Below are 55,431 nucleotides of genomic sequence, written 5' to 3' on the forward strand. Positions count from 1 at the left end.
CGGTGTTGCTGTACGTGTAGCCGTACGGCCAGAGCACCAGCTGGGAATAGGTGTGGAAGTCGATGTTCGCCTTGATCTGCTGCACCCCGCCGACGACCCGGCTGTTGACGAAGTTGCGCAGCGCGGCGGTCTCCGGGGCGGAGAAGGCGGACGGGCCACGGTAGGTGTCCGACGACTTCGAGCTGGACGAGCCGCCGCAGCAGCCCCACTGGTAGCCCCAGTTGCGGTTCAGGTCGGTGCCGACGTACGAGGAGCCGCTGTTGGGCTGCCGGTTCTTCCGCCAGGAGCGGTAGGAGCCGGTGGCGATGTCGTACTCGCTGCCGTCCGGGTTGACGGTCGGCACGATCCAGATCTCCCGGGAGTTGACGATGTTGGTGATCCGGGAGTCGCTGCCGTAGTTGTCGGTGAAGAGGTTGAGCAGGTAGATCGCCATCTCGACGGTCAGGTGCTCGCGGGCGTGCTGCTGCGCGTTGAACAGGATCTCCGGCTCGTTCTCGTCGGTGCCGACGTTGTCGGAGATCTTCACGGCCATCAGGTCCCGACCCTGGTAGGACGTGCCGATGCTGAGCTTCCGGGCGATCGACGGGTGGTCGGCGACCACCTTGTTCACCACCGCGGTCAGCTCGGCGTAGTCGTGGTAGTTGGAGTCGGCGGGCGGGAAGGCGTACGTGGTCGCGCCACCGGTCGGCGCCGGCGCGGCGTCCTTCTCCAGCCGGAAGCCGAGCCGGGTGATCGCGGTGGCCTCGGCGGTGGTCGCCGTGACGTGCAGCACACCGTGTTCGGAGTAGTCGATCGCGGCGCCGGTGCGGGCGACGGCGGTGCGGTCGGCGACGGTCCGGGGGCCGAGCACCCGGTAGGCGACGGCGGTCGGCTCACCGGCCCGGTCCGGGGCGGGGCGGGCGGCGGCCGGCGCGGCGGCGGTGACGACGAGGGTCAGGCCGACGGCGGCGACGAGCGCCAGCCGCCGGCGGGGCGGGAGCGAGCGGAGGGCCATGGACAACCTCCTCGGGGTACGGGGAGATCCCGTTGTCCGCACACTTCACCAGGAGTCACATGGTCATATCAACATTCATCTTTCTTCGAGTCCATCCCGGCCGGATCCTCACGCCGGCAATCATTTTCCAAGCCAGAACATCTGGCGAAACTTCCCGCCAAGCGCGACAGTGAACGGCAACGATGCCGTCTCCTGAGTGGAGCTGCCATGTTCGGACGATCCCTGCGTACGGCCGCCCTCGCCGGCCTGACCGCGCTCACCCTCCTCGGCACCACCGCACCCGCCCAGGCGCACGGCCACCGGCCGGGCGTCACGCACGACGAACAGATCACCTTCCAGGAGTTCTCCCGCTATCCCGACTGGCGCGGCGGCTCGCACCAGGGCACCCGCGCCCTGCCGGGCCGGCACCCCGCACTGACCATCGGCCGGCCCGCCGGCACCACCGAGTTCACCGACGAGCACACCGGCACCACCCGCACCTGGGAGTACGCCACCTGGACCTCGCCCGAGCGGCGGATCGGGTTCGACGCCACCGAACTGGTGGCGTCCTGGAACGCCAGCACCCCGGCCGGCACCTGGATCCAGGTCGAGCTGAACGGCACCTACACCACCGGGGAACACACCCCGTGGTACGTGATGGGCCGCTGGGCCTCCGGCGACCAGGACATCAAGCGGTCCACCCTGGACGGCCAGGGTGACCCGTGGTCGAGCATCTGGACCGACACGTTCTCCATCGACGACGCCGCGGCCGGGGTGCTGCTGCGCTCGTACCAGCTCCGGCTGACGCTCTACCGCGCGCCCGGCCAGGCCGCCGCGCCGCAGGTGCGGATGCTCGGCGCGATGGCCTCGAACGTGCCCGACCGGTTCACCGTCACGCCCAGCCGGGGCGGCATCGCCTGGGGCACCGAGCTGGCCGTGCCCCGCTACTCGCAGAACGTCCACACCGGCGAGTACCCGGAGTACGACGGCGGCGGCGAGGCCTGGTGCTCGCCCACGTCCACCGAGATGGTCGTCGAGTACTGGGGCCGCAAGCCCTCGACCGAGGACACCGCCTGGGTCGACCCCTCCTACGCCGACCCGACCGTCGACCACGCCGCCCGGATGACCTACGACCACGAGTACGAGGGCGCCGGCAACTGGCCGTTCAACACCGCGTACGCGGCCGGCTTCCCCGGCCTGGAGGCGCGGGTCACCCGGCTGCACTCGCTGGACGAGGCGGAGCGGTTCGTCAAGGCCGGCATCCCGGTGGTCACGTCACAGTCGTTCCTGGCCGAGGAGTTGGACGGGGCCAACTACGGCACCTCCGGGCACCTGTTCGTGATCGTCGGCTTCACCGCCGACGGTGACGTGATCGTCAACGACCCGGCGTCGTCGTCGAACGACGCGGTCCGCAACGTCTACCAGCGCGAGCAGTTCGAGCAGATCTGGTTGCGGACCAAGCGGTACCGGGCCAACGGCACGGTCGCCTCCGGCTCCGGCGGCATCACGTACCTCATCAAGCCAACCGACCGGCGGTGGCCGGTGGTCCCCGGCTCCACCAACTGGTGAAAGGAGGGGCCCCTTCTTAACGCCTGGCGTAGAGAAGGGGCCCCTTCTCACCACCTCAGCCTCGGTTCTCTCCCGGCTCGGGCTGGTCGTCGCCGGCCAGCGCGGAACGCAGCCGGTCCTTCTCCGCGCGCCGCCGTTCCGACGCCTCGGCCATCTCCCCGGCCATCTCGTCCCGCCAGCCCTTGAGCAGGAAGAACGACAGCGCTGCGGAGGCGACGAGCGCCAGCATCAGCCGGAGGAACATGTTCATCTCGACGAACCAGAGGGCCGCCAGCACACCGACGAACAGCCCCACCCGGCCCAGCGTGTACTTGACCGCCGCGCTCATGCCCGCATTCCCACTCTCTCCGTGCCTCAGCCCGTACGCCGGGCCAGCCAGTGCACGCCATGAAACCAGATCACCGCGTAGACCACGGTGAACACCGCCGCCGCCAGCGCGCCGGTGAACAGCGCCGGCAGCCCGGCGGCCAGCCCGGCCGCCAGCAGCCCGGCCAGGACGCCGACCCCGATGCCGACCAGCGCGGCCAGCACCCGGGCGGCGCCGAACTCCCAGGCCCGGAAGTCGTCCCAGAAGAGCCAGAGCGGCAGGATCACCGCCAGCCAACCGTTGGTCCGCCCGAACCCGCCGGCGCCCACGGCGGCGAACGCCCACTCGAAGAGCAGCAGCGCGAGCACCCCGATCACCAGCCCGGCGAGCGTCACGCCGAGCAGGTCGCCCAGGGTGAGGATGCGTCCCTCGGCGTCCCGCCGGGGGAAGGCGCGCTGCTGCTCCTCCGTGGCCATCGTCGGGGTCAGGCCCAGACCTGCTGCGGCTCGGAGCGACGCTCGGCCATCGACGGCGCGGCGTCGTACTCGCGGACGGTCTCGTAGCGGGTGTTCCGCTCCACCGGGCGGAAGCCCGCGTCCCAGATCAGGTGGAGCAGGTCGTCGCGGTGCATGGTGTTCGGCGTGCCGTACGAGTCGGCGTCGTGAGTGATCTTGTATTCCACGACCGAGCCGTCCAGGTCGTCCACGCCGAAGTTGAGCGAGAGCTGGGCCACCGAGAGCCCGTGCATGACCCAGAAGCACTTCACGTGCGGCACGTTGTCGAACAGCAGCCGGGAGACCGCGAACGTCTTGAGCGACTCGGCCGGCGAGGCCATGGTGGTGCGGGCCTGGATCCGGTTGCGGACCTTGCCGTCCGCCGAGTCGACGAAGTCGTGCTGGTAGCGCAGCGGGATGAAGACCTGGAAGCCGCCGGTCTCGTCCTGCAGCTCGCGCAGCCGCAGCACGTGGTCGACCCGGTGCCGGGGCTCCTCGATGTGGCCGTAGAGCATGGTCGCCGGCGTCTTCATGCCCTTGGCGTGAGCCAGCGCGTGGATCCGCGACCAGTCCTCCCAGTGGCAGGCGTGGTCGACGATGTGCTGGCGGACCTCCCAGTCGAAGATCTCCGCGCCGCCGCCGGTCAGCGACTCCAGCCCGGCATCCATCAGCTCGTCGAGGATCGCGTCGGCGCTGAGCCCGCTGATCTTCTCGAACCACTGCACCTCGGTAGCCGTGAACGCCTTGAGGTTGACCTTCGGCAGCGCGGCCTTCAGCTCGCGCAGCACCTTGGGGTAGTAGCGCCAGGGCAGCGTCGGGTGCAGGCCGTTGACGATGTGCAGCTCGGTGAGCTGCTCGTCCTCCATCTCCTTGGCCTTGCGGACCGCCTCGTCGATCCGCATCGTGTACGCGTCCTTCTCGCCCGGCTTGCGCTGGAACGAGCAGTACGCGCACGACGCGGAGCAGACGTTCGTCAGGTTGAGGTGCCGGTTGACGTTGAACATCACCCGGTCGCCGTTGATCTCGGTGCGCTTGTGGTGGGCCAGCCGGCCCAGCCAGGTCAGGTCGTCGCTCGCATAGAGCGCGACCCCGTCCTCGCGGGTCAGCCGCTCCCCCGCGTAGACCTTCGCTTCGAGCTCCCGCTTGAGTCCGGCGTCCATCCGAAAGCCACGTCCTTCCACCTGGGGGTCCCGATCGAGCGTACGTCGCGGGTCGGCGGGACCGCCGACGCGGTCGACCGCAGCGATCCAGTTCACCGCCGGTCACCCTCCGCACATCGACATCGCTGCGTCGGTGAGGTAAGACAAGAGTGGGGCGGAACACACACCAGGGCCGCCCTGTCTCATCACGCCCACGACGCGTGGCGCGCACCAGACCGGACGGGGAGCGGAATGGTCGACAGCACCAAGGCCCGGCGGCGACGAGGCCGATCACCGGTGATCTCACCGGTGCTTCGCCCGGCGCTCTGGTCCGCCCTGCTGGGGGCGGTCGCGGCCGCGGCGCTCGCCACCCCCGCCTGGGCCGATCCGCTGCCCGACACCGTGCCCAGCTCCGGCTCCCGCCCGCAGGTCACCGGCACGCTCCAGCTTCCCACCGGCGCGGGCACCGTCCCCGGCGCCACAGCCCCGGGCGGGACGGCCGGCGCCACGACCGGCGTGGCCAGCCCGACCGACGGACCGTTGATCGCGCAGATCAACCAGGTCGACGCACGTGTCGCCCAACTCGGCGACGACCTCCTGCGGATCAAGGGCGAGCGCGACGCGGCGCAGGCCGAGCTGACCGTCGCCGCCGGCCGGCTCGCGGAGGCCCAGGCCGCGCTCGCGCGGGCCCAGGAGAACGCCAAGAGCGCCGCCGCCGACGCGGTCAAGGCCGACGCCGCGCTGCCGCCCGGCGAGTTCGGCACCAGCCTGCGCCAGTTCAGCGACCTCCAGCGCATCACCCGGGGCGACAGGGCCGAGGGCGCCAGCACGTCGGTGACCGGTGAGCTGCTTCGCGCCACCGACGACGAACGGGTGGTCCGCGAGGCGCACGCCTCCGTCCAGCGGCGGGTCACCGAGAAGGCCGCCGAGTTCACCCGCGTCGGGGCGGACCTGCACAAGCAGGAGGCGGCGCTGCTCAAGCTGCGCCGGGACAACGCCGCCAGGCTGCTCGTCATCGAGCGCCGGGAGGACGCCGCCGAGCAGCAGCGCGGCAACCCGTACGTCGTCAACCAGAGCATCAACGGCCTGGTCGCCGACCCTCGGGCACTCGACGCCGTGCGCTACGCCCTGGCCCAGCTCGGCGACCCCTACCTCTGGGCGGCCGAAGGGCCGGACCGGTTCGACTGCTCGGGCCTGATGCTCGCCTCCTACCAGGCGGCCGGCTACCGGGGCCTGCCGCGCGTCTCCCGGGATCAATACTTCGCGACCCGGTCCCGCACCGTCAGCCCGAACGCGCTGCTCCCGGGCGACCTGCTCTTCTTCGCGTCGAGCGGCAACTGGAACAGCATCCACCATGTGGCCATGTACATCGGCAACGGCAAGATGGTCGAGGCGCCCCGCACCGGCGACGTGGTGAAGATCTCCGTGGTCCGCTGGTCCCGGCTCTATGCCGCGACCCGGGTGGTCGGCGCCGTGCCGGCGCCGGCCACACCCGTGGCGGCCCCCACCGTGCCGACCAACCCGCCCACGTCGAAGCCGACGCCCAAGCCGACGCCGAAGCCGACCAGGACCGGGACGCCGAAGCCCTCGGGCACGCCGAAGCCGACGCCGAGCGGGCCCAGCGCGACTCCCACGCCGACGCCGAGCACCACGCCGACGACGACGCCGAGCCCGTCCGAGTCACCCAGCCCGTCGCCGAGCCGCACGCCCGCCGCGGAGCCGAGCACGACCTCGGCGAAGCCGACCGAGAGTGCCGCGAAACCGACCGAGAGCGCCGCCGCGCCGTCGAGCAGCGCGGCGAAGCCGACCGAGAGCGCCGCGAAGCCGACCGGCAGCGCGGCCGGCGGCATCTCCGCGAGCCCGACCAGCACCGGCTGACCCAACCGTCCGCTCCGACTGTGTTCCCGGGCCGGAATGTGGCACGGTGAGATCCAGGCACTTCCGGCCGGCGCCACGGTCGGGGGCGAGCGTGGGTGCGGAGGGCGAGATGGGCGAGCACGAGGTTCCGGCGGAGACGGTCCACCCGGGATCCACGTCCGACCCCGTCGGTGACGTCGACGAGCGCCCGGCGGCGCCGGTGGCCGTGGCACGGGCCCGGGTCAGCGTGGCCGGCTCGGCCGTGCCGCCGCCGGCCGGCGCGGAGCTTCCCGGGCCGCCCGCCACCGCCACCACCTACCGGGCCGGCGCCCCGGCGGAGGCCGCGCCGCCGCTCGACCGACGGCGCCCCGGAGCGACCGTCCCGCCGTCCAGTTGGTCCGCCTTCGCGGCCGCCGACCGCCCGGTCCCGGCCGCCGACACCGACCGGCCGCCGCGCGACGCCGCCCCGGCCGCCGGCCTGACACCCGATCCCGCGCCGGCCGCCGACCTCGCGACGCACCCCGCCGCACAGAGCGCCGACGACCGGTCGACCCGCCCCGCCCACGACGCCGACCCTCCGACGCCCGGCTCGGCACCGGCGGGCGACCTCGCGGCAACCCGTCCCGCGCCCGCCGGCCTCCTGGCGTCCCCGCCGGACTCGGCCGCCCCGGGCGCCATGGCCGAGGCGAGCACCGGACCGGACACGGCCGTCCCGGGCACCGCGGTGCCCGCCCCGACCACCCCGGATGCTGCCAGCCCGCGTCCCGACACCCCGGACCCGGCCACCCCGAGCGCGGCCGACCCGGTCCCGGCGGCGTCCGCCCTCGCCGCGCCGACGTCCGCCGCACCGACGCCGACGTCCGCCGCACCGACTCCGACGTCCGCCCCACCGACTCCGACGTCCGCCGCACCGACCCCGGCGTCCGCGTCCACCGGCGACGCCACCGACCCGCCGGCCACCGGCCTCGACTCCGCCGGCGACGGCTCGCCAGTCGTCGCGCCGACGCCCCGGATCGCCGGCTCCGCCCAGGTGCCCGCGCAGCGGGTGCCGGACGATCCGTCGGCAGGCGACGCCCGGGACGACAGGTTCGCCGGACGACCCCCCTCCGCGCCGCGCACCGACCCGCCGGCGGCCCGGGCGAGCGCCTCGGTGCCGGGCCTGAGCCGGGCATCCGCCGACGAGATCGCGGCCTCGGTGGCGGCCGCTCCCGCCGCCGCGAAGGTCTATCGCGCCGGGCCGGTCAACCCGGAGCCGCCGGAGCCCGCCCAGCCGCCGGAGCCGGCGCAGCCGCCGACGCCGCACGGTCCCGAGCCCGAGCCGGCACCGACCCCGGTCCCCGGCCCGACGCCACCGTCGCCGGCCCCGCCCGGCCCCGAGCCGGAGCCACCGCTGCGCCCGACCCCGCCGGTGCCCGGACCGCCCGCACCACCGCCGGGCCCGCTGGTGCCCCCGCCGCCCGCGCCGCCGGGTCCGATGCCCGCGCCGCCGTTCCCACCGCCGCCGGCGATGGCCGGCGCCGTCGGGACGCCGCCGGCCTGGTCCGGCACGTACACGTCGCCGTCGGCGGCCGCGCCCCCGCCGCCCCTGGTGCCGGCACCGGCGCTGCCGACCTGGCCGCCGCCGGCCGCTCCGGCCCGTGGTGCCGAGGCCACCCGTCCGGTACGTCCGCAGCCGGGCAGCCAGGACCTCGCCGGCACCGCGTACGGCGGCACCGAGGGCCCGGGCTTCGCCACCGTCTCGTTCCCCCAGGGCAGCCCGACGGAGAACTCGGGTTCGCTGACCGGCCACATCCTGGCCCAGGGGTGGTCCGAGGACGCACCGACCGCCCGCGCCAGCAACACCAAGGTCATCGTCGTGCTGGCCGTCGCGCTGACGGCGCTGATCGCCATCAGTCTGCTCGTGGTCTTCCTGGCCAACGACGCGTTGAGCGGGCTGACCGGCTCGATGCTGGCGCGCTGACGGGGTGAGCCCGCCCACTACGGCCGCGCGGTGCGGTGGCCGTGTCGGCGGATCGCCGTACACTTGTCGGGATCACTGACCCGGCGCGCCGACTGCGCGCCCATGGGCGATCTTGCGGGCGATTCGACGGCGTAACGGCGCCGCGGCGGGCCATCGCGAAGATGCGCCCCGCTCGAAAGGCATTTCTTGACCACCTTCGCTGCCTCCGGCACGTCCCCGTCCGTCGACCCGACCCTCGACACCACCGACTTCACCTCGCTCGGCCTGCCCGGGCCGCTGGTCGAGGCGCTCACCCGGCAGGGCATCACCACTCCCTTCGAGATCCAGCGGGCCACCCTGCCGGACGCGCTCGCCGGACGCGACGTGCTCGGCCGGGGCCAGACCGGCTCGGGCAAGACGCTCGCCTTCGGCCTGGCGGTGCTCGGCCGGCTCGCCGAGCGCAACCGGGCCCGGCCGCTGCACCCCCGCGCCCTGATCCTGGTCCCCACACGTGAGCTGGCCATGCAGGTCAACGACGCGCTGGTGCCGCTCGGCAAGTCGATCGGCATCTTCCTGAAGACCGCGGTCGGCGGCGTGCCCTACGACCGGCAGATCGACGCGCTGCGCCGGGGTGTGGAGATCGTGGTGGCCACCCCGGGCCGGCTCGGCGACCTGATCACGCGCGGCGTCTGCCGGCTCGACGACGTCGAGGTCACGGTGCTCGACGAGGCCGACCAGATGGCCGACATGGGCTTCCTGCCCGAGGTCACCGAGCTGCTGGCGAAGACGCCCACGGACGCCCAGCGGCTGCTCTTCTCGGCCACTCTGGACAACGACGTCGACGCGCTGGTCAAGCGGTTCATGACCGATCCGGTCACCCACTCGACCGCGCCGGCCACGGCGGCGGTGTCCACCATGGACCATCACATGCTGCTGATCCCACCGCACGACAAGTTCGCGGTCACCGCGTCCATCGCCGCCCGGGACGGCCGCACGATGGTCTTCGCCCGCACGCAGCTGGGCGTCGACCGGTTGGTCGAGCAGCTCACCGCCGTCGGCGTCCGGGCCGGCGGCCTGCACGGCGGCAAGACCCAGCGGATGCGCACCAGGACGCTCGCCGAGTTCCGTGAGGGGCGGATGAACGTGCTTGTCGCCACCGACGTGGCGGCCCGCGGCATCCACGTCGACGGGGTCTCGCTGGTGCTGCACGTGGACCCGCCGAAGGACCCGAAGGACTACCTGCACCGGGCCGGCCGCACCGCCCGCGCCGGCGAGTCCGGCGCGGTCGCCACGCTGGTCCTGCCGAAGCAGCGCCGGACCACGCTCGCCATGCTGGAGAAGGCGGGCGTCGAGCCGTCCCAGGCGCGGGTCCGCGCCGGTGACGAGGCGCTGGCCGAGCTGACCGGCGCGCGCGAGCCGAGCGGCGTACCGGTCCGCGAGGAGCCGGAGGCCCGCCGTGCCGGCCCTCGCCGCTTCGGCGACCGGGACGGTCGTGGCTTCGACCGTGGTGGCCGGAGTTTCGACGGCCGCGGCGAGCGGAGTTTCCGCGACCGGCCCACGGGCGAGCGCGGCGGGTTCCGTGACCGGCCCGCCGGCGAGCGCGGCTTCCGGGACCGGCCGACCGGCGAGCGCGGTGGCTACGGCGACCGCCCGGCGGGTGAGCGACGCTACGGCGACCGACCCGCCGGGGAGCGGGGCCACGGCGACCGGTTCGGCGGCGAGCGGCGCTTCGAGCGGCCCGAGGCCCGCGACGACAGGCGCTTCGGCGAGCGGCGCTCCGACGACCGGGGTGACCGGTTCGGCGGTCGCCCGGCCGGCGACAGGCGTTTCGGCGAGCGCGCGGAGCACGGCCGGGCCGGCGGCGACCGGTCGTTCGACCGGAGCCGCCCGGTGGGCGAGCGCGGCTACGACCGGGACGCCCGGCGGCAGGACGACCGACCGGCCGGCGGGCGCGGTTTCGGCGACCGCCGGCACGACGACCGCCCGCAGGGCGAGCGACGCTTCGGCGACCGGGACAGCCAGAGCGAGCGGCGCTTCGGCGACCGGGACAGCCAGAGCGGGCGACGCTTCGGCGACCGGGACAGCCGGGGCGAGCGTGGGTTCGCCGACCGCGACGGCCAGGGCGAGCGGCGCTTCGGCGACCGGGACGGCCGGGGTGAGCGGCGCTTCGGCGACCGGGACGGCCGGGGTGAGCGGCGCTTCGGCGACCGGGGCGACGTCCGCCCGGCGGAGCGCCGGGGCGGGTTCCGCACCGAGGGGCGGGGGCGCGACGACCGGCCCCGCGACGACCGGCGCGGTTTCGGCGGGCGCCCGCCGGTCCGTACCCACTGATCCGGGATCGTCGGAGACCACCTGACGAACGCCGCCGTCGAGCACCCGCTCGGCGGCGGCGTTCGCGCATCCGCTGCCGGTGGCCGTCGGCTCGCGTAACGTGCGGTCCATGCCGAAGTCGCTCTTCTGGACCAGGACCGACACCGCCGGCTCCGAGCACGTGGTGCTCGACGACCGCGAGGGGCTGACCGCGCAGGGCGTGGCGCTGGCGGTCGACCCGATTCCCTACACCTGCCGCTACCGCCTGACGATCGCGCGGGACTGGTCGACCAATCGGTTGGAGGTCGACGCGGACGGCGCCGGCTGGGCGCGGAGCGTACGCCTGGAGCGCGGTCGGGACGGGTGGCGCGTGCGTACCGGTGAGGAGGGTGACCTGGACGCGGCGTTGCGCGCGGCCGGGCATCCGCCGGCGGGCCTGCCCGGCACGGACGACCCGGACCGGCTGGCCGAGGCGCTCGACGTCGACCTGGGCGGCTCCCCGCTGACCAACACGCTGCCGATCCGCCGGATCGGGCTGGGCCGGCTCCCGGCCGACCTCGCGACGAGCGTGGCGGTCGCGTGGGTGCTGCTGCCGGGCCTGTCCGTGGTGCCGGCCGAGCAGGTCTACACCTCGCTCGGCCCGGGTCGGGTCCGCTTCGCCAGCGGCACCTTCAGCGCCGACCTCCAGGTCGACCCGGACGGTTTCGTGGTGCGCTACCCGGGGCTGGCCGAGCGGGTCGAGGACCGCTGAGCGCTCAGGTCGGCCAGGCGCCGTCGGTCAGGAACCGGTCGACGGCGGCGCGGTACGGGGCGAGGTCGAGTCCCTGCGCGGCCACCCACTCGTCGGAGTAGTAGGTGTCGGCGTAGCGGTCGCCCGGGTCGCAGATCAGGGTGACCACCGAACCGGTGCGGCCGGCTTCGCGCATCTCCGCGATCAGCCCGAACGCGCCCCAGAGGTTGGTGCCGGTGGAGCCGCCCACCCGGCGGCCGAGCACCGCCGAGCCGGCCCGCATCGCGGCCAGCGACGCCGCGTCCGGCACCTGCACCATCCGGTCCACCACGCTGGGCAGGAAGGACGGTTCGACGCCGGGCCGGCCGATGCCCTCGATCCGGGAGCCACGATCGGTGCGGACCGACCAGTCACCGGCCTGCCAGGCCGGGTAGAACGCGGAGTTCTCCGGGTCGACCACGCACAGCTTGGTGGGTAGCCGGCGGTAGCGGGCGTACCGGCCGATGGTGGCGCTGGTGCCGCCGGTGCCCGCACCCACCACGACCCAGGCCGGCACCGGGTGCCGCTCCAGCGCGAGCTGGGCGTAGATCGACTCGGCGATGTTGTTGTTGCCCCGCCAGTCGGTGGCCCGCTCCGCGTAGGTGAACTGGTCCATGTAGTGCCCACCGGTGTCCTCGGCCAGCCAGCGCGCCTCGATCACCACCTTGGCCGGGTCCTCGACCAGGTGGCAGCGCCCGCCCTGGAACTCGATCTGGGCGATCTTCTCGGGCGAGGTGGAGGCGGGCATGACGGCGATGAACGGCAGCCCGAGCATCCGCGCGAAATACGCCTCACTGACCGCCGTCGACCCGGACGACGCCTCGACGACGGTGGTGTCGCGGCCGATCCAGCCGTTGCACAGGCCGTAGAGGAACAGTGATCGGGCCAGCCGGTGCTTGAGCGAGCCGGTCGGGTGCACCGACTCGTCCTTGAGGTAGAGGTCGATCCCCCACGCCCGAGGCAGCGGGAAGGGCAGCAGGTGGGTGTCGGCGGAGCGGTTGGCGTCCGCCTCGACCGTGGCGATCGCCTCGGTCAGCCAGCGCCGGCCGGCCTCGTCACACCGGTCGAGATGAGTCACGCCGGCAACGTTACAAGCGAGGTGGGCTCGCGTCCGGCCGGACCCGGCGGGCCTGCCGGCGCTGCCCGGCCCGCCCGGCGGCCCGCACCGCCGGGGTCAGGGCCAGGGCGAGCCGGGGGTACGCGTCGAGCAGCCGCACCTGCGCGCCGCGCCAACGCGGCAGGCTGACCACCGGGCGGGGGCGGCGGGCGAGGCGTACCGCCCGGGCGGCGACCCGCTCGGGCGTGAGCAGCGACCCGGTGAAGGAGGCCAACGCGCCGGGGTCGTCGAGCTTGTCGTGCAGCATCGGCGTCCAGATCCCGTCCGGGCACAGGCAAGACACGTGTACGCCCCGGACGCCGGCCATCCGCAGGTCGCTCAGCGTGCCGAGACTGAACGCCAGCAGCGCGTGCTTGCTGGCCGCGTAGACGGTCTCGCCGGGCGCGGCGATCAGCCCGGCCAGCGAGACGACGTTGAGCACGTGCCCGTGGCCCTGCTCCCGCATCACCGCCACGGCGGCCAGCGTGCCGTTCATCGCGCCGAGCGCGTTGACCTCCACCACCCGGCGTCGGGTCGGCGCGTCGTGCCCCCAGGCGGGGCCGGTGACCAGGATGCCGGCGTTGTTCACCCAGAGCCCGAGCCCGTCCGGCGCGCCGCCCGCCTCGGCGGCCACCGCGGCGCAGGCGGCCTCGTCACGAACGTCGAGGGGTCGGGACCAGCCGCCCAGCGGCCCGGCGGCGTCGGCGGCCGCCGCGGCGTCGACGTCGGTCAGCAGCACCCGCCAGCCGTCGGCGTGCAGCGCGGCGGCGAGCGCGCGGCCCAGCCCGCCGGCCGCCCCGGTCACCACGGCGGCACCCCGCCTCGAGGTCGTCATCGGCGCACGCTAACCGCCCGGACCGGGATCCGGCCAGGGTCAGGCGGTCGGGGGTTCGAGCGGCTGCGGGCGGTTCTCCCACTTGGTCGACAGGGCGATGCCGGTGCGGGTGGACGCGACCCCCGGCGTGCGGTTGAGCCGCACGATCAGCTGCTCCAGCTCGGCGATGGTGCCCACCCGCGCCTTGAGCAGGAAGGACTCGACCCCGGCCATGAAGTAGCAGGACTCGATCTCGGGGATCAGGCGGAACGCCTCCAGCACGTCGTCGGTGTCCGCGTCGGAGTCCTCCACGATGCCGATCAGCGCGGTGACGCCGAGCCCGATCGCCTCCGGCTCGATCTCGGCCCGGTAGGCGCGGATCACCCCACCGGACTCCAGCTTGCCGACCCGCTCGTGCACGGCGGGGGCGGAGAGGCCGACCTGCCGGGCCAGCTCGGCGTAGGACAGGCGGGCGTTTCCGCGCAGCAGTTCCACGAGGCTCAGGTCGATCGTGTCCACGGAGAGTGACCCTATCGGTTTGGGCGTGACCGGACGTGGTCGGCACCCGTTGAACATGACGTCACGTCGCCATTCACAAACGCGCGGTCACGGGGGTTCTACGCCGGTACCATTTACTAACTTTCCCACTGTGTGCGTTTTTCGCGTTTGGCGGACACGCCCGGTCGCTGGTGCTGTAATTGCCATACGTCCCTCATGACGGCTCTGGGCTCGCACCGGCCGGGGGCAGTGTGTTCAGCCGGGGGCTTCGTCGACGCGAGGAGGGGGCTGTGGACACTGGAGATCGCCTGCTGACACCGGGTGAGGTCGCTGCGCTGTTTCGGGTTGACCCGAAGACCGTGACCAGATGGGCAGCGGCCGGCCGGATCGGCAGCATCCGGACTCCAGGCGGGCATCGCCGGTTTCGGGAATCCGAGGTGCGGGCCCTGCTAGAGGGGGAGGGCATGCTGGACGAGGCGGAGGACATGGGAAAGGCCCGCAACGTGGGCCCTACCGCCTCGACCGGACCCGGCCCGGCGAACGCCGGCATGTACTGAAGCGATCGGGGCGCGGTCGGGCCGGTCGGCCGGGCCGCGCCCCGACCGGTCACGGGCCGTCCGGGGCGTCGGCGTCCCGGCGGGCCGCGGCCAGCTCACCCGACCAGCGCCGGAACAACGTGTGTGGGACGCCGAGCGCGTCGAGCACCTTGCCGGCCACGAAGTCGACAAGCTGCCCGGCGGAGGCCGCCGCCCCGGCGCCGTAGAAGCCCGGGCTGGCCGGCAGCACCACCGCGCCGGCGTCGTGCAAGGCGATGAGATGCTCCAGGTGGCTGCGGGTCACCGGCGTCTCCCGGGGCACCATCACGACCGGCCGACGTTCCTTGAGGTTCACCTCGGCGGCGCGTTGCAGCAGGTCCTTGGAGAGTCCGATGGCGATGCCGGCGCAGGCCGCGGTGCTGGCGGGCACGACCACCATCCCGCGCACCGGGTAGGAGCCGCTGCTGGGGCCGGCCGCCAGGTCGCCGGCGGGCCAGTGCCGCAGGTCCGCCCCGGCCAGGTCCCGGTCGAGCCAGGCGGCCAGGTCCGCGGCCCAGTGCGCGTCCCGGAACGGCCGGCCGGTCTCGTCGAGGACGGTCAGCCGGGCGGCCCGGGAGACGATCAGGTCCACCGGCTGGCCGGCGTCGAGCAGGCCGCGGACGACCGCCGCCGCGTACGGGGTTCCGGAGGCGCCGGAGACGCCGACCACCCATGGTTCGCGCATGCCGTCAAGCCTGCCAGGCCAAATGTCCGACGGGTCGACGGGGCTTCCCGGGCCGTGGGATTCTTCTGTCCGGCGATCCCCCGTTACGGAAGGGCCCCGGTGATGACGGCTGCGGTGCTGCGCGCGCTGCGCTCCGACTGCCCCGTCCCGCCCCGGCTCTCGCCGTACGCCGACGAGGCGCAGGCGTGGCTGGTCGGCCGGCTCGACCGGCTCGGCCTGCCACTGGATCCGGGCACCCGCCGCAAGCTGGCCCGGGCCGGCTTCGCCAGGTACGCCGGCCGGCTCTACCCGGACGCCACCGGGCCCGACCTGCGGGTGCTGGCCGCGCTGTTCACCTGGTTCTTCCTGGTCGACGACGCCTGCGACGGCCCGGACCGGCTGGCCCCGGCGCAGATCCGCGCGTTGCGCGACGGCGCGCTGGCGCTGCTCCGCGACGGCCCTCGGACCCGGCACCCCGGTTTCTCCGGCCCGCTGCGCCGGCTGCTGGTGCAGGCGTGGCGGGAGCCGCGCCGGCGGATGCCGGCCCGCTGGCGACTACGGTTCGCCGACGCCGTGGCCGACCACCTCGACGGCGTGGCCCGGGAGGCCGCCGCCACCTCGGCCGGCCGCCCGCCCGGCGTGGCCGAGTACGTGCGGCTGCGCCGGGCCACGTCGGCGGCGTACGTGTCGTACCCCCTGATCGAGTTCGCCTCCGGTCGGCCGCTGCCCGACGCGGTCTACCACCACCCGGCGTTGCGCCGGCACGCCGACCTCGCCAACGACCTGCTCTCCTGGTTCAACGACATCGCATCGCTGGAGCGTGACGTGGCCACCGGCGGCGGGCACAACCTGGTGCTCGCGGTGGCCGGCGAGCGGGGCGTGCCGCTACCGGTGGCGGTGGACCTGGTGGCCGGGCACTGGCGTGCCGAGATGACCCGCTTCATGGCGGTGCGCGCGGCGGTGCCGTCGTTCGGCCCGGCGCTGGACGAGGCGGTCACCGCCCACCTCGACGGGGTGGCCGCCGCGGTGCGCGGCACTGTCGACTGGACGCTGGAGAGCGCCCGCTACCCGGTCGCCGCGACGCCCTGACCGGCACGCCGCCGACCGGGCGCGGTCAGGGCCGCAGGCCGAGCCGGACCACCAGGTCGAGCAGGGCGAGCAGGAACAACGCGATGCCGACGAACCCGTTGGCGGTGAAGAACGCCCGGTTGACCTTGCTCAGGTCGGTGGGGCTGACCACCAGGTGCTGGTAGCCGAAGGCGACCGCGGTGAGCGCCAGGCCGATCCACCAGAGCCAGCCGAAGCCGACGAGCGCGCCGAACCAGATGAACAGCGCGAACGTCACCACGTGCGCGGCGGTGGAGGCGTGCAGCGCGAAGCGCCGGCCGTAGCGGGCCGGGACGCTGCGCACCCCGATCTCCCGGTCGATCTCCGAGTCCTGGCAGGCGTAGATCAGGTCGAAGCCGCCGATCCAGAGGCCGACCGCCGCGCCCAGCAACCATGCCGGCCCGGAGCCGGCGAGCGTGCCGGTGACCGCCAGCCAGGCGCCGACCGGGCCGACCGCCTGGGCGACCGCGAGGATGGCGTGCGGCCAGTCGGTGAACCGCTTGCCGTACGGATAGACCACCAGCGGCACCACGGCCAGCGGGGCGAGCGCCAGGCAGAGCGGGTTGAGCAGGGCGGCGGCGGCCAGGAAGACCACGAGCGCGACGGCCGCGCCGGTCCAGGCCGTGCGCACGCTCACCGCCCCGGTTACCAGTTCCCGGTTCGCGGTACGCGGGTTCCGGGCGTCGATCCGCCGGTCGAGGATCCGGTTGGCGGCCATCGCGAACGTCCGCGCGCCGACCATCGCCACGGTGATCAACAGCAGGTCACCCCAGCGCACCCGCCCGCCGTTCACCTGCATGGCGGTCAACGCGGACAGGTACGCGAACGGCAGCGCGAACACCGAGTGCTCGATCGCGACGAGGTTGAGGAAGGACGTGACCCGGCCGGGCCGCTCCGCCAGCGCGGTCATCGGATTCCGTACTCCTGCCAGCGCTTGTCGACCAGGGAGACCACCTCGGGGGACATCCGCATCTCCTCCGGCCAGCCTCGGGTGTAGCCCTCGGTGGGCAGTTTGCGGGTGGCGTCCACACCCGCCTTGCCGCCCCAGAACTGCTGGTACGAGGCGTGGTCCAGGTGGTCCACCGGCCCCTCGGTGAGGAGCAGGTCCCGGGCGTAGTCGACGTTGCCGAAGGCGCGGAAGGCGACCTCGTGGTAGTCGTGCACGTCGCAGTCCTCGTCGACGATCACGATCAGCTTGGTCAGCGACATCATGTGCGCGCCCCAGATCGCGTTCATCACCTTCTGGGCGTGCTTCGGGTAGCGCTTGCGGATCGAGACGATCGCGCAGTTGTGGAAGACCCCGGCGGCGGGCAGGTCGTAGTCGACGATGTCCGGGATCAGGAAACGCAGCAGCGGCGCGAAGATCCGCTCGGTGGCCTTGCCGAGGCCGTGGTCCTCCTGCGGCGGCTGGGACGTGACGATCGAGTGGTAGACCGGGTCGCGCTGCATGGTCATGGTCTCGATGTGCAGCACCGGGAACGGCTCGACCGGCGTGTAGAAGCCGGTGTGGTCGCCGAACGGCCCCTCGGGCAGCCGCTCGCCCGGCTCCAGGTAGCCCTCCAGCACGACCTGCGCGTGCGCCGGCACCTGCAACGGGACGGTGAGGCAGTCGACCATCTCGACCCGTTCACCGCGCAGGAACCCGGCGAACAGGTATTCGTCGATGTCGGCGGGGAGCGGCGCGCTGGCGGCGTAGGCGACCGCCGGGTCGGCGCCGATCGCGACCGCCACCGGCAGCCGCTGGCCGAGCCGCTCGGCGACCGCGTGGTGCGCGGTGGAGTTCTTGTGGATCTGCCAGTGCATGCCGAGCGTGTTCCGGCCGTGCTGCTGGAGCCGGTAGAGGCCGAGGTTGCGCTTGCCGGTCTCGGGGTGCTTGGTGTGGGTCAACCCGAAGTTGTGGAAGATCCCGCCGTCGCCCGGCCAGACCTGGAGCCCCGGCAGCCGGTTCAGGTCGACGTCGTCGCCGCGGTAGACCACCTGCTGGCAGGGGGCGGTCCGGACCTTCCTCGGCGGCATCGACTTGAGCTGCATGACCTTGCCGAGGCCGCCCATCATGCCGGCGAAGCCCTGCGGCAGCTCCGGCTTGAGCATCTCGCCGATCCGCTCGCCGATCTCGTCGAGCCGCTCGACGCCGAGCGCCATGGCCATCCGCTTCTCGGTGCCGAAGAGGTTGACCGCCACCGGCATCTCACCCCGGGTGGGGCGCTCGAACAGCAGGGCCGGGCCGTCGGCGCGGACGGTGCGGGTGACCACCTCGCTCATCTCCAGCGTGGGGTCGACCGGGACGCTCACCCGCCGCAGCTCACCGGCGCGTTCCAGCGCCGCGAGGAAGTCCTTGAGATCGTCGTACGGGAACCCACGCGCCATGCCCCCATCCTCCCCCACCGCTGCGCGGTGTAAGGAGGGGCCCCTTATTAACGCCTCCGGTAGAGGAGGGGCCCCCTGTTAACAACCCGCTTCGCGGGACGGAGGTCGTCCGAGGTGGTCGCCCCGGACCTGCGCGGCTTCGGTGACAGCGATGCCCCGCCCGGCGGATACCACAAGAAGACGGTCGCCACCGACCTGCACCGGCTGTTGACCGGCATCGACCTGGCCGGGCACGAAGCTGCCGATGCCAGTGCTCGCCATCGGCGCGCAGGCCAGCCTGGGCGGCCCGGTGGCCGAGCAGGTCCGGCGCACTCGGTCACCGGTGCGGTGGTCGAGGAGTGCGGCCACTGGCTGTGCGAGGAACAGCCGGCGAAGCTGGCCGCGCTGCTGCTGCCGTTCCTCAAGGGTTGACGAGCGCTCAGCGCCGGCGGGTCGACTCGACGAACGCGCGCCAGGCGGCCGGGCGGAAGGCCAGCACGCCGCCGTCGCGGTCCTTGCTGTCGCGTACGCCGACCACGCCGGCAAGGTTGTCGGCCACCTCGACGCAGTCGCCGCCGTTGGTGCTGCTCCGGGTGCTGGTGCGCCACCGGGCGCCGGTCAGGTCCGCCATGTCTCCGCCACCTCCGCTAGCAACGCCATCGACTGCCGGGGCGGCAGCGCCTCCCCCTCGATCGACTCCCAGGACGACCGGACCGCCAGCACGTCCTCGGTGTGGTCGATCACCTGCCCCTTGAGTTGGTCGTCCAGATAGGCGACATCCTCCCCGGAGGGGAGCGTAGCAAGCACGAACGCCCCGGAGACACCGGAATACGCGCCGACCGAGGCGGGCACCACCTGGAGCCGCACCCGGGGGCGCTCGGTGGCCAGCTTGACCAGCCGCAGCGCCTGCTCCCGCATCACCAGCGGGCCACCGACCGGTCGGCGCAGCACGTGCTCGTCGAGCACCGCGACGAGTTGCGGCGGCCGGTCGGCGGTCAGCACCGCCTGCCGCGCCAGCCGGGCCTCCACCCGCCGCTCCACCTCCGCCTCGTCGAACAGGCCGACGCTGCGGAACAGCGCGCGGGCGTAGGCCGACGTCTGCAACAGCCCGGGCACCACCGTGTTCTGGTACGACCGGAGCACGGTGGCCTGCCGCTCGTTGGCCTCCCACTCCCGCATCCACTGCGGTGACCCGAGGCGGGTCAGCATCCGACCGAACGCGCCGCCGGTGTCGAGCGCCACGTCGGCCCGGTCCCAGAAGTCCGGTGGCGGCTTGCGTGCCCCGGTCTCGACCATCGCCACCGTCGACGGCGAATAGCTGATCGCCTTCGCCAGATCCTCCTGGGTCATCCGCCGGGCCGCCCGCATGTGCCGCAGCTCCTCGATCAGCACCTGTAAGCGCTCGTCCATCCCGCACGCCTCCTCACCGTCGCGTCCGCGCGTCTCACCGACCTCACCGGCAGCCCGTAACGGCACACAGGGCGACCGAAAGCCTTCTGAGAGTAGCCCCGCCGTTACCAGACTGTGCACAACGGAATCGCCCGGATCCGACCCGAGAGGACGGACGAGACCGTGGCGGGGCCGGCCGGCAGGTCGGCCCCGCTTCCAGGACCTGCGACGAGGAGGGGAGCGCGCGATGACGCGACGCCACGACCCGCACCGGCCGTTGTGGCTCTGCCGGGCCTGCGGCGGCCCGTGGCCGTGCGGCGCCGCCCGGCTCACCCTCCTGTCCGAGTACGGGGACAGCCGCGTCGCGTTGTCCATCTATCTCGCCGGGATGCTCTACACCGCCGTCGAGGACCTGTACCGGCTCGACCCGGACGACGCGCCGAAGCCCGGCGCGTTGCACGAACGCTTCCTCGGCTGGGCCGCCCCACGCCGGCCCAGCGGCTAAGGAGGGGCCCCCGCTTAACGCATTCGGTAGAGGCGGGGCCCCTTCTTAACCACGCACCTCAGGCGGCCGGCGTCCAGGCGTACCCCCGGAGGGGTTCGTCGAGCGGCGCGGCGGTGAGCCGGTTCGCGAACGTCGAGATGGTGTACGTGCCGACGCCGAGCACGACGTCGAGCGCGTGCCGTGGCTGCCAGCCGGCGGCGAGCAGCGCGTCCAGCTCGGCATCCGGAACCGCGCCCCGGTGGTCGAGCACGGCGACGGTGAACCGGCGCAGCGCCTCCAGCCGGGGTTCGGGCACCGGGTCGCCGGCCCGCAGCGCGTCGATGAGCGCGGGGTCGCCGCCGAGCCGGGCGAGCGTCGCGGTGTGCATGGCCACGCAGAGGTGGCATGCGTTGCGGGTGGCGACGGTCAGCACGACCACCTCTCGGGCGACCGGGTCGAGGTCGGTGGCGTCGAACGCGGCGGTGGCGGCGAGGAAGCCCTTGAGCAGTTCCGGTGATTCGGCCATCAGGCCGACGGCGGTGGGCAGGTGGCCCAGCTTGCGGTGGACGCCGGCCATGACCGGGCGGGCGGCGGCGGGCGCGGTGTCCGGCTCGTACGCGGTGAAGCGCGACATCTCCGGCCCCTCTCGTAAGATAGTCAACGTGGTTGACCAAACCGTAAACGTGGTTGTCGAAGATGGCAACTGACCGTCCCGACTTCGCGCTGCCGCTGCTGCTGCTCGCCGGCTTCCGCACGCTCATCGACGACCTGCACGCCGAGCTGGCCCGGCACGGGCACACCGAGCTGCGCCCGGCGCACGGCTTCGTCCTCCAGGCCGTCGGCCCCGCCGGCACCACCGCCTCCGACCTCGGGCAACGCCTGGGCGTCTCCAAGCAGGCCGCCGGCAAGACGGTGGACCGGCTGGTCGCGCTCGGCTACCTGGAGCGCGTGGACGACCCCGCCGACGCGCGCCGCAAGCTGGTCCGGATGACCCCCCGCGGCCACGACGGGCTGCACCGCTCCGCGGTGGTCTTCGACGAGCTGCGCGACCGCTGGGCGGCCACACTCGGCGCCGACCGGGTCGCGGCCATCGAGGACGACCTGCGCCGGATGGTCCCCGCCGACGTGTTCCGCCTCGACGTCCCCGGCTGGTTCGGCGGCTGAGCCGGGTCGACGCTGTCACCGTGGAGAGTCACGATCGGCGGATGGACGACGCATACGTGGTGGGTGATCCCAACGGTCTCACCCCGCTCCAGACCGAGATCCGCGACGCGGTGGCCCGCGAGCTGCACGCCCAGTTCGCGCTGCGGGCCGACCGCCTCGACCTCGCGGACCTGCCCGAGGTCGCCTACCAGATCACCAGGCGCGTGGACGAGGTGTTGAGCGGGATCACCGGCGCCACACCCTCCGGATAGGTTCAGACGCCGGCGTACGAGTGCAGGCCGGTGAAGAAGAAGTTGACCCCGAACAGGTTCATCAGCATGGTCAGGAAGCCCACCACCGCGATCCAGGTGGCCACGTTGCGCCGCACGCTCGGCGTCGCCCGCGCGTGCAGATAGCCCGCGTAGACCACCCAGGAGATGAACGCCCAGGTCTCCTTCGGGTCCCAACCCCAGGCACGGCCCCAGGCGGCCTCCGCCCAGATCGCCCCCGCGATCACCGCGAACGTGAAGATCGGGAACGCGAAGGCGTGCAGCGTGAAGGTCAACCGCTCCAGCCCGGCCGCCGCCGGCAGCCGGCGGGCCAGGGTGTACGGGAAGCTGCGCCGCCCCTGCTCCCAACCGGCCCGCATCAGGTAGGCGGCAGCGGGCACCACGCCCAGCAGGAAGATGCCAGAGGAGAAGATGATCGTCGACACGTGGATGATGAACCAGTACGACTGGAGCGCCGGCATCAGCGGCACGACCTGCACATAGAGCTTCAGCTCTGCGAACGCGAGCAGCAGCACCATCACCAGGGTCAGGAACAGCCCGAGCCGGCGCAGCGACGGCTGCTTCCAGAGCACCACGAGCCACGCGGCCACCCCGATCCAGGTGACCGTCAGCACGAACTCGTACATGTTGCCCCAGGGCATCCGCTCGGCGGCGATTCCCCGGGTGACCACCGCGCCCAGGTGCAGCGCGGCGCCCAGCACGGTGAGCCAGGCGGCGATCCGCCCGGCCAGCACGGCCCGCTCGCCGGAGCGGTCGGGCCGCGGCGCCACGGCCGGGGCGACCGGCTCGTCGATCGTCCCACCGGCACCGCCGACGCCCGCGCCGACCAGCTCCCGCGCCGGGGCGGCGACCGCCACCTTCCGGGCGTTGCCCAGCGCGAACTCCACGGCATGGCTGATCATCGCGACCAGGTACGCCAGGATCGCGAACGTGACCAACTGGTCGGAGAGTGCGGACATCACTCGTCTCCTTCTCGCGCCCGCCGCCGGTCCGACGCGTCGCCGCTGACCGCGGCGACGAGCTGCGCGAACTCGTCGGCGAACCCTGGGTGCTCGGTGCGCGGCAGCCCACCGGCCTCCACCAAGCTACTACCGCTCGTCGGAGATCCACCCTCGGGGGGCGAAACCCGGAACCAGACCCGGCGGCGGCGGGCGAACAGCGAGCCCATCAGGCCCAGCAGGAGCGTGCCGCTGGCCACCAGCAGGAGCGTCTGCCCGGGCGCGTGCCGCACGGCGAGCGTGACGTACGGCCGGGTGCCGACGAACTCCAGCGTGCTGCCGTCGTCCAGGGTCCACGTCTCACCGGGCCGCAGCAACTTGGTGCCGACCTGCTTGAGCTTGCCGTTGTCGACCTGCCGCTGGTCGAGCTGGTAGACCGAGCCGGGGATGCCGGCGTCGAGCCCGAGGTTGCCCCGGTAGGCGGTCAGGTTGAGCGCCGGGTTCCGCTCGGCGGGGAACCGCGACGCGACGTACGGCGGCTGGTCCCCGGCGGTGGGCAGGTAGAGCCCGTCGAAGGCGACCTGCTGGTCCGCGGCCCGCCTGCCGGTCTTCGGGTCGACGTTCGCGTCCGGGAAGAGGGCCACGCCCTCCTCGGTGGCGTTCGGGTCGCCGGTGCGCAGGAACGGGTCGTCGCTGGTCTGGCTCTTGCCGTAGCGGTCGGTGTACTTCAGCACCGGGGCGTAGCCGTTGCCGAGCAGGTAGACGTTGGCACCGTCGAGCCGCAGCGGTGAGTTGACCGAGAAGCCGGCGGTCCGGGGCGTGCCGCCCGGCGAGTCCACGCTGACCGTGGCCCAGAAGCGGGACGCCTGCCCGGAGTCGAGATAGTCGGCCTCGAACTTCTCCAGCGTCAGGCAGAACGGCGGCAGGTCGGCGCTGTCCACCCGGGGGCCGAGCGACGCCTCGGCGTACTGCTGGCGGGTGTTGCAGAACGCGTTGTCCGCGCCGGCCACCAGGATGCGGTTGCCGTGCCAGCCGTACCAGGAACCGGCCGCGACGCCGAGCAGGACGGCGATCAGCGACGTGTGGAACAGCAGGTTGCCGGTCTCCTTGAGGTAGCCCTTCTCGGCGGAGACCTCGTTGCCGCGGACGGCGACCCGCCACCGGCGGCGGCGCAGCACTGCCGCGATCGCCGCCGGGTCGGCGGCGGCCGGGGACTCCAGCACGGCGTGCTGCGGCAGCCGCTCCAGCCGCTTCGGCGCGGCCGGCGGCCGCATTCGCAGCGCCCGGACATGGTCCCGGGTACGGGGCAGGATGCAGCCGATCAGCGAGGTGAACAGCAGCAGGTAGATCGCGGAGAACCAGACCGAGCCGAAGACCGCGAACGCGCCGATCTGGTCCAGCCGGGGCGCCAGGTCGGGGTGGTCGACGAACCACTGGTCGACCTTCTCCGGGTTGACCCCGCGCTGGGGCAGCACCGAGCCGGGGATGGCGGCGACCGCGAGCAGGAACAGCAGGATCAGCGCGGTACGCATGCTGGTGAGCTGCCGCCAGGAGTTGCGCAGCAGGGCCAGGATCGGGTTGACCCGACGCCGGGGCGCCTCGGCCGGCGGGGTGGTGGGCCGGTCGTCCACTGTCGTCATCAGATGCTCACCTCGCCCACGCCCACGTGCGTCTGCAACCAGATCACCACGTTCAGCCAGCCGCCGGTGACCAGCGCCAGGCCGATCGCGATCAGCAGAGCGCCGCCGACGCGGGTCACCCAGCGGCTGTTGCGCCGGACCGCGCGGAACACCCCGAGCAGGCGTTGGAAGCCCAGCCCGAAGACGACGAAGGGTAGCCCCAGACCCAGGCAGTACGCCACGGCCAGCACCACGGCCCGGTCGGCGCTGCCCTCGGCGGTCGCCAGACCGAGCACCGCGCCGAGCGTCGGGCCGGTGCACGGCAGCCAACTGAGCGCGAAGACCGCGCCGAGGACCGGCGCGCCGAGCAGGCCGGCCGACGGCAGCCACCGGATGCGGAATTCGCGCTGCATGCCGGGGATCACGCCGAGGTAGCCGAGCCCGAGCACCACCACCAGCACGCCGATGACGATCTCCAGCGTGCGCTCGTAGCGGAAGAAGAGCCGGCCGACGCTGGAGAAGAGGATCGCGGTGGACACGAACACGGCGGTGAAGCCGGCGATGAACAGCAGCGTGCCGGCGAGCACCCGCCCCTTCACCGCGGCGGTGGTCCGCGCGGGCGCCGCCCGCTCCGCCACGCTCACGCCGCTGCCGCTGTTAACAGGGGGCCCCGCCTCTACCGGAGGCGTTAAGCGGGGGCCCCTCCTTGCACCTTCCAGGTCGGCGCCGGCCAGGCCGGTGACGTAGGAGAGGTAGCCGGGCATCAGGGGGAGCACGCACGGGGAGAGGAAGCTGACCAGCCCGGCCAGCGCCGCCGCGCCGACCGCGAGCAGCAACGGCCCGGACGAGGCGAGTCGGGCGAACGTCTCACCCATCAGCGGGAGCCGTTCGGCGCCGGCTTCTCGGCGGCGACCTTCGCCACGATCGGCCGCAGCTCGTCCCGGGTCACCGCGCGCCGGATCACCACCGCGACCCGGCCGTCCCGGTCGAGCACCACTGTCGCCGGGGTGAAGTTCGGCGGGATGTCGAAGTTGAGCGCCTGCCGGCTCGACGGGTCGAAAAGGCTCGGATAGGTGATCCCGTAGCTCTCCTCGAACGCGGTCGCCTTGTCCTTGCTGTCCTGCACGTTGATGCCGAGGAACGTCACGCCGGCGTCCTTGGTGGCCTGGAGGGTGGCTTCCAGGTCGTCCGCCTCGGCCCGGCAGGGCGCGCACCAGGAGCCCCAGAAGTTGACCACGACGACCTGGCCACGGTCGCGTGAGATGTCGTAGCTGCCGCCGGTGAGCAGCTCACCGCTCACCTTCGGCGGCTGGGACCGCTGGTCCGGGGCACAGGTCACGGTGAGGCCGTCGGCGGCACACCGGCTCTCCGCGCCGCCGGCGCCACCGGAACCGCCGGAGGTGCAGCCGACCAGCGCCGCCCCGGCGGTGACGGCGGCGAGCAGAGCGGCGGCGAGCCTCCGGGTGAGCATCAGGCCCCCTTGGCCGTCCGGGCGGTCGGCGAGGTCGCGATCAGGTGGGCCGCCGGCTCGGAGTAGCCGATGCCGGCGATCTTGGCGCCGTCGAAGTGGAACGAGGTGAGGCTGGCCAGGCCGCACTGGCGACGGCGCGGGTCGTGCCAGAGCCGCTTGCGCTCGACGTGCCGGCGCAGCGTCCAGATCGGGAGCTGGTGCGAGACGAGCACCGCCTCGCGCCCTTCGGCCGCGACCCGGGCGGCGTGCAGCGCGGCGAACATCCGCTCGGCGATCACCTGGTAGGCCTCGCCCCAGGACGGGGTGACCGGGTCGCGCAGCACCCACCAGTTGCGCGGGTCGCGGAACGAGCCGTCACCCGGCGAGACCTTCTTGCCCTCGAACCAGTTCGCGCTCTCGATCAGCCGCTCGTCGACGCCGACGGAGAGGCCGAACTGCGCCGCGATCGGCTCGGCGGTCTGCTGGGCGCGTTCCAGCGGGCTGGCCACCACGTGCACGATTGTGCGCTCGGCGAGCGCCTGGGCGGCCGCCTTCGCCATCTGCACACCCAGCTCGGAGAGGCGGAAACCGGGCAGCCGGCCGTAGAGGATGCCGTCCGGGTTGTACACCTCGCCGTGCCGCAGCACGTGGACCACCGTCTCCGCCATCTGATTACCCCCCGTGTCCGGCCGCTGCCGCCGCCCGCGCCGCCACCGGCAGGGCGGCGGCGATCTGCTCCCACGCGGCGTCGTCGATCGCCGCCGAGACGAACCACGACTCGAACGCGCTCGGCGGCAGGTAGACGCCGGCGGCGAGCATCGCGTGGAAGAACGCCTTGAACGCCGGCACCTGCTGGGTGCGGGCGCTGTCGTAGTCGCGCACCTCGGCGTCGGTGAAGAAGACCGAGAACATGTTGCCCGCGGTGGAGAGGCGGTGCGGCACGCCGGCCGCGGCCAGCGCCTCGGTGACGAGCCTGCCCAGCGCGGCGGACGTCTCGTCGAGACGCCGGTAGAGCGCGTCGTCGGCCAGCCGCAGCGTGGCCAGCCCGGCCGCGCAGGCGAGCGGGTTCCCGGAGAGCGTGCCGGCCTGGTAGACCGGGCCGGCCGGGGCCAGCCTCGCCATGATCTCCGCGCGGCCGCCGAACGCCGCGGCGGGCAGGCCGCCACCCATGACCTTCCCGTACGTCCACAGGTCGGCGTCGGACGGGTCGAGGCCGTGCCAGCCGGCCCGGGAGACCCTGAACCCGGTCATCACCTCGTCGACGATCAGCAGCGCGCCGTGCGCGTGCGCGATCCGGGCCAGGTCGGCGTTGAAGCCGTCCCGGGGCGCGATCACGCCCATGTTGCCGGCCGCCGCCTCGGTGATGACCGCCGCGATGTGCGGGCCCTCGGCGGCGAACGCTTCCTCGACCGCGCGCAGGTCGTTGTAGGGCAGCACGATCGTGTCGCCGGCCGCCGCACCGGTCACGCCGGGCGAGTCGGGCAGGCCGAACGTGGCCACGCCGGAGCCGGCGGCGGCGAGCAGCGCGTCGGAGTGGCCGTGGTAGCAGCCGGCGAACTTGATGATCTTGGCGCGGCCGGTGAAGCCGCGGGCCAGCCGGATCGCCGACATGGTCGCCTCGGTGCCGGAGTTGACCAGGCGCACCTGCTCCAGCGGCGTCCGCGCGACGATCTCCTCGGCCAGATCGACCTCGCCCGGGGTGGGCGTGCCGAAGCTGGTGCCCAGCGCGGCGGCCTCGCGCAGCGCCTCCACCACCGCCGGGTGGGCATGGCCGAGGATCAGCGGGCCCCAGGAGCAGACCAGGTCGACGTAGCGGCGACCGTCGGCGTCGAAGAGCCAGGGGCCCTCGCCCCGGACCATGAAGCGCGGGGTGCCACCGACGGCGCGGAACGCGCGCACGGGGGAGTTCACCCCGCCGGGCACGAGTGCCTTGGCGCGGTCGAACAGGGCCTCGGAGGCCGGAGCGTCGGCCGGGTAGCGGCCGGATCCGGCGGACAGGGTCTCGGTCACGATGTCGCCATTGTGTCAGCGCCGGCCGGCCCGCCGGCAGCCACCCCGCAACGGGGGTAACCCGGCTCACCCCTCGTCGGGTGGCGGGTGCGCCGGCCACGACCCGCTCGACAGGCCCGTTCGCCGGGATCGCGATAGGCTGACCGGGTGGATCGTGCCGAACTGTCCATCACCGTGCACCGGACGGGTGACGAAGCCGTGCTTCGCCTGGCCGGTGAGATCGACATGCTCACGGCCGCCCAGCTCTCGACGGTGGTCAACGAGGTGCTGGCCGACCCGCCGCCGCGCATCGTGCTCGACCTCGGCGGCGTCACCTTCTGCGACTCCCAGGGCCTCGGCACCCTGGTGGTGCTCAGCCGTAAGGCCAGCCACATGCAGTGCGTGCTGATGCTGAGCAACGTCGGCGACTTCCTGATCCGCGTCCTCGACATCACCGGCCTCCGCAGCGCCCTGATGATCCGCTGACCCCTCCCACCCCACCTCCCCCGCCGATCTTGCACTTTCGGCCCTCGACATGGGCTCCTTGTCGCTTTTGCCGGCGCAGAAAGTGCAAGATCGACGGGGTTGGTGGTCAAAGGACGGGGATGTCGCGGCGGCGGAAGGTGAGCAGGCCGGCGACGGTCAGGGCGGCGGCCAGGGCGGTCAGCAGGAACAGCGGGGTCGCGCTCCACGCGTCGCGCAGCACCTGGGGGGTGTGCGTGAACGGGGACAGGTCCAGCAGCCACTGGTCGAGTTCCAGCACCGCGCCGAGCTGGCCGAGCAGCACGCAGACCGCCAGCACCGCCCAGGCGGCCGACGCGAACCGGGGCAGCAGGCCATGGAGCAGCACGGCGAGCCCGGCCAGCACCCAGGCGGCCGGCGCCTGGGCCAGGCCCGCGCCGAGCATCCGACCCACCTGCCGGGGCACGTCGCCCACGCTGAACCCGTAGGTCAGGCCGGTGGTCAGCCCGGTCACGGCGAGCACCACGACCGGCCCGAGCAGCGCGAATGCCGCGTGTGAGAGCAGCCAGGTCGAGCGGCGCGTACCGGTGGCGAGCACCGGCTCCGCCCGGCCGGCGGACTCCTCGGCGCGCATCCGCAGCGCGGCCTGGATGCCGTACCCGGCCACGGCCAGCCCGGCGATGCTCAGCGTGGCGCCCAGGTAGGCGTCGGCCAGCCCGGAGGCCCCGCCGATCCGGGCCATGATCTGTTCGAGCTGCGGGTTCCCCTCCACCGACCGGCCGGCCGCCTCGGCGGCGCCGCCGAGGATCAGCCCGAGCAGGCCGAACCCGACCGACCACCACAGGATCTGCCCCCGGTGCAGCCGCCAGGCCAGGCCGAACGGGCCGGACAGGGCGCCACCGGCGGTGGCCGGGCCGAGCCGGGGCGGCAGCACGCCGGCGCCCAGGTCGCGGCGGACCGAGACCGGGTACGCGAGTGCCGCGAGCAGCACCGTGGCGGCCAGCGGCAGCAGCGGCACCCACCACCGCTCCCCCTCGTAGGGCCGGACCCGGGCCGCCCAGCCCAGCGGGGAGAGCCAGCTCGGCCAGTCGTTGCCGGCGGTGTCGCCGACCAGGCGCAGCCCGAACGCGGCGCCGAGGCCGGCGATGCCGATCCCCCGCGCCCCGCCGGCGTTCTCGGTGAGCTGTGCGGCCAGCCCGCCGAGCGTGGCGAAGACCATCCCGGTCAGCGCGGCGACGAGGCCGTACGCGGACGAGCCGGCGGCCGGCAGGCCGGTGGCGTGCAGGCCAGCGGCGGTGAGCAACCCGAGCAGCGCGTCGGCCGCGTACGTGACGAGCAGCGCGGCGGTCAGCCCGGCGTACCGGCCGAGCACGCTGCCGCCGAGCAGTTCCCGCCGGCCGGCCTCCTCCTCGGTGCGGGTGTGCCGGATCACCGTGAGCAGGCTGGCCAGCGCCACGATCACCAGCAGGAATCCGCTGCGCTGGACGGTCAGCGCGCCCACGCTGTCGCCGTAGACCGGGCCCAGCAGCGCGACGATGGACGGGTTGCGGGCGGTCCCCTCGGTGTACGCGGCCCGCTCGGCGGCGGTGGGGAACAGCTCGAAGAAGCTGGCCGCGTAGGACACCGGCAGCAGGGCGAGGACGAGCACCCAGATCGGCAGCAGGACGCGGTCCCGGCGCAGGATCAACCGGATCAGGTGCCGGGTTCCGGCGAGCGTGCTCACGAGTTCGCCCCCTCGGGAACCGCCTCGTAGTGCCGCAGGAACAGCTCCTCGAGCGTCGGCGGCGTGCTGACCAGGCTGCGGACGCCCAGCTCGGTGAGGCGGCGCAGCGCGGCGTCGAGCGCGGCGGCGTCCACGTCGAAGCGGACCCGGTGCCCGTCGACCCGCAGGTCGTGCACGCCGGGCAGGTCGGCCAGCCCGTCGAGCGGCGCGGTGACCTCGGCGTCGATCGCGGTGCGGTGCAGGTGGCGCAGGTCGCCGAGGGTGCCGGACTCGACCGCCCGGCCGGCCCGGATGATCGTCACCCGGTCGCAGAGCGCCTCCACCTCGGCCAGGATGTGGCTGGAGAGCAGCACGGTGCGGCCGTCGTGGCGGGCCCGCCGGACCCAGTGCTGGAACACCTCCTCCATCAGCGGGTCGAGCCCGGAGGTCGGCTCGTCCAGGATGAGCAGCTCTACGTCGGAGGCGAGCGCGGCCACCAGGCCGACCTTCTGCCGGTTGCCCTTCGAGTAGGTGCGGCCCTTCTTGCGCGGGTCCAGCTCGAACGACTCCAGCAGTTCGGCGCGCCGTCCCGGGTCGAGCCCGCCGCGCATCCGGCCGAGCAGGTCGATCACCTCGCCGCCGCTGAGATTGGGCCAGAGCGTGACGTCGCCGGGCACGTACGCGAGCCGCCGGTGCAGGGCGACGGCGTCCCGCCAGGGGTCGCCGCCGAGCAGTCGGACGGCCCCCGCGTCCGCCCGCAGCAGGCCGAGCAGCACCCGGATGGTGGTGGACTTCCCGGAGCCGTTGGGGCCCAGGAAGCCGTGCACCTCGCCGGTGCGGGCGGTGAGGTCGAGGCCGTCGAGCGCTCGGGTGCGGCCGAACGTCTTCACCAGGCCGGACACCTCGATGGTGGTTTCCATGCTTCGGAAGCTACACTCATTTCAGAAAGTTGTGAAGACTGTAGAATCACAGGGTGACTGTCGAGGAGCCGACCATGAACGAGCCGCCCCGGCCCGACGAGGAGGAGGTCCACCTCTTCGTCGAACGGATGGCGATGGCCTTCGCCGACGTGGGCTTCCCCCGGATGGCCGCCCGGGTGCTGTTCACCGTCATGAGCGCCGACGACCCGCTCACCGCCGGCGAGATCGCCGAGCGGTTGGACGTCAGCGCGGCGGCCGTGAGCGGCGCGGTGCGCTACCTCACCCAGTTCGCGATGCTGGTCCGCGAGCCGGTCAAGGGCTCCCGGCGCGACCGCTACCGGATGCCGGACAATCCCTGGTACGAGGCCACCATCACCAAGACCACGCTCTACCGGAACTTCATCGACATCGCCGGCGGCGGGGTCGACGCACTGCGCGGCCGACACACCCCGGCCGGCGAGCGGGTCGCCGAGATGCGGGACTTCTTCTGCTTCGTACAGGAGGAGGTGGAGGCGCTCGGCGACCGCTGGCGGGCCCGACGCGCCGCGACCGGGCACGGCGGCCCGGCCGGCTGACCCTCAGCGGGTGTTGCCCCAGCGGGCCTGCTCCAACAGGTCCGCCGCCCGCTCCCGGGCCGACGGGTCGTCGTCGGCGCGCAGCAACGCGGTCGCCGCGTCCACCGCCTCGGTCAGCCGCCGCCACTGCACGTCCCGCTCCCGCACCAGGTCCGACTGGGCGGCGAGCTGCCGGGTCTTCACCCACAGCTCCACGAAGACCGACACCTTCGCCCGCAGCACCCACGGATCGAAGGGCTTGGTCAGGTAGTCGACCGCGCCCACCGCGTAGCCACGCAACGCGAGCTGGGCGTCCTTGTCCGCCGCGGTGAGGAAGATGATCGGTACGTGCCGGGTCCGCTCCCGCCGCTTGATGTGGGTGGCGGTCTCGAAGCCGTCCATGTCCGGCATCTGGGCGTCCAGCAGGATCACCGCGAAGTCGTCCACGAGCAACTGCTTGAGCGCGGCCTCACCGCTCTCCACCGCGACCGACTGCACCGGGAGCCCCTGGAGGATCGCCTCCAGCGCCATCAGGTTCTCCCGCCGGTCGTCCACCAGCAGCGCCTTGGCCGTCTGCGTCACGCGTTCTCCTCGCCTCTGCTGCGGCCGATCCAGGACGCCATCAGCCCGATCAGCTCGTCCAGGTCCACCGGCTTGGTGATGTAGTCGCTGCCGCCGGCCGCCAACGCCGACTCCCGGTCGCCGGGCATCGCCTTGGCGGTCAGAAACACGATCGGCAGGTCCGCGAAGCGGTGGTTGCGGCGGATCTGCGCGGTCGTCTCGTATCCGTCCTGGTCGGGCATCATGGCGTCCATCAGCACGATGTCCACCTCCGGATGCTCGGCGAGCTGGCGCACGCCGTCCGCCCCGTTGTCCGAGTACAACACGGTCATCCCGTGCAACTCCAACGCGGACGTCAGCGCGAACACGTTCCGCACGTCGTCGTCGATGATCAGGACGGTGACGCCGTCCAGCCGGCGGGTCGCCGGGGTCTCCTGCGGTCGCGGCAGCTCCATCGGCATGAGCAGCGACGACGGCAGGCCCGCGCGGCTCGGCGACGGCGGCGCCGGCGCCACCACCGCGTCCGGCGCCAACACATCGGGTACGAAGAGAGTGAACGTCGAGCCCTGACCGGGCGCGGACGACACGGTGATCGTGCCGCCGAGCAGGCGGGCCAGGTCCCGGCTGATCGACAGGCCCAGCCCGGTGCCGCCGTAGCGCCGGCTGGTCGTGCCGTCGGCCTGCTGGAACGCCTCGAAGATCAGCGACAGCTTGTCGTCCGAGACGCCGATCCCGGTGTCGATCACGGTGAACGCGATCACCCGCTGGGCGTTGGTCAGCGCCGGCACGTCGAAGACCGCGTTCTCGGCGGCCGGCCCGATGCGCAGGGTCACCGCACCGTTGTCGGTGAACTTCACCGCGTTGGAGAGCAGGTTGCGCAGAATCTGCTGCAACCGCTGGGCGTCGGTGACCAGGGCCGGCGGCAGCTCGCGGCTCACCCGGACCTGGAAGTCGAGGCCCTTCTCCTCGGCCTGCGGCGCGAACGCCTGCTCCACGTAGCCGCGGATCTCGGCGAACTGGATCTCGGTGGGCTCCACGTCCATCCGGCCCGCCTCGATCTTGGAAAGGTCGAGGATATCGTCGATCAGCGACAGGAGGTCCGAGCCGGCGCCGTGGATGGTCCGGGCGAACTCGATCTGCTTCGGGCTCAGGTTGCGCTCCGGGTTCTCGGCGAGCAGCCGGGCCAGCAGGAGCAACGAGTTCAGCGGCGTACGCAGCTCGTGGCTCATGTTCGCCAGGAACTCCGACTTGTACGCCGAAGCCCGGGTGAGCTGCTGCGCCTTCTCCTCCAGGCCGAGCCGGGCCAGCTCGATCTCCCGGTTCTGCGTCTCGATGTTGGCCTTCTGCTCCGACAGCAGCTTCGCCTTGTCCTCCAGTTCGGCGTTGGTGCGCTGCAACTCCGCCGACTGGTCCTGCATCTCGTGCGCCAGCCGCTGCGACTGCGCCAGCAGCTCCTCCGTACGCCGGTTGGCCTGAATGGTGTTGACCGCGACCCCGATGGTGAGCACCAGCCGCTCCAGGAACGCCAGGTGCAGGTCGGAGAAGGTGGTCACGCCGGCGAACTCGATCACGCCGAGCAACTCCCCCTCGAACAGCACCGGCAGCACCACCAGGTCGGCCGGGGGCGTGTCGGCCAGCCCGGAACGGACCACCAACCGACCGTTCGGCTGCGCCTTGACCCGGATCGTGCGGCGCGACAGCGCGGCCTGCCCGACCAGCCCCTCACCGGGACCGAAGGTGACGTCGTGGCCGCGGGCCACGTAGCCGTAGGACGCGGTGAGCCGCAGCCGCATGCTGCCCTCGGAGCTGTCCGCCAGGAAGAACGCGCCGAGCTGCGCGTCGACCAGCGGGGTCACCTCCATCATGATCATGCGGCAGACCTCGCCCAGATCCCGCTGGCCCTGCAACAGACCGCCGATGCGGGCCAGGTTGGAGTCGAGCCAGCCCTGCTCGGCGTTCTTCTTGGTCGTCTCCCGGAGGGTGACGATCATCTGGTTGATGTTGTCCTTCAGGTCGGCGACCTCGCCCTGCGCCTTCACGTTGATCCGCTGGGTCAGGTCACCGCGCGTCACCGAGGTGGAGACCTGCGCGATGGCGCGCAGCTGGGTGGTCAGCGTCGAGGCGAGCTGGTTGACGTTCTCGGTGAGGTCGCGCCAGGTGCCAGAGACGCCGCGCACCTGCGCCTGGCCGCCGAGCTTGCCCTCGGTGCCCACCTCACGGGCCACCCGGGTCACCTCGTCGGCGAACGACGAGAGCTGGTCCACCATCGTGTTGACGGTGTTCTTCAGCTCCAGGATCTCGCCCTGCGCGTCCACCGTGATCTTCTGCCCCAGGTCACCCCTCGCCACCGCGGTGGTGACCGAAGCGATGTTGCGGACCTGGCTGGTCAGGTTCGAGCCCATCGAGTTCACGTTGTCGGTCAGGTCCCGCCAGGTGCCGGAGACGCCCTTCACCTGGGCCTGGCCGCCGAGCTTGCCCTCGGTGCCCACCTCGCGTGCCACCCGCGTCACCTCGTCGGCGAACGACGAGAGCTGGTCCACCATCGTGTTCACCGTCGACTTCAGCTCCAGGATCTCGCCCTGCGCGTCCACCGTGATCTTCTGGCTCAGGTCGCCCTTGGCGACCGCGGTCGACACCTGGGCGATGTTCCGCACCTGGGCGGTCAGGTTCGACGCCATCGAGTTCACGTTGTCGGTGAGATCACGCCACGTGCCGGCGACGCCGCGCACCTGGGCCTGGCCGCCGAGCTTGCCCTCGGTGCCCACCTCGCGCGCCACCCGCGTCACCTCGTCGGCGAACGACGAGAGCTGGTCCACCATCGTGTTCACCGTCGACTTCAGCTCCAGGATCTCGCCCCGGGCGTCCACCGTGATCTTCTGCGACAGGTCGCCCTTCGCCACCGCCGTGGTCACCGACGCGATGTTGCGGACCTGACTGGTCAGGTTCGACGCCATCGAGTTCACGTTGTCCGTGAGATCACGCCACGTGCCGGAGACGCCCTTCACCTGGGCCTGACCGCCGAGCTTGCCCTCGGTGCCCACCTCACGCGCCACCCGGGTCACCTCGTCCGCGAACGACGAGAGCTGGTCCACCATCGTGTTGACGGTGTTCTTCAGCTCCAGGATCTCGCCCTGCGCGTCCACCGTGATCTTCTGGCCCAGGTCGCCCTTCGCCACCGCGGTGGAGACCTGCGAGATGTTGCGGACCTGGCTGGTCAGGTTGCCGGCGAGCTGGTTGACGTTCTCGGTGAGGTCGCGCCAGGTGCCGGAGACGCCGCGCACCTGCGCCTGACCGCCCAGCTTGCCCTCGATGCCCACCTCACGCGCCACCCGGGTCACCTCGTCCGCGAACGACGAGAGCTGGTCCACCATCGTGTTGACGGTGTCCTTCAGCTCCAGGATCTCGCCCTGCGCGGCCACCGTGATCTTCTGCGACAGGTCGCCCTTGGCCACCGCGGTGGACACCTGGGCGATGTTGCGGACCTGGCTGGTCAGGTTCGACGCCATCGAGTTGACGTTGTCGGTGAGGTCCTTCCAGGTGCCGGCCACGCCCGGCACCTGCGCCTGGCCACCCAGCTTGCCCTCGGTGCCCACCTCACGGGCCACCCGGGTCACCTGCTCGGCGAAGAGGCGGAGCGTGTCGGTGAGGGAGTTCATCGTGTCGGCCAGCTCGGCCACCTCGCCGCGCGCCCCGACGGTGATCTTCTGCGACAGGTCACCCTTCGCCACCGCGGTCGCCACCTGGGAGATCGACCGCACCTGGCCGGTCAGGTTCGACGCCATGGTGTTCACCGAGTCGGTGAGGTCCTTCCAGGTGCCGGCCGCGCCCCGCACGTCGGCCTGACCGCCGAGCTTGCCCTCGGTGCCCACCTCACGGGCCACCCGCGTCACCTCGTCGGCGAACGACGAGAGCTGGTCGACCATCGTGTTCACGGTCCGGCCGATGCGCAGGTATTCGCCCCGCAGCGGCCGCCCGTCGATCTCCAGCGCCATGTGCTGGGACAGGTCGCCGTCGGCCACCGCGACGATGACCCGGGCGATCTCGGTGGTCGGCCGGCCCAGGTCGTCGATCAGCGAGTTGACCGCCCGCTGCCCCTCCGCCCAGGAGCCCTCCAGGCCCTCGTCGTCGAGCCGCTCGGTGAGCCGCCCGTCCCGCCCGACGATCCGGCTGATCCGGCGCAGGTCAAGGTGCTGCCGCTCCTGGAGCGACACCACGTCGTTGAAGGCGTCGGCCACCTCGCCGTGCAGCCCCGCCCGGCGCGGCAGGCGCACCCGGAGGTCGCCCCGGGCCACCCGCTGCAGCGCCTCGACCAGCTCGCCGAGGAGCACCTCGTGGTCGGACGCGGACGGATCCGCGGTCACCGACTGTTTCGCCGTGGTCATCATTCCTCGCTCAGCTCGGGGCCCACCGGCTCGTGCCGACACGCGGCCATCCCATCATTCTGCCGCGCGATCCGTCGAGGTCACCGCCGGCTGATGGCGCGTCACGCGCGGTATCCGCCCGGATCGCCGGTTCTGCCCCCGGAGCTTTGCACCCGGGGCGGCGGCGGTGGAGGATACGAAGGTGTCAGCGGAGGTGGAGCCGGCCCACGGCGGCGGCGCGGACGAGCACGTCCGACGGGTGCGCCTTCCCGCCGACCGACGCACCCCGGCCGCGGCCCGGGCGCTGGTGCGCGCCATGCTCCTCGAAGCCGGCCTGCCCGAGCTGCTGAACGAGGCGTTGCTGCTCACCACCGAGCTGACCACCAACGCGGTCGAGCACGCGCGCACCGAACTGGACATCGAGGTCGAGGCCGACCCGGCCGGGTTCACCGTCACGGTCACCGACTTCGCCTCCGGCCCGGTCGACGAACTCGTCGTCGGGGTGCGCAACACCACATCCGACATCACCGAGGTGGCCGCGCGCGGGCGTGGTCTGCTGCTCGTCGACCACTTCGCCAGCCGGTGGGGCACCACCTACCTGCCCTCCGGCAAAGGCGTCTGGTTCCGCCTCGACCGTCCCGGCCTGCACGGGCCCGTCCGACCGGCCGCCGCACCGGCCTGGGCGACGGTCCAGACCGCCGACGAGGGCACCCCGAGCGCCGCCGCGATGAGCGAGCTGATGCAGACCGGCCCCGACCCCTACGCCGACGACCCGCTGCCCGAGTTCGCCGCCGCGCTGCTGACCCGGGTGGCCGAGATGGTGGGCGCCGCCGGCGGTACGGTCCGGCTGGACCGTGGCGACGGGCTGGGCGCCCAGGTGTTCGCCCGCCACGGCCGGCCGCCTCGCGACGACAACGAGGTGCTGCGCGTCCCGCTCGCCGTGCACCGCCCGTACGCCGGCGAGCTGGAGCTGGACGCGGCCCCCTCGACCTACGCCCGGCCGCTGGCCGTGCTCGCCGCCGAGCGGCTCTCGCTGCACCTGGAGAACGACCGGCTGCGCCGGGCCGACGTCCGCCGCTCCTCCTGGCTGACCTTCCTCGCCGAGGCGAGCGAGTTGCTCGCCCAGTCGCTCGACGTCGAGCTGACGATGGCACTCGTCCCGCAGCTCGTGGTGCCCCGGCTCGGCCAGTGGTGTGCGGTGCACACCACCGACGAGTGGGGGCGGCTGCGCCTCGCCGCGTCCAGCCACGCCGACGAGACGATGCTCCCCCACCTGCACCGGGTCCTGGCCGAGACCGGCCCGGACTCGATCCAGGCCCGGCTGCGCGAGGCGTCCCGCAGCCTGAACCAGATGCCGTTGGGCGCGCCGATGGAGGGCTTCGCCGTCCCGCTGATCGCCCGCGGGCAGCGGCTCGGCACCCTTGCGGTGGGCCGGCACCAACGGCACCGGCACGACCCGGACGAGGTGGCGGTGCTGGAGGACGTGGCCCGGCGGGCGGCGCTGGCCATCGAGAACGCCCGCATCCACGCCGAGCGCCGCCGGGTCGCGCAGACCCTCCAGCAGTCGCTGCTGCCGCCGGTGCTCCCGGTGGTCGAGGGCATCGGCCTCGCCGCGGAATACGTCCCGACCGGCGACGACGCCGAGGTCGGCGGCGACTTCTATGACGTGGTGCCGCTGCCGGACGGCCGCTGGCTGGTGGTGGTCGGTGACGTCTCCGGCAAGGGCGTGCAGGCAGCCGCCGTGACCGGCCTGGTCCGGGACGTGATCAGGGTGCTGGTGGGCGACGGCAAGCCGCTGCCCGAGGTGCTCGGCCGGCTCAACGAGACGCTCGTCGAGCGTGGCGGCGGGCGCTACTGCACGCTGGCGCTGGCCGCGGTCGCGCCCGGCGACGGCGACCAGCTCGACGTCGCCCTGCACCTGGCCGGCCACGACCGCCCCGTGCTGCTGCACGGGGGTGGCGGCGCGACGTTCGTCGGCACCGGCGGCACGGCGCTCGGCCTGCTCGACACGATCACCACCCCGACGGCGGAGCTGGCGCTCAAGCCCGGCGACGCGTTGATCTTCTATACCGACGGGGTGACCGAGCGGCGACGCGGCCGGGAGCTGTTCGGCACCGAGCGGTTGCGCGAGTCGGCGGCGCCGCTGGCCGGCTACTCGGCCGACGTGGTCGCCGCGCGGCTGCGCGCCGCCACCATCGCATTCTCCGCCGAACCCCCGCGCGACGACATCGCCGTCCTGGTCCTCCGCAACGACACCCTCTGACGCGGCCCCCGACCGGGTCAGAGGCCGCCGGGGAGGCGGCCCGGGGCCAGGCGGTGGTGCGGATCCAGATGAGCCTTGGCGCTGCGCAGGCGCGGCAGGGCGGGCAGCTCGCCCCAGAGGTCGACGACGCGGCGTACCGGCGTGGGCGCCGCCACCACCACGCACCGCCCCTGCCGGGCGATCAGCACGCTGCGGACCGCGCTCAGGATCGACGCGACCCGCTCGGGCGACAGCGCGCCGGGCAGGGCGGCGTACGCCGTGCCGACGCCGGCCGAGCCGCGCACCGGCACCGGGGCGCCGGCGGCGTCGCGCAGCGCGTAGACCGCGGCGTGCAGGTCGCCGGCCGGCACCTCGATGCGCAACGCGGTGTCGCCCGGGGCGAACGGGTAGCGCCCCCACCACTCGGGCGCGTGGTGGTTGACCACGGCCTCCGCGCCGAGCACGGCGGTCAACCGCTCGGCCCGCTCGACCACGTCGGACGGGCCGCCCTCCAGCAGCACCACCAGGCTGCCCGCCGCCGGCCGCCCGGTCACGGCCGGGTGGTCGGGGCGGCCGGCCACCGAGGGATGGCTCGCCGGGATCCGGCGGCGGGGCAACGGCACCGGCACCGGCAGGTCCAGCTCGACAGCGGCCGGGGCGACCTCGGCGGCGAGCACCGCGCGGACCAGGTCGTGCACCTCCAGCGGGGTCCAGACCGGGCGGGACACCCAGACCCGGCTCGCCGGCACGGCGTGCACCCGCATGGTCGCCGAGACCAGCACGCCCAACCCGCCCTGCGAGCCGCAGAGCAGCCGGGCCACGTCCAGCCCCGGCAGCTCGCCGCGCCCCCGGACCGCGTCGCCACCGCCGATGCCGGGGCCGCCGGAGCCGTGGCCGGCGACGGAGAGCCCGCCGGCGCGGCCCCAGCCCACGGCGGATCCCTCGCGGGCAACCGCGTCCCCGACGCCCTCGGCACGCGGGCCGAGGCCGGGGGCGGGGCCGCTCGACGGGGCCGCCGAGCCGAACCGGGCCGTGCCGGACTCGCCGATGCTGACCAGCTCGCCGTCGGCGTCGAGATAGCGCACGCCGACCAACTGGGCGCACGGGGTGCCGTGCCGGTGGCGCAGCGGGCCGGCCTCGTCGGCGGCGAGCACCCCGCCCAGCGTCGCGCCCGGCGAGGGCACGTCGACCGGCAGCCGCCGGCCGGTGCGGCCCAGCGTGGCCTGGACCGCGCGCAGCGGCGTGCCGGCGCCGATCTCGGCCACCGGGGCGGCGTGCGGCTCGTGCCAGACCCCGGCCAGCCGGCCGGTGTCGAGCATGATGTCGACCTGTGCCGGGGCGGCACCCCAGTCGATCTTCGTGCCGGCGCCGCGCGGCACCACGGTCAGGTCGTGCGCCGCGGCCAGCCGCAACACCTCGGCGGCGGCGTGCGGGCCGCCCGGCACGGCCACCCAGCGGGCGGTGCGGCCGGCCACCTCGTCGGCCGGGCCGGCGAACCGGGCGAACGGCGGACCGCAGATCTCGGTCAGCTTCCGGGTGATCTCGAGGGCTCCGGGCCGGTCGGTGGAACGCGCTGCAGCCGCCATGGCGGTCATCGTACACATGTTCGAAAACGCTGGCGGCGAGTCGCGGGGTTCGCGCGGCGCGGACGCCCGGCGGCGGCCCGGCGACCGGTAACGTGGCGCCGTGACCACGACCCCACAGCCCACGGCGAAGCGCGTTCCGGCCGAGCGGACCCACCACGGTGACACCGTCGTCGACGAGTACGCCTGGCTCGCCACCAAGGACGACCCGGAGACGATCGCCTACCTGGAGGCCGAGAACGCCTACACCGAGGCGCACACCGCGCACCTGGCCGGGCTGCGGGCCGAGCTGTTCGAGGAGACCCGCCGGCGCACCCAGGAGACCGACCTGTCGGTGCCGACCCGCAAGGACGGCCACTGGTACTACACCCGCACCGTCGAGGGCCAGCAGTACGGCGTGCACTGCCGGCGCGCCGTCCGGCCGGGCGAGACCACGCCCCCGGTCAGCGCGGACGGCGCCCCGCTCGACGGCGAGGAGGTGCTGCTCGACGGCAACCAGCTCGCCGCGGGGCACGACTTCTTCTCGCTCGGCGCGTTCGACGTCAGCCCGGACGGGCGCTGGCTGGCCTACTCGACCGACTTCTCCGGCGACGAGCGGTTCACCCTGCGGATCAAGGACCTGGCCACCGGCGAGCTGCGGCCCGACGAGGTGCCCGACACGTTCTACGGCACGGCGTGGTCCAGCGACGCCTCCACGCTGTTCTACGTGACGGTGGACGACGCCTGGCGGCCGAACCGGGTGTGGCGGCACACCGTCGGCACCGCCTCGGGCGAGGACGTGGTGGTCCACCAGGAGGACGACGAGCGGTTCTGGGTGGGCGTCGAGCTGACCCGCTCCGAGCGCTTCGTGGTGATCGACATCCACAGCAAGATCACCAGCGAGGTCCGGGTGATCCCGGCGGCCAACCCGACCGGCGAGCCGGCGATCGTCGCCCCGCGCCGGCAGGGCGTGGAATACGCGGTCGAGCACCACGGCCACCGCTTCCTGATCCTGCACAACGACGGCGCGGAGGACTTCGCGCTGGCGTACACCTCGGCGGACGTGCCGGGCGACTGGACGCCGCTGATCCCGCACACCCCGGGCACCCGGCTGGAGGCGGTCGACGCGTTCGAGAACCACCTGGTGGTCTCGCTGCGCGGCAACGGGCTGACCGGGCTGCGGGTGCTGCCGGTCGGCAGCGACGACAGCTGGGACATCGACTTCCCCGAGCCGATCTACAGCGTCGGGCTGGACGCCAACCCGGAGTACCGCACCGGCACGGTCCGGCTGCGCTACACCTCGCTCGTCACCCCGGATTCGGTCTACGACTACGACCTGACCAGCCGGGAACTGACGCTGCTGCGCCAGAAGCCGGTACGGCCCGGCCCGGACGGGCGGGCCTACGACCCGGCCGACTACGAGCAGCACCGGGACTGGGCGCTGGCCGACGACGGCACCCGGGTGCCGATCTCGCTGGTCTGCCGCCGGGACACCCCGCGCGACGGCTCCGCGCCCGCGGTCATCTACGGCTACGGGTCGTACGAGGCGAGCATGGACCCGTGGTTCTCGATCGCCCGGCTGAGCCTGCTCGACCGCGGCGTCATCTTCGCGGTAGCGCACATCCGCGGCGGCGGCGAGCTGGGCCGGCGCTGGTACGACGAGGGCAAGCTGCTGGCCAAGAAGAACACGTTCACCGACTTCGTGGCCTGCGCCCGGCACCTGGTCAAGGCCGGCTGGACGGCGAGCGACCGGCTGGTCGCCCGGGGCGCCTCGGCCGGCGGCCTGCTGATGGGCGCGGTGGCCAACCTCGCGCCGGACGCGTTCGCCGGGATCGTCGCGCAGGTGCCGTTCGTGGACGCGCTCACCTCCATCCTCGACCCGTCGCTGCCGCTGACCGTCACCGAGTGGGAGGAGTGGGGCAACCCGCTGGACGACCCCGAGGTCTACGCGTACATGAAGTCCTACACCCCGTACGAGAACGTGACCGCCGCCGACTACCCGGCCATCCTGGCGGTGACCAGCCTCAACGACACCCGGGTGCTCTACCACGAGCCGGCCAAGTGGATCGCCCGGCTGCGCGCCCTCGCCCCGCAGGGCGACTACCTGCTCAAGACCGAGATGGGCGCCGGCCACGGCGGCCCCAGCGGCCGGTACGACGCCTGGCGCGAGGAGGCGTTCGTCAACGCCTGGACGCTGGACCGCCTCGGCCGCGCCTGAGGTGTAAGGAGGGGCCCCTTGTTAACACCCGTTTGTGAGAAGGGGCCCCTTCTCTACTGGAGGCGTTAACAGGGGGCCCCTCCTTACATCCCGAGCGCGGCGGCGAGCACCGCCGCTTCGGCGTTGCCGCCGCTCACCACCGCCACCGTCCGCCCGGCCGGCAACTCGTCGCGGTGAAACAGCCGGGCGGCCGTGGCGACCGCGCCGCTCGGCTCGACCACGAGCCGCGCGTCCCGCATCAGCCGGGCGGATCGCGGCGAAGATGCCCAGCGCGGCGAGGATGAGCACGCCCGGCCACGGCCAGGGCGCCCGGGTGCGGACCCGGCGCACGACGCCGAACGGGGTGGTGGTGACCCGGCGCAGCAGCAGCACGCCGACCAGCGCGGCGACCAGGGGCAGCCCGAGCACGACGGCGGCCACGGCGGCCGGGGCCGGGTGCACGTCGGTGGGCAGCGGCAGCCGGCCGGCGGCGTCGGGCCGGTGCAGCAGGCGGCGGCCGACCTCGAACACGGCCAGGCCGGCGACGGCGCCGAGCAGGCTCGCCACCCCGGTCTCGGCGACCGCGAGCAGCCCGAGCACCGGCACGCAGAGCAACAGCAACGCGAACGCCACACCGGGGCGCAGGCCGGGTTCGCGCAGCAGCGCGTTGGTGTACTGCTCGGACTGCGTCCACGCGTCGCCGGGCGGCTTCGCCACCGCCAGCACGGTCAGCGCGGCCAGCCCGGCGAGCGTCGCCAGCGCGGCACTCAGCGCGGTCAGCGCGACCCGCGCGCCGTCGCGCCGGTGGCGCGGGCCAGGTCCCAACCGTGCACGGTGAGGTCGATCAGAGCCATCAGCCCGACCGTCTCCTGGGGCAGCCCCATGCCGGGCGAGACGCCCTCCAACGCGTCCGGGTCGGACCACGCCTCGACCAGTCGCTGCGTCTCGGTGGCGAACCGGTCCCGCCAGCCGTCGGTCAGGTGGTCGACCCCACCCGACCAGTCGACCTCCTCCCGCCGGGCCATCGCCTGGAAGTTGACCGCCACCTCGAACAGGTGGTTGAGCAGGTCGCGTACCGGATATTCGGGGCACGGGGTGGGCCGGTCGGAGGCTCCGCTAACCGGTTGGAGTCCGGCACCCGACCCGGTCGGCACCGAGGCCATGGCGCTGGTCGCGGAGATCCGCACCGACCGGAGCATGCTGCGGGTGGCCGACCTCGCCGGTCGACACGGCGTCTCCACCCGCCGGCTCCAGCGACTCTTCCTCGACCACGTCGGTGTCGGTCCGAAGTGGGTGATCCGGCGCTACCGGCTCCAAGAGGCGATCGAGCAGGCCGCCGCCGGTCCGCTGGACTGGTCGCGGGTCGCCCTCGATCTGGGGTACGCCGACCAGGCGCACCTGGTCCGCGAGTTCACCGCCGTCACCGGCGTCCCGCCCGCGGCGTACGCCCGCTCGTTGGCCGGCTCCCGCAGCGCCTGACCCGCCGGGCGCCCGGCCGCCGCGTTCGTCGGCGGTGCGGACGGCCAGCAGTATGGCACGTCGCTCTCCGTAACGACGGCCGGGGTCGCCGGGATCGACCCGCGCCGCCTTTGCTCTGCAGCCACGGGCGCACCAGGCACGCAAGGTGACCACGACGGCCCGATCACCGCCTCGGCGCCGCGACGGCCTTCCCTGCTCAGGACGGTGCTGCGTCGATGGCTGCAGAGCAAAGGCACCGACGGGTCGCGCGGCCGACCGAGCCGCCCGAACACGCCGAGTGACAACGCCGATGAATACGAAGGGTGACCGTCAGCGGCGGCGGACGGCGACCACGGCGACGTCGTCGTGGATCTCCGGCGGGGCCAGCTCGATCAACAGCCGCTGGCAGAACTGGTCGAGGTCGTCGTCCACCCGGGCGGCCACCACGCCGAGCGCCGCCATGCCGTCGTCGATGGTGGCGTCCCGCCGCTCGATCAGCCCGTCGGTGTAGAGCACCAGCGTGGCACCGGCCGGCAGCACGAACTCCAGATCCGCCGGGCGCGGCGCGCGCACCCCGAGCAGCGGCGCGGACTGCGACACGAACTCGACCCGACCGTCCCGGCTCAGCAGCGCCGGCAGGTGCCCGGCACTGGCCAACCGGATCAGCCCGCTGCCCGGGTGCAGCAGCAGCACGCAGATGGTGGCCAACTCGGTCGGCAGCAGCGTACGCATCAGCTCGTTGACCCGGTCCAGGATCACGCCCGGCTGGTGCCCCTCGACCGCGTACGCCCGCACCGCGTGCCGCAACTCCGCCATCACGGTGGCGGCGTGCAGCGAGTGCCCGGCCACGTCGCCGATCGCCACCAGCAGGTGCCCGTCGAGCATCACCAGCTCGTAAAAGTCGCCGCCCACCTCGGTCTGCGCGCTCGCCGGCTCGTAACGGACGGCCAGGTCCAGGCCGGCCACCTCGGGCAGCCGCCGGGGCAGCAGGCTGCGCTGGAGCGTCACCGCGATCCGGTGCTCCTCGTCGAAGGAGCGCTGCGCCTCCACCGCCGACGCGACGGCCTGGGCGAGCTGCACCAGCACCGGCGTACGCACGGTCTGGGTCGACGTGGGCACCACCACGTAGAGCGGGGCCCGGTCCTCCCGCAGCCGGGAGGCGGCCACCGTGACCGTGTCGCCGGCCGGCCAGTCGGTCAACGGCCAGTTGCCCGCCTGATCCACCCACACCCGGGTGCCGATCGGCACGCCGGTGTCGTCCACCACCCACGGCACGAGCCCGGCCGGCGTGTGCGGGTCGGCGGCCACCCCGGCCAGGCAGTCCCCGTCGAACGTCTCGGCGACCACCGCCGCCGGCGCCCGGAAGATCCGCGCGGCGCCGGACGCGGCGGCCTCCAGCAGCCGGACGAAGTTCGGCGACGCGTGCATCTCCACCGTGGCGTCGGCCAACGCGGCCAGTCGCTCGGCGAGCTGCTCGGCCCGCCGCCGGGCCCGGTAGTAGCGCAGCACCGCGTGCGCGGTGGCGACCAGCTCCTCCGGCTCGATCGGCTCGGTCAGGTAGGCGTCCGCGCCCCGGGTGAGCCCCTGCGCCCGGTCCACCACGTCCACCGCGTGCGCGGAGACGTGGATGACCGGGATGGACGGGTACGTCTCCTTGATCCGCTCGCACACCTCGAAGCCACTCATGTCCGGCAGCCGGACGTCGAGCACCACCAGGTCGACCGGTTCCCGGGCCACCCGTTCCAGCGCCGCCGTGCCGTTCTCGGCCTCCACGGTCGTGAACCCGGCCCGGCTGAGCCAGTTCACCAGCAGATAGCGCTTCGGGCCGCTGTCGTCGACCACCAGCACCTTCGCCGGCCCGCCGTCCACCGTCACGCTCCGCCCACGGGTAGGACCACGGTGAACGTGCTGCCCCGGCCGGCCTCGCTGGTCAGCTCCAGCGTCCCGCCGAGCAGGTTGACCAGCCGCCGCGCGTACGGCAGGCCGAGGCCGGTGCCGCCGACCCGGGTGGTGCCGGGTACCTGGTAGAACTCCTCGAAGATCCGCTCGTGCAGCTCCGCCGGGATGCCGACGCCGGTGTCGGTGACCGAGAGCACCCACACCTCGTCGCGGCGTTCGGCGCGCAACCGCACCTCGCCCCGCTCGGTGAACTTCAGGCCGTTGTGCAGCAGGTTGCGCAACACCTGGGCGAGCAGCACCTCGTCGGAGCGGACCGTGGCCGGGGTCGGCGGCTCCTCCACCACGAGCTCCACCTCGGGCCGGGCGGCCAGCGCCCGCAACGTGCCACGAAGCTGCCCGAACACCGCGCGCAGGTCGACCTCGGACCAGTCCGGCTCGATCCGGCCCGACTCGGCCTTCGCCAGGTCGAGCAGCTCGTTCACCAGAGCCAGCAGATCACCGGCGGAGGACCGGATCAACCCCACCTGACGAGCCTGCTCGCCGGTGAGCGGATCGGACGCGGAGTCGGCCAGCAGCCGCCCCAGCCCGATGATCGCGGTGACCGGAGCGCGCAGCTCGTGGCTCACGTGGGCCAGGAACCGGCTCTTCGACTCGCTGGCGGCCCGCAACTGGGCCGACTTCTCGTCCAGCTCGGCGTAGAGCGCCACCACGCCACGGTTGGTTTCCTCCAGCTCCTCGCTGAGCTGGTGGTAGAGCGCCATCACGCCCCGGTTGGTCTCGGCCAGTTCGGAGTTGAGCAAGGCCAGTTCGTCGCGCTGGGTGCGCACCTCGTCGAGCGCGGCGATGAGCTGGGCGTTCTGTGCGGCCAACTCGTCCAGCGCGGAGCCCGGAGCGCGCTCGGCCAGCTCGTCACGGAGCTTGGCGGCGCGTTCCGGCGTCAGCTCCTCGGCGTGGTCCGGTACTCGTCGGGACATCCTCACGACGGTATCGCCCTCGACCGTGATCACCCGCAACGAGTCCACCAGGCGCGCGACCGCGCCGGACCGCGGCTCGTACCGGCCGCCGGGCAACGGACGGACCGGGGCCAGATCCACCCGGAGCCGGGTCGCGCCGGCTCCGTCGTCCCGGTCCACGGCGAACGTGACGTCCGCGCCGTCCACCCCGTGCAGCAGTTCCCGGGCCACCTCGCTGAGCGCCGTCGCGATCCGCACCTGGTCCTGGTGCTCCAGCCCGACGGCCGCGGCGACCTCCCGGCCGCGCTGGCGGACCAGGAAGATGTCCTGCTCGACCCGGAGCGCCAGGTGCAGGAGCGGCTCGGTGCGTTCACTCATGGGTCACCTGGGCCACCAGGACGCAGGCGTCGTCGCGGCGGACGCCCGCGTCGCGCAGCAGCGTCGCGGCGGCCAGCAACGGCGCGCGGCCAGCCAGCCCGGGATAGTCGTCCAGGTCCCAGCGGTCCACCACGCCGTCGCTGTGCATCACGAGCGTCGCACCGGGCGGGAACGGGTAGGCGTACCCCCGGATGGTCGGGCGCTGGTGCCCGGCGATGCCGGGCAGCGAGACCAGGCCGCGCCGCCGCTCACCGGTGGCCACGATCATGGCGGCGATGTTGCCCAGACCGGCGTAGTGGAGCTGCCCGGTCGCCGGATCCGGCTCGGCGACCGCGAGCGCCGCGCCGCGGGTGTGCGAGATGGCCGCGTGCAGGTGCCGCACCACCACATCCGGCGGGCCGGCCGGCGCCGAGCGGAACGCGGCGACCGCGGCGCCGGTGGCGGCGGCGGCCAGCGGCCCGTGCCCCAGCCCGTCGCAGACCAGCACCTGCCGGCGCCCGTCGGCCATCCGCACCGCGTACCCGTCGCCGCTGTCCTGCTCGCCGGTGATCGGCCGGGCCAGCCCGCCGGCCCAGTCCGGCGCCGGCGACGGCCCGTCCCAGACCTGGACGGCCAGCACCGTGCCCCGGCCGGGCACGGAGTAGCCGTCGAACCGGCTCGCCTGCCGGGTGATCGCGCCGAGGCCGATGCCGAGCGTGCCGGAGGTCGAGTGCCCGTCGGCCGAGGAAAGCGTGAGGTCGGCCATGCCAGGGCCGGAGTCGATGGCCACCAGCTCCACCCCGGCCCGCCCGTCGCGGCGCGCCGGACGCAACAGCAGGGCGCCCTCGCGGGCGTGCTTGACCAGGTTGCTGGTGATCTCCGCGGTGACGATGGCCAGGTCCGCGACGCGCGGCGTGCTCAGTTCGAGCTGACGCCCGAGCCGCTCGGCCACCCGGCGTACGCCGCCGGCCGTCGCGCCGTTGTCGACCCGGAACCACACACCGTGGTCGGGGACCACGTCGGCGATCATCGCGACCACTTGGTGACGGTGATCGCCGTACCCTCGCCGACGGCGGTCTTGATGTCGAAGTCGTCGACGAGGCGGCGGGCGCCGCTGAGCCCGAGGCCCAGGCCGCCACCGGTGGTGTAGCCGTCGGTGAGGGCCAGGTCGAGGTCGGGGATGCCCGGCCCCTGGTCGGCGAAGACGATGCGGATGCCGCGGCGGCGACCGTCGGAGACCGTGGTCACCTCGGCGCTGCCCCCGCCGCCGTAGATCAGCGTGTTGCGGGCCAGCTCGCTGGCCGCGGTGACCAGTTTGGTCTGGTCGACCAGGGAGAGCCGGGCCGCGACGGCGGTGGTCCGCACCAGCTGCCGGACCCGGACCACGTCCTCGTCGCTACGGATCGCCTGCGTCGCCGGCATCCCCAGGTCGACGCCGGCGGTCATGGCGTCGCCGTAGCGTCGGCGTCCTCGTCGTCGCCGAGGGCCATGTCCCCGTCGTCAGCCCGGGTCGCCGCGATCAGCTCCATGCCCCGCTCGACGTTCAGCGCGGTGCGGATGCCGTTGAGCGAGAGGCCCAGCTCGACCAGGGTGATGGCGACGGCGGGACGCATCCCGACCACCACGGTCTCGGCGTCCAGCACCTTCGAGATCGACGCGATGGTGGAGAGCATCCGGCCGACGAAGGAGTCGACGATGTCCAGCGCCGTGATGTCGATGATCACGCCGTGGCACCCGGTGGCGACGATGCGCTCGGCCAGGTCCTCCTGGAGCTGGACCGCCGTCTGGTCGGACATGTCGACCTGGATCGAGACCAGCAGGATGTCGCCGATCTTGAGGATCGGCACCCGCTCCATCACGACTCCCGACGAGCGCGGCGGGCGGTGGTCTCGACGCCGGTCAGGCGGAGCACGTGGCGCAGCGCGTCGGCCAGGCTCGCCTTGGTGGCGATGTCACCGAACTCGATGCCGAGGGCGACGATCGTCTGGGCGATCTGCGGCCGGATGCCGGAGATGATGCAGTCGGCGCCCATCAGCCGGGCGGCCACCACGGTCTTGAGGATGTGCTGGGCGACCTGGGTGTCCACCGCCGGCACGCCGGTGATGTCGATGATCGCGTAGGGCGAGCCGGTGTCGACGAGCGTCTGGAGCAGCCGCTCCATCACCACCTGGGCGCGGGCCGAGTCGAGCGTGCCGACCAGCGGGACGGCCACCACGCCCTCCCAGAGCTTGACCACCGGCGTGGAGAGCTCCAGCAACTGCTCCGCCTGGTCGGCGATCAGGCTCTCCCGGGCTCGCACGAACGTCTCGAAGGTGAAGAGCCCCATCTGGTCGACGAGCGCGGAGAAGGCGACGAAGTCGCTCAGGGTGGTCTCGCCCTGCTCCTGCTCCATCAGCTCCAGCAGGGCGTCCTTGACCGCGAACACGCTGATCGCGGTCTCGGTGGCGCTGAACCCCTGCCGGGCGCGGGTGGTGGAGACCTCGGCGAGCACCGCCCGCAGCTCACCGCCGTGCTCGCCGGCCAGGTCGCCGAGGCCCTGCCGGCCGGCGTCGACCATGGCGCGGTGCAGCTCCTGCACCTGGCGGGCCAGTTCGGCCCGGCTCAACCGGCCGCGCAACGAACTGGCGACGATTTCGATCCAGCGGTTGGTCAACCGGTCCGCGTGTCGACTCAGCAGGTCGGCCAGCCGCCCACCCTGTTCCGCGCTCAATGCCACGTTGACCTCCCAGATCTGGACGGGCGGACTCTATCACCGGGGTCTGTCGCGCTACTTGCCACGGGACAAAGAAATGATCGACAGCACCTGTGCCGGCTCCCGTTCTGCGCGGCCCGCCCATCGTGGGATACCGTTTCCACCGAACACAGGAGGTCGACGAATGTCCCTGACGGTGCACACGGAACAGCGCGGCGACGTGGTCGTGGTGTCGGTCGCGGGCGAGCTGGACATGGCCACCGCACCGCAGCTCCAGGACCAGATCACGGACCTGCTGGACAAGGGGCGCAGCCGCCTCGTGTTCGACCTGGCCGAGGTGTCGTTCTGCGACTCGACCGGGCTGTCGGTGTTCGTCCGCGCCAAGAACAGCTGCGACGAGGCCGGTGGCGTGGTCCGGCTGGCCGCCCCGCAGCGCGGCGTGCTGCGCATCCTCGAGGTCAGTGGCCTGGTCGAGGTGCTGCACACCTACCCGACGGTGGAGGAAGCCGTCGCGGGCGAGCCCACCCCGGCCTCCTCCTGACCGACCCGGCTCAGCGCTCGTCCTCGATGTAGCGGGGACGAGCGATCACCATGCCCGCGGTCGTCTGCACGGCGAGCGCCAGCAGCAGGAAGCCGATCGGGGCGGTCCAGCCGCCGGTCGCGGAATACAGGATGCCGACCAGCAGCGGGCCGAGCGCGGCGATGACGTACCCGGTGCTCTGCGCGAACGCGGAGAGCGCCACGGTGCCCTCGGCGGTGCGGGCGCGCAGCCCGATCGTGGTCAGGATGAGCGGGAACGCCCCCTGGCCGAGCGCGAGCAGCAGCACCCACAGCGGCGCCAGGCCGCGCGGCGCGAGCGCCAGACCGAGGTACGCGGCGGTGGAGAACGCGGTCAGCGACAGCACCAGCGGACGCAGCGTGGCCAGCCGCCCGGCCAGTGTCGGCATCATCAGCGCCACCGGCACGCCCAGCGCGGTCACGCCGGCGAGCAGCAGGCCGGCCGCCTCGGGCCGGTAGCCGGCGTCCCGGAAGAGTTGCGCCAGCCACCCCATGATCGCGTAACCGCTGAGCGACTGCGCCCCGAAGTAGACCGCCATGGCCCAGCCCAGCCGGGTCCGGCCCGGCCGCACCCGGGCCGGGGCGCCGACCACCGCCGCCGGGGTGGCGGCCCGGTCGGCGGCCCGCCGGGCGGCGCGCGCCCGCAGCGCGAGCGGCACCCACGGGATCACGGCCAGCGCGGCCAGCCCGGCCCACACGCCGAGCCCGGCCCGCCAGGAGCCGAAGGCGTGGGCCACCGGCACGGCGGACGCGGCGGCCACCGTCGTGCCCACCGTCAGGGCCATCGTGTACGCCCCGGTGACCAGCCCGGTGCGGTGCGGGAAGTGCTGCTTGACAAGCATCGGCAGCAGGATGTTCGCCACCGCGATGCCGGCCAGCGCGAGCGCGCTGGTGAGCACGAAGACGGCCGCCGAGTCGGTGACCGCGCGCAGCACCTGCCCGACGGTCAGCGCGACCATGGCGAGCACCAGCACCCTTGGGGCCGGCCAGCGGCGGACCAGCCACGGGGTGAGCGCGCCCAGTCCGGCGAACGCGACGGTGGGCAGCGTGGTGACCACGCCGGCCATGGCGCCGGAGAGGCCCAGCCCGACCCGGATCTCGTCGAGCAGGGCGCCCAGGCTGGTCACCGAGGCCCGCAGGTTCAGCGCGACCAGCAGCATGCCGACCAGCACCAGCAGGCCGCCCCGCGCCGGGGTGAGCGCCGCCGGTCCGGTCGCCGGGGCGGGACCGGCCGCGGGCGCCGGGCCGGGCGTGACGTCGGCGGTGGGCGCGGTCGCGGTGGGCGGGGGTGGCGGGGTCATGACCTCGAACCTACAATCATGGGATGAATTTCGGCAGCAGGTGTAACCGGTGACACCCGTCGTGGATTCCGTCGCCGTGCCGCCGCGCGGCCACCGGGTCCGCCAGACGATCGCGCAGCTCCGGGCCCGCATCCTGGGCGGCGAGTGGCCGGTCGGCGGGCGCATCCCCACCGAGCCGCAGCTCGTCGCCGCGCTCGGGGTGGGGCGCAACACCGTCCGCGAGGCGGTCCGCGCGCTGGTGCACGCCGGCGTGCTGGAGTGCCGGCAGGGCTCCGGCACCTACGTGGTGTCGACCGACGAGCTGGCGCCGGTGGTGGCCCGCCGGCTCACCGACGACCGGATGGCCGAGGTCATCGAGGTCCGGCGCGCGTTCGAGGTGGAGGCCGCCCGGCTCGCCGCGCTGCGGCGTACCCCTGCCGACCTGGCGGCGCTCGACGGCGCGCTCGACGCCCGGGAGGCCGCGTGGCGCTCCGGCCGGGTCGACGAGTTCGTGGAGGCGGACGCCGCGCTGCACACGGCGGTGGTGGCCGCCGCGCACAACGCCATGCTGGCCGAGCTCTACGCGTCGGTCGGTGCCGCGCTGCGCAGCACCGTCGCCCAGGCCATGGGCCCGGCGCTGACCGACGAACGGTACGTCGACCACGGTCGACTGGTCGAGGCGATCCGGGCCGGCGACCCGGAGCGGGCAGCGATCGAGGCCGGTGCTTTTCTCGAGGGGCCGTCCGGGGCATAGGGTCTGCCGGACCGAGAATCGGACGGCACGGGAGTGCGAATGCTCAAGGGCTTCAAAGACTTCATCATGCGTGGCAACGTCGTCGACCTGGCGGTCGGCGTCGTCATCGGCGCCGCGTTCACCGGCGTGGTCACCCAGCTGACCAAGTCGTTCCTGGAACCGCTGGTGCGGGTGATCATCGTGCTGATCACCGGCAACAAGGACGGGCTCAGCGGCTCGACGCCGAGCTTCCGCGGCATCGAGTTCGACTGGGTGGCCTTCGTCAACGCGGTGATCACGTTCCTGCTCACCGCGGCGGCGCTCTACTTCCTGGTCGTCTACCCCATGAACAAGCTCGCCGAGCGGCGCAAGCGCGGCGAGGAGCCGCCGCCCTCCGCGCCCAGCGAGGAGGTCAAGCTGCTCACCGAGATCCGGGACGCGCTGGTCGCGGGCGGGCAGGGCACGCCGGCCCAGCGCGGCGCGCTGGACGACGTGCTCGGCCGCCGGCAGGAGCCGCCGGCCCCGCGCTGACGCCATAGCTCATCGGCCCCCGCGGAGATTCCGTGGGGGCCGACGAGAATCGAACACATGTTCGATAGAGTCCGGCCATGGAGCAGCGTAGGCACTGGTGGAACGGGAAATGGGGGCGGCTCGCCCGACGGGACGTCTTCCTCCGGGTGGACGGCGACCGTTGGCACGTGGAACAGCGCGCCGGCGGCGCCGAGGGGGTTTCTCGCTTCTACGAGCACGCCAGCGTCGAGGAGGCCGAGGAGACGGTCCGGTCGCTGCTGGACGGGCCGGACACCTGGCGCGAGCTGTCGCCGCGCCCGCCGGGCGGCTGGCCTCCCTCCGTTTAGCGCCCGCGCGCCCCGGGAACCGCTCCGACATGAGCCAGCAGCAGGACACCGTCTCCCGGGTCACCACAGGCATGCGGGTCGTCGACTCCACGGGCGTCGAGGTCGGCACCGTGGATCTCGTCCAGCGCGGCGACCCGGCCGCGGTGACCGTGGAGGCGCCCGCCCCGGTGGATCCGGGCAGCAGCCTCGACGAGCTGATCGAGTCGGCCGCCGTCGACGAGCCGGACGTGCCGGCCGACCTGGCCGCCCGGCTGCTGCGCGAGGGCTACCTTAAGGTCTCCACCGAGTTGGCCGACACCGGCGCCGTCTACGTACTGGCCGACCGGATCGCGGCGGTCGCCGACGGCGCGGTCCGCCTCACCGTCCCCGTCGCGGAGCTGCCCGCCGAGGAGTGACCACGTCGCCCGCGATACGCCGCTGACCCATGCCGTCGGGCCTGGTGGTGCGCCGGGCGGCAAGCCGTCAGGACGGTCGGTGGGAGACCGCCAGGTCCGCGTCCACCCCGGGCCGACCGTTGGGATCGACCGGCGCTGCAACGGCCGGCGTCGCGGAGGCGCGGCGGAAGAGCAGGAGCATCAGGCAGCCGGCGACCAGGCCCCAGAACGCGCCGCCGATGCCGAGCAGGCTGACCCCGGAGGCGGTGACCACCAGCGTGACCACGGCGGCCTCCCGGGCGTACGGCTCGGCGACCGCCGCCGACACCGCGCCGGCCAGCGCGGCGAGCAGGGCCAGCCCGGCCACCGCCTCGACCAGCACCGGCGGGGAGAGCAGCACCAGCGCGGTCGCCACGCCGGCGCCGAGGCCGAGCAGGGCCAGCCCGATCCCGGCGGTGACCGAGGCGATCCAGCGCCGGTCCGGGTCGGGATGGGCGTCGGGGCCGGCGGCGAGCGCCGCGGTGATGGCGGCGAGGTTCACCGCGTGGCCGCCGGCCGGCGCGCCGAGCACGGTGGCGAGCCCGGTGACACGCAGCGCGGAGCCGAGCGGGGCGCGGTAGCCGAAGCCGGCGAGCACGGCGGTGCCGGGCACGTTCTGCGCGGCCATGGTGACCAGGAACAGCGGCAGCGCCAAGCCGACGACCGCGGGCAGCGTCCAGGCCGGTGTGGTCAGCGCGATCACCGGGGCGACGTCCAGCCGGGCCGGGCCGGTGGTGGTGAGCGCGATCGCCACCACGGCCACGGCGAGCGCGCCGGGCACCGCCCAACGGCGGGCGAACCGGTGCAGCAGCAGCCAGACGAGCACCACCGGGCCGGCCAGCCGGGGCACCTCCACCAGGGCGCGAACCGGTGCGGTGCAGAGCGGCAGCAGCACCCCGGCGAGCATGGCGGCGGCGATCGGGGCGGGGATCGCGGCGACCGCCCGGCCGAGCGCGGGGATCAGCCCGGCCGCGACGATCAGCGCGCCGGTGAGCAGGAAGGCGCCCACCGCGGCGGGCCATCCGCCGGGAATCGGCCCGGTCGCGACCAGCAGCGCCGCGCCCGGGGTGGACCAGGCGATGGCGAGCGGCAGCCGGTGTCGCAGGCCGAGCCAGACCGCGCAGGCGCCGCTGGCCAGGCAGAGCACGAGCAGGCCGGAGGCGGCCTGGGCCGGGTCGGCGCCGACCGCGCGCAGCCCGGCCAGGACGACGGTGAACGAGCTGGCGAAGCCGACCAGGGCGGTCACCACGCCGGCCAGCACGGGTTGGAGCCGACCGGCCATGCTTCCTCCTCGGTTGTTCCGTTTACGGAACGGCACGATGTAGCACGATAGCCCCATGGACGTCGGCTCGCGGATCCGCGCCCTCCGGATGGCACGGGGGCTCTCGCTCTCCGAGCTGGCCCGGCTGGCCGGCGTCGGGAAGGCCACGCTCTCCGGCCTGGAGAACGGCGTCCGCAACCCCACCCTGGAGACGCTGTACGCGATCACCGCGCAGCTCGGCGTGCCGCTGACCGCCGTGCTGTCGGCACCCGAGGAGACGCCGACCGTGAGCGGGGTCGCGGTCGGCGCCACGCTGCTGGAGGTGTTCCACGACCGGGACGCGACGTACGAGCTGTACCGGATGCGGGTCAGCCCGGGGCCGGCCCAACTCTCCCCCGCCCACCAGGCCGGCGTGACCGAACACGTGACGGTGTTCTCCGGCACGCTCCGGGCCGGGCCGGCGGACGCCCCACTCACCGCCGGCCCGGGAGGCTACCTGCGCTGGACCTCCGACGTGCCGCACAGCTACGCCGCGGTGGGCGACGAGCAGGTCCACGCCGGTCTGCTGCTGCGCTATCCGCGACTGTCCGGTAAGGACAATTGACACATACCCAGGATGCAAGCGGATGACATTTCTTTCCGCCGACCCG

54 protein-coding genes and 2 pseudogenes (1 of these 56 only partly in view) are annotated in these 55,431 nt (G+C 73.5%); 22 read left to right on the plus strand and 34 right to left on the minus strand.

From position 1 onward, the window contains the following. Positions 1-994, minus strand: a pseudogene (locus tag O7618_RS23620) (M14 family metallopeptidase); its annotated part reaches 317 nt to the left of the window's first position; the annotation flags it as partial. A 207-nt stretch (positions 995-1,201) separates the two neighbouring features. On the opposite strand from O7618_RS23620, the gene O7618_RS23625 reads away from it, so the two are divergent. Next, positions 1,202-2,542, plus strand: coding sequence for a C39 family peptidase (locus O7618_RS23625; protein WP_278108305.1), 1,341 nt, complete (start codon positions 1,202-1,204; stop codon positions 2,540-2,542). 55 nt (positions 2,543-2,597) lie between these two features. Here the strand turns inward: O7618_RS23625 and O7618_RS23630 are convergent, their stop codons facing one another. Genes O7618_RS23630 through mqnE form a run of 3 tightly spaced genes read right to left on the minus strand, consistent with a single transcriptional unit; the run spans position 2,598 to position 4,503 of the window. Beyond that, positions 2,598-2,870 (minus strand): DUF4229 domain-containing protein, encoded by a 273-nt coding sequence (locus O7618_RS23630; protein WP_278108307.1) that lies wholly within the window; start codon positions 2,868-2,870, stop codon positions 2,598-2,600. 26 nt (positions 2,871-2,896) lie between these two features. After that, positions 2,897-3,325 carry a hypothetical protein gene (locus O7618_RS23635; protein WP_278108308.1) on the minus strand — a complete coding sequence of 143 codons (429 nt, stop codon included), beginning with the start codon at positions 3,323-3,325 and terminating at the stop codon, positions 2,897-2,899. A gap of 8 nt (positions 3,326-3,333) precedes the next feature. Continuing rightward, positions 3,334-4,503, minus strand: coding sequence for an aminofutalosine synthase MqnE (mqnE, locus tag O7618_RS23640; RefSeq protein ID WP_278108309.1), 1,170 nt, complete (start codon positions 4,501-4,503; stop codon positions 3,334-3,336). 231 nt (positions 4,504-4,734) lie between these two features. Between mqnE and O7618_RS23645 the strand changes: the two genes are divergently transcribed. The 4 genes from O7618_RS23645 to O7618_RS23660 all read left to right on the plus strand — a co-directional run bounded on the left by O7618_RS23645 (position 4,735) and on the right by O7618_RS23660 (position 11,339). Further along, complete coding sequence (locus O7618_RS23645; protein ID WP_278108310.1) at positions 4,735-6,360, plus strand: C40 family peptidase; 1,626 nt, start codon at positions 4,735-4,737, stop codon at positions 6,358-6,360. 109 nt (positions 6,361-6,469) lie between these two features. Further along, positions 6,470-8,299, plus strand: coding sequence for a hypothetical protein (locus O7618_RS23650; protein WP_278108311.1), 1,830 nt, complete (start codon positions 6,470-6,472; stop codon positions 8,297-8,299). A gap of 264 nt (positions 8,300-8,563) precedes the next feature. Next, positions 8,564-10,609 (plus strand): DEAD/DEAH box helicase, encoded by a 2,046-nt coding sequence (locus tag O7618_RS23655; RefSeq protein WP_278110128.1) that lies wholly within the window; start codon positions 8,564-8,566, stop codon positions 10,607-10,609. Between the two features lie 109 nt (positions 10,610-10,718). Beyond that, the gene (locus tag O7618_RS23660) at positions 10,719-11,339 is read left to right on the plus strand and encodes a putative glycolipid-binding domain-containing protein (protein ID WP_278108313.1); all 621 of its coding nucleotides are present in this window, start codon (positions 10,719-10,721) and stop codon (positions 11,337-11,339) included. 4 nt (positions 11,340-11,343) lie between these two features. Here the strand turns inward: O7618_RS23660 and O7618_RS23665 are convergent, their stop codons facing one another. From O7618_RS23665 to O7618_RS23675, 3 genes are read right to left on the minus strand one after another with little or no spacing between them, the layout of a single operon-like run. Beyond that, on the minus strand, positions 11,344-12,435 hold the full coding sequence (locus O7618_RS23665) for a PLP-dependent cysteine synthase family protein (RefSeq protein WP_278108314.1): 1,092 nt from the start codon (positions 12,433-12,435) through the stop codon (positions 11,344-11,346). A gap of 10 nt (positions 12,436-12,445) precedes the next feature. Next, positions 12,446-13,288, minus strand: a complete 843-nt coding sequence (locus O7618_RS23670) for an SDR family oxidoreductase (RefSeq protein ID WP_278108315.1) — start codon at positions 13,286-13,288, stop codon at positions 12,446-12,448. Between the two features lie 39 nt (positions 13,289-13,327). Then, positions 13,328-13,786 carry an Lrp/AsnC family transcriptional regulator gene (locus O7618_RS23675; RefSeq protein ID WP_278108316.1) on the minus strand — a complete coding sequence of 153 codons (459 nt, stop codon included), beginning with the start codon at positions 13,784-13,786 and terminating at the stop codon, positions 13,328-13,330. A gap of 269 nt (positions 13,787-14,055) precedes the next feature. Between O7618_RS23675 and O7618_RS23680 the strand changes: the two genes are divergently transcribed. Then, complete coding sequence (locus O7618_RS23680; RefSeq protein WP_278108317.1) at positions 14,056-14,322, plus strand: BldC family transcriptional regulator; 267 nt, start codon at positions 14,056-14,058, stop codon at positions 14,320-14,322. A 49-nt stretch (positions 14,323-14,371) separates the two neighbouring features. On the opposite strand, the gene O7618_RS23685 is transcribed toward O7618_RS23680, so the two are convergent. Then, positions 14,372-15,025: a UbiX family flavin prenyltransferase gene (locus O7618_RS23685; RefSeq protein ID WP_278108319.1), complete on the minus strand. Its 654-nt coding sequence runs from the start codon at positions 15,023-15,025 to the stop codon at positions 14,372-14,374. 102 nt (positions 15,026-15,127) lie between these two features. Here O7618_RS23685 and O7618_RS23690 point away from each other — a divergent pair, with 102 nt between their 5' ends. After that, positions 15,128-16,093, plus strand: a complete 966-nt coding sequence (locus tag O7618_RS23690) for a terpene synthase (protein WP_278108320.1) — start codon at positions 15,128-15,130, stop codon at positions 16,091-16,093. 25 nt (positions 16,094-16,118) lie between these two features. On the opposite strand, the gene mqnP is transcribed toward O7618_RS23690, so the two are convergent. Continuing rightward, positions 16,119-17,021 (minus strand): menaquinone biosynthesis prenyltransferase MqnP, encoded by a 903-nt coding sequence (gene mqnP, locus O7618_RS23695; RefSeq protein ID WP_278108321.1) that lies wholly within the window; start codon positions 17,019-17,021, stop codon positions 16,119-16,121. Beyond that, positions 17,018-18,478: a menaquinone biosynthesis decarboxylase gene (locus O7618_RS23700; RefSeq protein WP_278108322.1), complete on the minus strand. Its 1,461-nt coding sequence runs from the start codon at positions 18,476-18,478 to the stop codon at positions 17,018-17,020. Before O7618_RS23700 ends, mqnP begins: the two co-directional genes overlap by 4 nt. A gap of 114 nt (positions 18,479-18,592) precedes the next feature. Here O7618_RS23700 and O7618_RS23705 point away from each other — a divergent pair, with 114 nt between their 5' ends. Further along, positions 18,593-18,889, plus strand: a complete 297-nt coding sequence (locus O7618_RS23705; RefSeq protein WP_278108323.1) for a hypothetical protein — start codon at positions 18,593-18,595, stop codon at positions 18,887-18,889. Positions 18,890-18,896: 7 nt separating this feature from the next. On the opposite strand, the gene O7618_RS23710 is transcribed toward O7618_RS23705, so the two are convergent. Both O7618_RS23710 and O7618_RS23715 read right to left on the minus strand, forming a co-directional pair. After that, positions 18,897-19,088 carry a DUF397 domain-containing protein gene (locus O7618_RS23710; RefSeq protein ID WP_278108324.1) on the minus strand — a complete coding sequence of 64 codons (192 nt, stop codon included), beginning with the start codon at positions 19,086-19,088 and terminating at the stop codon, positions 18,897-18,899. After that, complete coding sequence (locus O7618_RS23715; protein ID WP_278108325.1) at positions 19,076-19,867, minus strand: helix-turn-helix transcriptional regulator; 792 nt, start codon at positions 19,865-19,867, stop codon at positions 19,076-19,078. The genes O7618_RS23710 and O7618_RS23715 overlap by 13 nt, the downstream gene beginning before the upstream one ends. A 226-nt stretch (positions 19,868-20,093) precedes the next feature. Here O7618_RS23715 and O7618_RS23720 point away from each other — a divergent pair, with 226 nt between their 5' ends. Further along, positions 20,094-20,351: a hypothetical protein gene (locus O7618_RS23720; RefSeq protein ID WP_278108326.1), complete on the plus strand. Its 258-nt coding sequence runs from the start codon at positions 20,094-20,096 to the stop codon at positions 20,349-20,351. A gap of 58 nt (positions 20,352-20,409) precedes the next feature. On the opposite strand, the gene O7618_RS23725 is transcribed toward O7618_RS23720, so the two are convergent. Continuing rightward, the gene (locus O7618_RS23725; protein ID WP_278108328.1) at positions 20,410-20,964 is read right to left on the minus strand and encodes a carboxymuconolactone decarboxylase family protein; all 555 of its coding nucleotides are present in this window, start codon (positions 20,962-20,964) and stop codon (positions 20,410-20,412) included. Positions 20,965-21,026: 62 nt separating this feature from the next. On the opposite strand from O7618_RS23725, the gene O7618_RS23730 reads away from it, so the two are divergent. Together O7618_RS23730 and O7618_RS23735 are read left to right on the plus strand one after the other, a co-directional pair. Then, on the plus strand, positions 21,027-21,494 hold the full coding sequence (locus O7618_RS23730; RefSeq protein WP_278108329.1) for a MarR family transcriptional regulator: 468 nt from the start codon (positions 21,027-21,029) through the stop codon (positions 21,492-21,494). Positions 21,495-21,535: 41 nt separating this feature from the next. Then, a complete protein-coding gene (locus O7618_RS23735) occupies positions 21,536-21,745 on the plus strand; it encodes a hypothetical protein (RefSeq protein WP_278108330.1) in 210 nt (69 codons plus the stop codon). Between the two features lie 2 nt (positions 21,746-21,747). On the opposite strand, the gene ccsB is transcribed toward O7618_RS23735, so the two are convergent. Genes ccsB through hemL form a run of 6 tightly spaced genes read right to left on the minus strand, consistent with a single transcriptional unit; the run spans position 21,748 to position 27,780 of the window. Beyond that, entirely contained in the window at positions 21,748-22,722 is a 975-nt protein-coding gene (ccsB, locus tag O7618_RS23740; protein ID WP_278108331.1) for a c-type cytochrome biogenesis protein CcsB, read from the minus strand. After that, the gene (locus O7618_RS23745) at positions 22,722-24,341 is read right to left on the minus strand and encodes a cytochrome c biogenesis protein ResB (RefSeq protein WP_278108332.1); all 1,620 of its coding nucleotides are present in this window, start codon (positions 24,339-24,341) and stop codon (positions 22,722-22,724) included. The genes ccsB and O7618_RS23745 overlap by 1 nt, the downstream gene beginning before the upstream one ends. Continuing rightward, a complete protein-coding gene (locus O7618_RS23750; protein WP_278108333.1) occupies positions 24,341-25,195 on the minus strand; it encodes a cytochrome c biogenesis protein CcdA in 855 nt (284 codons plus the stop codon). Before O7618_RS23750 ends, O7618_RS23745 begins: the two co-directional genes overlap by 1 nt. Further along, positions 25,195-25,791, minus strand: coding sequence for a TlpA disulfide reductase family protein (locus O7618_RS23755; RefSeq protein ID WP_278108334.1), 597 nt, complete (start codon positions 25,789-25,791; stop codon positions 25,195-25,197). The genes O7618_RS23750 and O7618_RS23755 overlap by 1 nt, the downstream gene beginning before the upstream one ends. Further along, complete coding sequence (locus tag O7618_RS23760) at positions 25,791-26,438, minus strand: histidine phosphatase family protein (RefSeq protein ID WP_278108335.1); 648 nt, start codon at positions 26,436-26,438, stop codon at positions 25,791-25,793. Before O7618_RS23760 ends, O7618_RS23755 begins: the two co-directional genes overlap by 1 nt. Before the next feature lie 4 nt (positions 26,439-26,442). Beyond that, complete coding sequence (gene hemL / locus O7618_RS23765) at positions 26,443-27,780, minus strand: glutamate-1-semialdehyde 2,1-aminomutase (protein ID WP_278108336.1); 1,338 nt, start codon at positions 27,778-27,780, stop codon at positions 26,443-26,445. 147 nt (positions 27,781-27,927) lie between these two features. Between hemL and O7618_RS23770 the strand changes: the two genes are divergently transcribed. After that, the gene (locus tag O7618_RS23770) at positions 27,928-28,245 is read left to right on the plus strand and encodes an STAS domain-containing protein (RefSeq protein WP_091062954.1); all 318 of its coding nucleotides are present in this window, start codon (positions 27,928-27,930) and stop codon (positions 28,243-28,245) included. A 106-nt stretch (positions 28,246-28,351) separates the two neighbouring features. Here O7618_RS23770 and O7618_RS23775 read toward each other — a convergent pair whose 3' ends face one another. After that, a complete protein-coding gene (locus O7618_RS23775) occupies positions 28,352-29,944 on the minus strand; it encodes an ABC transporter permease (protein WP_278108337.1) in 1,593 nt (530 codons plus the stop codon). Further along, complete coding sequence (locus O7618_RS23780; RefSeq protein WP_278108338.1) at positions 29,941-30,843, minus strand: ABC transporter ATP-binding protein; 903 nt, start codon at positions 30,841-30,843, stop codon at positions 29,941-29,943. The genes O7618_RS23775 and O7618_RS23780 overlap by 4 nt, the downstream gene beginning before the upstream one ends. A gap of 53 nt (positions 30,844-30,896) precedes the next feature. On the opposite strand from O7618_RS23780, the gene O7618_RS23785 reads away from it, so the two are divergent. Continuing rightward, positions 30,897-31,418 carry a MarR family transcriptional regulator gene (locus O7618_RS23785; protein ID WP_278108339.1) on the plus strand — a complete coding sequence of 174 codons (522 nt, stop codon included), beginning with the start codon at positions 30,897-30,899 and terminating at the stop codon, positions 31,416-31,418. A 3-nt stretch (positions 31,419-31,421) separates the two neighbouring features. On the opposite strand, the gene O7618_RS23790 is transcribed toward O7618_RS23785, so the two are convergent. After that, positions 31,422-31,979: a response regulator gene (locus tag O7618_RS23790; RefSeq protein WP_278108341.1), complete on the minus strand. Its 558-nt coding sequence runs from the start codon at positions 31,977-31,979 to the stop codon at positions 31,422-31,424. Further along, the gene (locus O7618_RS23795; RefSeq protein ID WP_278108342.1) at positions 31,976-36,340 is read right to left on the minus strand and encodes a HAMP domain-containing protein; all 4,365 of its coding nucleotides are present in this window, start codon (positions 36,338-36,340) and stop codon (positions 31,976-31,978) included. The genes O7618_RS23790 and O7618_RS23795 overlap by 4 nt, the downstream gene beginning before the upstream one ends. Positions 36,341-36,521: 181 nt before the next feature. On the opposite strand from O7618_RS23795, the gene O7618_RS23800 reads away from it, so the two are divergent. After that, positions 36,522-38,582, plus strand: coding sequence for a SpoIIE family protein phosphatase (locus tag O7618_RS23800; protein WP_278108344.1), 2,061 nt, complete (start codon positions 36,522-36,524; stop codon positions 38,580-38,582). A gap of 17 nt (positions 38,583-38,599) precedes the next feature. On the opposite strand, the gene O7618_RS23805 is transcribed toward O7618_RS23800, so the two are convergent. Then, positions 38,600-40,147, minus strand: coding sequence for an FAD-binding oxidoreductase (locus O7618_RS23805; RefSeq protein WP_278108345.1), 1,548 nt, complete (start codon positions 40,145-40,147; stop codon positions 38,600-38,602). Between the two features lie 100 nt (positions 40,148-40,247). Here O7618_RS23805 and O7618_RS23810 point away from each other — a divergent pair, with 100 nt between their 5' ends. Beyond that, entirely contained in the window at positions 40,248-42,341 is a 2,094-nt protein-coding gene (locus O7618_RS23810; protein WP_278108346.1) for a S9 family peptidase, read from the plus strand. Positions 42,342-42,424: 83 nt separating this feature from the next. Here the strand turns inward: O7618_RS23810 and O7618_RS23815 are convergent. Continuing rightward, positions 42,425-42,586: pseudogene (locus O7618_RS23815) on the minus strand (threonine/serine dehydratase); the annotation flags it as partial. A gap of 510 nt (positions 42,587-43,096) precedes the next feature. Further along, positions 43,097-43,507, minus strand: coding sequence for a TIGR03086 family metal-binding protein (locus O7618_RS23820; protein WP_278108347.1), 411 nt, complete (start codon positions 43,505-43,507; stop codon positions 43,097-43,099). Here O7618_RS23820 and O7618_RS23825 point away from each other — a divergent pair. Continuing rightward, the gene (locus O7618_RS23825) at positions 43,482-43,799 is read left to right on the plus strand and encodes an AraC family transcriptional regulator (RefSeq protein ID WP_278108348.1); all 318 of its coding nucleotides are present in this window, start codon (positions 43,482-43,484) and stop codon (positions 43,797-43,799) included. The two genes, O7618_RS23820 and O7618_RS23825, sit on opposite strands and share 26 nt — an antisense overlap. Before the next feature lie 309 nt (positions 43,800-44,108). Here O7618_RS23825 and O7618_RS23830 read toward each other — a convergent pair whose 3' ends face one another. Genes O7618_RS23830 through O7618_RS23855 form a run of 6 tightly spaced genes read right to left on the minus strand, consistent with a single transcriptional unit; the run spans position 44,109 to position 49,703 of the window. Then, entirely contained in the window at positions 44,109-45,647 is a 1,539-nt protein-coding gene (locus O7618_RS23830; RefSeq protein WP_278108349.1) for a SpoIIE family protein phosphatase, read from the minus strand. Between the two features lie 2 nt (positions 45,648-45,649). Next, a complete protein-coding gene (locus O7618_RS23835; RefSeq protein WP_278108350.1) occupies positions 45,650-47,008 on the minus strand; it encodes a sensor histidine kinase in 1,359 nt (452 codons plus the stop codon). Then, positions 47,001-48,017: a SpoIIE family protein phosphatase gene (locus tag O7618_RS23840; protein ID WP_278110130.1), complete on the minus strand. Its 1,017-nt coding sequence runs from the start codon at positions 48,015-48,017 to the stop codon at positions 47,001-47,003. The genes O7618_RS23835 and O7618_RS23840 overlap by 8 nt, the downstream gene beginning before the upstream one ends. After that, entirely contained in the window at positions 48,014-48,433 is a 420-nt protein-coding gene (locus O7618_RS23845) for an ATP-binding protein (RefSeq protein WP_278108351.1), read from the minus strand. The genes O7618_RS23840 and O7618_RS23845 overlap by 4 nt, the downstream gene beginning before the upstream one ends. Beyond that, on the minus strand, positions 48,430-48,843 hold the full coding sequence (locus tag O7618_RS23850) for an STAS domain-containing protein (protein WP_278108352.1): 414 nt from the start codon (positions 48,841-48,843) through the stop codon (positions 48,430-48,432). The genes O7618_RS23845 and O7618_RS23850 overlap by 4 nt, the downstream gene beginning before the upstream one ends. After that, a complete protein-coding gene (locus O7618_RS23855; RefSeq protein ID WP_278108354.1) occupies positions 48,843-49,703 on the minus strand; it encodes an STAS domain-containing protein in 861 nt (286 codons plus the stop codon). The genes O7618_RS23850 and O7618_RS23855 overlap by 1 nt, the downstream gene beginning before the upstream one ends. A 160-nt stretch (positions 49,704-49,863) precedes the next feature. On the opposite strand from O7618_RS23855, the gene O7618_RS23860 reads away from it, so the two are divergent. Beyond that, positions 49,864-50,220 (plus strand): STAS domain-containing protein, encoded by a 357-nt coding sequence (locus O7618_RS23860; RefSeq protein WP_278108355.1) that lies wholly within the window; start codon positions 49,864-49,866, stop codon positions 50,218-50,220. Positions 50,221-50,230: 10 nt separating this feature from the next. Here O7618_RS23860 and O7618_RS23865 read toward each other — a convergent pair whose 3' ends face one another. Continuing rightward, positions 50,231-51,538 (minus strand): MFS transporter, encoded by a 1,308-nt coding sequence (locus tag O7618_RS23865; protein ID WP_278108356.1) that lies wholly within the window; start codon positions 51,536-51,538, stop codon positions 50,231-50,233. A 49-nt stretch (positions 51,539-51,587) separates the two neighbouring features. Between O7618_RS23865 and O7618_RS23870 the strand changes: the two genes are divergently transcribed. The 4 genes from O7618_RS23870 to O7618_RS23885 all read left to right on the plus strand — a co-directional run bounded on the left by O7618_RS23870 (position 51,588) and on the right by O7618_RS23885 (position 53,502). Continuing rightward, positions 51,588-52,271, plus strand: coding sequence for a FadR/GntR family transcriptional regulator (locus O7618_RS23870; RefSeq protein ID WP_278108357.1), 684 nt, complete (start codon positions 51,588-51,590; stop codon positions 52,269-52,271). A 39-nt stretch (positions 52,272-52,310) separates the two neighbouring features. Next, positions 52,311-52,781, plus strand: a complete 471-nt coding sequence (gene mscL, locus O7618_RS23875) for a large conductance mechanosensitive channel protein MscL (protein ID WP_278108358.1) — start codon at positions 52,311-52,313, stop codon at positions 52,779-52,781. A 77-nt stretch (positions 52,782-52,858) separates the two neighbouring features. After that, the gene (locus O7618_RS23880; protein WP_278108360.1) at positions 52,859-53,107 is read left to right on the plus strand and encodes a hypothetical protein; all 249 of its coding nucleotides are present in this window, start codon (positions 52,859-52,861) and stop codon (positions 53,105-53,107) included. Positions 53,108-53,136: 29 nt separating this feature from the next. Next, positions 53,137-53,502: a hypothetical protein gene (locus O7618_RS23885; protein ID WP_278108361.1), complete on the plus strand. Its 366-nt coding sequence runs from the start codon at positions 53,137-53,139 to the stop codon at positions 53,500-53,502. 67 nt (positions 53,503-53,569) lie between these two features. Here the strand turns inward: O7618_RS23885 and O7618_RS23890 are convergent, their stop codons facing one another. After that, positions 53,570-54,802: a benzoate/H(+) symporter BenE family transporter gene (locus tag O7618_RS23890; protein WP_278108362.1), complete on the minus strand. Its 1,233-nt coding sequence runs from the start codon at positions 54,800-54,802 to the stop codon at positions 53,570-53,572. A gap of 55 nt (positions 54,803-54,857) precedes the next feature. Here O7618_RS23890 and O7618_RS23895 point away from each other — a divergent pair, with 55 nt between their 5' ends. Continuing rightward, positions 54,858-55,385 (plus strand): XRE family transcriptional regulator, encoded by a 528-nt coding sequence (locus tag O7618_RS23895; protein WP_278108363.1) that lies wholly within the window; start codon positions 54,858-54,860, stop codon positions 55,383-55,385. Positions 55,386-55,431: the final 46 nt, after the last annotated feature.

The sequence above is a fragment of the Micromonospora sp. WMMD980 genome, from assembly GCF_029626035.1.
In the GTDB taxonomy this organism is placed as follows: Bacteria; Actinomycetota; Actinomycetes; order Mycobacteriales; family Micromonosporaceae; genus Micromonospora.

Bases quoted from the DNA above. Each gene is read 5' to 3' on its own strand.
- O7618_RS23880 (WP_278108360.1), top strand. From the start codon at position 52,859: ATGGAGCAGCGTAGGCACTGGTGGAACGGGAAATGGGGGCGGCTCGCC.
- O7618_RS23630 (WP_278108307.1), bottom strand. From the start codon at position 2,870: ATGAGCGCGGCGGTCAAGTACACGCTGGGCCGGGTGGGGCTGTTCGTC.
- O7618_RS23795 (WP_278108342.1), bottom strand. From the start codon at position 36,340: ATGACCACGGCGAAACAGTCGGTGACCGCGGATCCGTCCGCGTCCGAC.
- O7618_RS23710 (WP_278108324.1), bottom strand. From the start codon at position 19,088: ATGGCGGACCTGACCGGCGCCCGGTGGCGCACCAGCACCCGGAGCAGC.
- O7618_RS23720 (WP_278108326.1), top strand. From the start codon at position 20,094: ATGACGCGACGCCACGACCCGCACCGGCCGTTGTGGCTCTGCCGGGCC.
- mscL (WP_278108358.1), top strand. From the start codon at position 52,311: ATGCTCAAGGGCTTCAAAGACTTCATCATGCGTGGCAACGTCGTCGAC.
- O7618_RS23845 (WP_278108351.1), bottom strand. From the start codon at position 48,433: ATGACCGCCGGCGTCGACCTGGGGATGCCGGCGACGCAGGCGATCCGT.
- O7618_RS23865 (WP_278108356.1), bottom strand. From the start codon at position 51,538: ATGACCCCGCCACCCCCGCCCACCGCGACCGCGCCCACCGCCGACGTC.
- O7618_RS23690 (WP_278108320.1), top strand. From the start codon at position 15,128: ATGACGGCTGCGGTGCTGCGCGCGCTGCGCTCCGACTGCCCCGTCCCG.
- O7618_RS23670 (WP_278108315.1), bottom strand. From the start codon at position 13,288: ATGACGACCTCGAGGCGGGGTGCCGCCGTGGTGACCGGGGCGGCCGGC.
- O7618_RS23725 (WP_278108328.1), bottom strand. From the start codon at position 20,964: ATGTCGCGCTTCACCGCGTACGAGCCGGACACCGCGCCCGCCGCCGCC.
- O7618_RS23860 (WP_278108355.1), top strand. From the start codon at position 49,864: ATGTCCCTGACGGTGCACACGGAACAGCGCGGCGACGTGGTCGTGGTG.
- O7618_RS23755 (WP_278108334.1), bottom strand. From the start codon at position 25,791: ATGCTCACCCGGAGGCTCGCCGCCGCTCTGCTCGCCGCCGTCACCGCC.
- O7618_RS23850 (WP_278108352.1), bottom strand. From the start codon at position 48,843: ATGGAGCGGGTGCCGATCCTCAAGATCGGCGACATCCTGCTGGTCTCG.
- O7618_RS23745 (WP_278108332.1), bottom strand. From the start codon at position 24,341: ATGACGACAGTGGACGACCGGCCCACCACCCCGCCGGCCGAGGCGCCC.
- O7618_RS23825 (WP_278108348.1), top strand. From the start codon at position 43,482: ATGGCGCTGGTCGCGGAGATCCGCACCGACCGGAGCATGCTGCGGGTG.
- mqnP (WP_278108321.1), bottom strand. From the start codon at position 17,021: ATGACCGCGCTGGCGGAGCGGCCCGGCCGGGTCACGTCCTTCCTCAAC.
- O7618_RS23805 (WP_278108345.1), bottom strand. From the start codon at position 40,147: ATGGCGGCTGCAGCGCGTTCCACCGACCGGCCCGGAGCCCTCGAGATC.
- O7618_RS23840 (WP_278110130.1), bottom strand. From the start codon at position 48,017: ATGATCGCCGACGTGGTCCCCGACCACGGTGTGTGGTTCCGGGTCGAC.
- O7618_RS23835 (WP_278108350.1), bottom strand. From the start codon at position 47,008: ATGAGTGAACGCACCGAGCCGCTCCTGCACCTGGCGCTCCGGGTCGAG.
- O7618_RS23735 (WP_278108330.1), top strand. From the start codon at position 21,536: ATGGACGACGCATACGTGGTGGGTGATCCCAACGGTCTCACCCCGCTC.
- ccsB (WP_278108331.1), bottom strand. From the start codon at position 22,722: ATGTCCGCACTCTCCGACCAGTTGGTCACGTTCGCGATCCTGGCGTAC.
- O7618_RS23760 (WP_278108335.1), bottom strand. From the start codon at position 26,438: ATGGCGGAGACGGTGGTCCACGTGCTGCGGCACGGCGAGGTGTACAAC.
- O7618_RS23700 (WP_278108322.1), bottom strand. From the start codon at position 18,478: ATGGCGCGTGGGTTCCCGTACGACGATCTCAAGGACTTCCTCGCGGCG.
- mqnE (WP_278108309.1), bottom strand. From the start codon at position 4,503: ATGGACGCCGGACTCAAGCGGGAGCTCGAAGCGAAGGTCTACGCGGGG.
- O7618_RS23715 (WP_278108325.1), bottom strand. From the start codon at position 19,867: ATGGACGAGCGCTTACAGGTGCTGATCGAGGAGCTGCGGCACATGCGG.
- O7618_RS23890 (WP_278108362.1), bottom strand. From the start codon at position 54,802: ATGGCCGGTCGGCTCCAACCCGTGCTGGCCGGCGTGGTGACCGCCCTG.
- O7618_RS23895 (WP_278108363.1), top strand. From the start codon at position 54,858: ATGGACGTCGGCTCGCGGATCCGCGCCCTCCGGATGGCACGGGGGCTC.
- O7618_RS23885 (WP_278108361.1), top strand. From the start codon at position 53,137: ATGAGCCAGCAGCAGGACACCGTCTCCCGGGTCACCACAGGCATGCGG.
- O7618_RS23685 (WP_278108319.1), bottom strand. From the start codon at position 15,025: ATGCGCGAACCATGGGTGGTCGGCGTCTCCGGCGCCTCCGGAACCCCG.
- O7618_RS23780 (WP_278108338.1), bottom strand. From the start codon at position 30,843: ATGGAAACCACCATCGAGGTGTCCGGCCTGGTGAAGACGTTCGGCCGC.
- O7618_RS23650 (WP_278108311.1), top strand. From the start codon at position 6,470: ATGGGCGAGCACGAGGTTCCGGCGGAGACGGTCCACCCGGGATCCACG.
- O7618_RS23625 (WP_278108305.1), top strand. From the start codon at position 1,202: ATGTTCGGACGATCCCTGCGTACGGCCGCCCTCGCCGGCCTGACCGCG.
- O7618_RS23730 (WP_278108329.1), top strand. From the start codon at position 21,027: ATGGCAACTGACCGTCCCGACTTCGCGCTGCCGCTGCTGCTGCTCGCC.
- O7618_RS23635 (WP_278108308.1), bottom strand. From the start codon at position 3,325: ATGGCCACGGAGGAGCAGCAGCGCGCCTTCCCCCGGCGGGACGCCGAG.
- O7618_RS23660 (WP_278108313.1), top strand. From the start codon at position 10,719: ATGCCGAAGTCGCTCTTCTGGACCAGGACCGACACCGCCGGCTCCGAG.
- O7618_RS23645 (WP_278108310.1), top strand. From the start codon at position 4,735: ATGGTCGACAGCACCAAGGCCCGGCGGCGACGAGGCCGATCACCGGTG.
- O7618_RS23750 (WP_278108333.1), bottom strand. From the start codon at position 25,195: ATGGGTGAGACGTTCGCCCGACTCGCCTCGTCCGGGCCGTTGCTGCTC.